The sequence below is a fragment of the Xanthocytophaga flava genome (assembly GCF_030068545.1).
Classification (GTDB): Bacteria; Bacteroidota; Bacteroidia; order Cytophagales; family 172606-1; genus Xanthocytophaga; species Xanthocytophaga flava.
Genome location: NZ_JASJOR010000018.1, coordinates 1 through 57,671, shown reverse-complemented (window position 1 = coordinate 57,671; position 57,671 = coordinate 1). Strand labels below are relative to the sequence as shown.

The following is a 57,671-nucleotide window of genomic DNA, read 5'->3' as shown; positions in this document are numbered from 1 at the left end:
AACTCCATATTTGGAGAATCATAATCTCCTCCTACAATTAGTAATCTGACAGACTGATGACATTGGTTTACCTTGCTTAAAGCTCTAATCACATTATCCACACCTTTGCGAGGTACCATACGCCCTAATTGCAGAAATATGATTTCGTTCTCTTTTAATTGCAGAATCTGCCTGGCTTTTCGTTGTTCGACAGGGTAAAAATCCTGGATGCTGAATCCACAGGGAATAACAGTTATGAGTTCCGGATATGCCGAATAGTAATTTAGGAGATCATTTCTATCCTGAGGGCATTCGGCTATAATGTGATCAGCCTCATGTACAATCTGTTCCTCAATACAAATTCTTTCCTCTGGAAAATGATCCTGACTGCCCTGATAGAGCTTTCGAATGTATCCCAATGCATGAAAAGTAACAACAAATGGTATTTGCAAAAGTTTTTTTAACTGAGAAGCTACCAGTGAAGAAGTCCAGAAGTTAGCATGTATCAATTGATAGTTCATTTCATGTTCCAGAACAAACGCATACATATTCTTAGAGAACTCTGGCATATATTGAAGTAATTCCTCTTTCGGAACCACATCTACAGGTCCAGCCTTTATATGAATCACCCGAACACCAGGCATCCAATAAATAACTTCGGGAAATTCGGGGTCTTCCCAACGAGTAAAAACATCAATCTCATATCCTATGCGGGCCAGATGTTTGCTCAGTTCAGCAACGTATACATTTTGTCCACCACTGTCTATTCCTCCCAATGTCGCCAATGGAGAAGCGTGCTCGCTAATAAATGCTACTTTCTTTTTCATAAAAAACAGGTTGTAAGCTGAGTATAAAAAAATGAGTTGTAAAAATGAGACTGAAAACCGGATCTGAGTAAACGTTTAGATCTCAATCATTTGAGAAGAATAATGTTGTTGAATTACTTTGTGAAATAATCGGGTCCAATCTTCCGTAAAGCGTCGGATGTTAAACCGCTCTTGTGCAGTTTGCTGCCCATTCAATCCAATCTGACGGGCATGTTCCGAATCTTGCAATAAACGCTGCATATATTCAATAAGAACAGTAATATCTGTGTGTATATAGCCATTTATGCCATTTTTAATGACCACTACCATTTCAGTAGTAGCTAATCCTACTACAGGTATCCCTAATGACATAGCTTCACACACAGCAAGTCCCAGACTCGTATAACGAATAGGATTGAAAAAGAAACGATACTGACTAATAAATTCCGGAAGTTGCGGATGCAGGACCTCTCCCAGTCCGACACTCTCTGTACCCATGCCCACCAAATCAAGTGGGATATGTTTACTTACTTCCTGAAAAATATCCCATCCACATATACGTCCCCGGGAAGGAAGATTATTGATTACCACAATGCCTTTATTCAGATGGCCTGAATATACAGCGGGTGCAACTGCTACTCCGTGCTCTATCACCTCTGTTCTTGTTACATTGTCCCACATCAGACGATTGAAGTGAGTAACATGAACTACCAGTACATCCCGATCATCTACTATATGGCGCGTATTGGTAGGATGCTGCCGGGGTGGATCATGTTCTAGATAGATACGAGGAAGCTTTTGTTGTTCAGGTGACAAAATCTCGTACTGATCTACCAGATAATTCTGGTTAGTCTGAAAAAGTATACAATCAAACGATAATGTTCGAACTTCTTCAGCAGACACTTCATGTACATTGTCACCAAAAGGAAATGTCTCCCCTCTCCCAACATACCCTTCTGATTTTGCGTTGTTTACAGGAATGTAAATATCAAAATCGCCCTGAGCTAAATAATATAAATAACTACCGTGAATGTGCCAGGTAAAAATTGCAGGCCTTTTGAGAGTACTATTCATGCGTGTTAGTATAAGATACAGTCATCTCACAAATGAAAACATGATGCCACTTGTCAGAAGTGCTGTCAGTCCACTTCTGAAATAATGTCAGAAGAGAAGTGTTGATTTTTTTATACATTTGTACAAAACCAACAAAAAACAAGCTAACCACTAATAAAACCATCTGTATATCAAAAACATACTACTAGCCGAAGACGTCAAAAATATAATTTTATGTACATAAAAAGATAACACTTCATAAGAAAGTCAATTACAAGAACACAAAACAAAACGCCTCGGGTTTTACAGAAACCGAGGCGTTTTACTAATGATTTTACAAGCGTTTATGGATAAAATGCACGTGATGAAAGTTGCCAATATTGATTTACTTGCCCATAATATGCATCATCATTATATGCCTCATCACTATTGGTATCAGGCCAGTGATCTTTGTCAAATCCTGGAGAGTCTTTTACATATTCCTTACTTCTATCCAAAATAAAGCGTCTGCGAATGCCATCCAGAATCAATTCTGAAAAAGGAATAGCAAACAACTTACCTCCTAGTCCCAAAAATGATCCTTACTCCAATACTGCATATTCAATTTTTCCTGTCTGAATATTAACCATCAGATTCTGAATCGTTCCTAACTCTTCGTCTACTCTATTAAATACACTATCTCCAAGAATAGAAGTGGCAGTTAAACGCTGTACTGGAATATTAGCATCTGATCCTTCATGGTTACTGCCTGTTTAATTATCGGCTTCATAGCTTCCAATAGCCATAGTCACCTCCTTTAGTTTAGTAAAATAAAATACAAAAGGCTACCTATGTGGTAGCCTTCGGTTAATCTTTTGTTCTTTCGCTGGCATTACCCAGTTCAAGTAAATGAGGATATATTCTCAGGTCTGACTTAAGAAAATGGATCTTTTTCATCAGAAAATGAATCTTACTTTTAGATACATTTCTTCTTACTTCTACCAGATAAATAATCTTAAACCAGCCACTCCTTCTAAATTATCTCTCCTTTCTCAGACTAACGCTTACAAAAGATAAAACTTTATGCCTGAAGCACTTAGTAGCTCTTATACGTATGTCTTGGTATACACCCTCTCCTTATATTCTCAAATTGTGGTATTTCCTACCCTGGCATGCAGAGAAATAGTTACAATAGAAACAGCACAATGTATATGGGATCCACAACAATAGTTAACATAAAAACAGATATAAATACTTGGCTATTTTAAAACAGAAAGATCAGGCAATGCAACAATTGTGTTTATTGTAGAAAACAATTATTTTCCTCTCTGCCTCATACACTTGCAGTTAAACTAACGTAACTAAACAGAGAAAAATACGTAAAATCACTTAGTAACCAATACAGGTTTTGAAGCCTGTTTTTAGTATGAATAGTACAGAACACATACATATTTTGATTGCAGAAGATGATGATGATGATGTTTTTATGCTGGAAAATAGCTTACGTGAACAATTTCCTCATTGGCGGTATACGTTCTTTACAAATGGTCAAGAACTCTTGACATATCTCTCTTCTAAAACCACTCATGCAAATACGTTTCCAGGAAACAACACTGAAGAGATATCAACTATAATCTCTCTGATTATATTGGATATCAATATGCCCCGAAAAGATGGAATTCAAACAGTGAAAGAGATTCGTCAGTTGCCAGCATATGCGATGGTACCTGTTATTGGTTTTTCTACAACCAACTCTTTATTACAGGTAGAAGAATTTATTAAACAGGGTGGCAATAGTTTTATGCAAAAGCCAGACAATTACAATGATTTTCACTTGTTGGTAGGGCAACTCCCATTGCTAATCAGCCAGGCATCCTCTGCCGATGGTTCTCAATCCTGAATATATACAAAGAAAGGTTCTTATTCTGCCATCGGCATTATACATAATTATAGAATAAGAACCATCCTGAAAAATTATTTCTTTAGAATAATAAATTCAACCCGACGGTTTTTCTTACGGGACACTTCGGAGGCGTTACTTGCCAGAGGTTGTGTCCCCCCATACGCTTTGTACTGAATACGTTCTGGCGTTACTCCTTTCGATTCAAGATATTTCTTTACAGCAAGAACGCGATTCTTCGACAGCTCTATATTGAGCATAAAATCACCTTGATTGTCAGTATGTCCTTCCAGCCGTATTTCCATCTTTGGATTTTCCTTCATCACTGTAGCAACCCGATCCAATTCGACAAAAGAAGGTTCCAGCAAATCAAATTTTCCCTGTTCAAACATAATGTTGTTCAATACAACAGCTTTTCCAACCTCCAGATTTGCTATATCCAGTTTATTAGCAAGTGCGGGTGGTTCTGTTCCTGTTTTACTTAAGTAAATATCCTTCCGAATCTCTTTGTAAACAGAATCTTTTTCAAGCTTAATTTCGTCGGTATTTTGTGTATAACCAGATGAATTTACTACTAAAGCATATATCTCTTTTAGTGGTAATACCATTTTATATTCCCCTGTAGCAGTGTTGGCAGAAGCTTTTCCAGATTCTCCTTTCTGTTTTTTGGGACTGTATTGCAACTCTGCCCCAATTGGTTTCTTAGTTAGTGCATCATATACAGTACCATATACCAGAGCAACAGGGTCAGGTTGTAACTGCTTAGTTAACTCAACTCTAAATATATCATTTCCTCCAAATGAGTTCTTAGCAGATACAAAATAGGCATAATCACCTGATGCAGGTAGGGTAAAGTATCCATCCCATGCATCCGAGTTGATAGCAGGTCCCAGATTCTGAGGTTCGCTCCACTTAGTCCAGCTTTCATCCAGTCGTCTGGTCGCAAAAATATCCATACTTCCATAACCACTCAATCCGGGAGTAGAGTAATACATAGTGACGCCATCAGAGGCAATGAATGGAGAAGTTTCTGCATCAGCAGTATTGATTACACCTCCCATATTTTTAGGTTCGCTCCATACTCCGTTGGATTGCAGAAACGAAACATAGAGATCTTTTGAACCATAGGAATCTTCCCGTTGTGCAGTCATTACAAGCACCTGGCCACTCTGCGCCAAAGAAAACTCAGCAAAGTCATTGTCATTGTAATATTTCTGGATTTGAACTTGTTCAGGAAATCCCCATAGCTGTCCGTTTTTTCGTGTTACAGACAAACCTTTGTAAAGTTTAATCCGGCTTGTATCCTGTTTATCACGTCGATAAATATTGTTTAGCAGCATGGTACTTCCATCAGGAGTAATTGAGAACGAAGAATTGTGTTCAGGCGTATTAATAGGACTTGGCATCCGGCGAGCAGTACCAAACGTTTTGGAAGCAGTCAATTCAGCATACCAGACATCCTGATTATCGGGTTGCTCAGGACGGGTAAAATACAATGTCTTTCCATCTGGAGCTATGACAGGACAGATTTCTTCATAAACAGAATTTACTCCCCTACCTAAGTTTTCTCTTTTTAGCTCTTTGGGAGTATCCGGACTTAGGTTAATCTGAGCTTTTACTGGTGTAGAAAGAGAAGAAATAGCCACAGCATCGATCTGATTCCAACCTGGAATACGGCTGGTATTCAGCATAATCTTCAAAGAAGTTACCATAAAAGGAGTTTCTTTTATAAAGATATTCGACATCCTTCCTACTACTGGCAATGTATCTTTGGTATTGGTATATAACAAATATTCTTTGTCATTACTATCATATCCATAAATACGGGTAATACTTCCTGCATTATAATTCTCTGCTACAGCTATCTGCTTGACCTTCATAGGCTTGTTATATCCTACTTTGATCCATTCTTCTGTGATATTCCCTTCTGTAGAAGGAGACCAGGCACAGGCACTATTTCCAAAATTGGGTAATTTGCTGGGTTTGCCCAGAATCTGCTGTGCACCATATTGTTTGGGAGTTTTGGCATGCACCAGTTCAGAAGAAAATCCAATAACTCGTGAAGCCCATTGTACTTGTTGGGCTAAAGCTGTACCTAAACCAAAAGAGAATAGCAAAATCACACAGATAAGCCGGACTCCCTTGCCGAAGAATGATCGATAATGTTTTCTCACAGTTGTAAGCGGGTATACAATGTACTAAAATGAGCGTAAAACACTATTCGATTTCTGTATACCAATTGGCTGTCTCACAGAAGTCAGAATTAGTGAATATTCCTTTGTATCAACCTCTTGGATTTCTATAATTCAATCCAACGTCAGAGTTATACCTCTAAGGCTGATATACAAACTTTTGTATGGGTGATTCTATACCTGTGATATAAAAATTCTTGGATGAATTAAAATACAATCTGTCATAGATAACTGGCAGCACATCATATCCTTTGTTATCAGATAAGCCTAATTTATTATTTTTTCCCAACATAACAAACCCATTATCATTATCTGCCACAAGATCATATCTGGGAGGAAAAATCTCTCTGCCTGAAGCATCAGCCAAACCTTTTTTTCCATTCAAACTGATTGTATATCGCCCGGTAGGCTGCCAGTTTACCCCATCATAATTACATTTTAAAATCTCTTTTCCAGTCTTTGAGGCCAATCCCCATTTACCATTTTTCTTTACAGGCGCAGCCCCATGTTCAAATTGCCCGACAGCTTCATAATTGGGTTGAATGACCAACTCTTCTGCTTTATTGATAAAGCCCCATTTTCCAAGAATCTTCACAGCAGCCATATTCTCAGAGAAATTACCTATGCCTTCGTAGCGGTTTGCTATCCGAAGTTTACCATTCTTATCTACAAAACCATATTTGTTTTTCAGTTTTATTCCAACCCTCTCATTTTTCATAACCAACAATTCTTCATATAAAGGAGAAGGCTTTAGAATTACTCGCCCCTGAAGGTTTATCAATCCTTTATTTTTCTTTTGAAATACGGTTAGGACACTGTCTTCAGTAAAATCTGAGATATAATCATATTGCACGGGTATCACCTCTTTGCCACGTGAGTTCCAGACTCCATATTTTCCTTTGGCAATAACTCTCAGATAATTATGTATGGGTTCTACCATATCAGCCTCTATCAGCATTTCTTTCGTCAGAATCGAAATCAGCCCGGAACGCCCCCCTGTATAATATTGTGCGATATATTCATTGACAATCCGCAAATTATCAAATACAGGTTCGATAGCCCAGGAACCACGAAGATTAACCAGACCTACCTGTTTTTGTCTGTATGCCACAGCGTATAGATTCTGAATATCTCCTAGTTGCGTAAATGTCTGATCCCCGACAGGTTGTCCTGTTGCATCAAGCAATTGCCAAAGGGTGTCTTTTCTGGCAGTAAACATACCATAACGTTGTACCCGAATTGTATCGTATTGAGAGGGAACAATGGTACGATTAGCTTTATTTAATACTCCCCATTTACCATTGGACTGCACCCGAAGCAACAATGTAGCTGTATCAATGTCTATCTTCTGATATTGCAAGGGAATCATCACATTACCTTTGGAGTTAATTACACCATAAGTGTCTTTTTCCCGTACAATAGCCATTTCCTTTACAAATGGCTGAATTTCATCATACAATGGCTGAGTAATACGCCCCCCCTTTTCATCCAGCAAACCAACTTTTCCTTCAATCTGATAACTGTATAAAACCGGATGTACCGGACGTACATCCTCATATTCCATCGTTAAAAGAGTTTGTTGTTTCTGATCTACCACCTTCCATTGAATAAATGGTAAAAGATCATAGGAGCGGGTAGCTTTCTTAATAATATCCCGATAAGCGGGTTTTACAACCATTTTTCCAGCAGCATTCACAATACCCCATTTTCCATTTACTTTTACACAAGCCAGTTCAGCATCAAACTCTTTGATATTATCGTATTTTCCACCAAATAAGGACTTTCCAGAGGCATCGAAAGCCTCCCAGCGTGCGGACTGATCTTTTCCAATAAATAGCTGAAAGTTAGAATGCCGAATAGCCGAAAAATTTAAAGGAATAATAACTTTACCAGCCGGGTCAAGTAAACCGAAACTAACCTTACTGCTTTCGCCTTTACCACTAAGTTCTATACCAGCGATAAAGTAACGATAGTTAGGCTCTGGAGTAAAGTACTGATATTGAGGAGGCACAATCTGGTCTCCTTTTTCATTTATGAGTCCATGCAATAGTTCTGTATTATTCCCTCGAATGGTTACAACAGCCAGCCCATTCCGAAAAATACTAATATTGGAAAAGGATTTTTTTGTCAGAAATTTACCTCGGGTATTAATCAAATACCATCCTCCTTTCCAGATAACCCGTGCAGAACCATTACTAAAAGGAAATGCCTGATCAAACTGTGCAGGAATTACATACTTACCTTCTGCATCTTTGTAACCATATAATCCAGACGGATCTTTTGCCACAGTGGGAATATTATCAGCAAAAGCATTAGAAGAAACAATAAAACAAAGTATAAAAACGAATCTCAAGAAATAACTAGTCATAGTCCACAAAAATACACGATAATCCCCAGTTTCAAAATAGAGTGGTACCTGTTCAGCCCTCATTTTCTTAGCATTACCCAAATCTATCTGGAAGATTTAACGTCAAAATGTAAAAATAGTATGCCACTCATCATATAACTTATACTGGTATTACTATTTTGGGTTATTGAGATATGATATAATGAGTATATATACGAAAACAAAAACATTGTGTTGAGAAAAAGTATTCTCTGTATTCAATCAACTTAAAACAAATGCCATAAACTTTAATCCGTTAAATAAAAACGCCATAGATTCATGAATCTATGGCGTTTTTATTTTTGTGTTAATCAATAGCGTTACCTTATTCCAGCAAGGACGATACCTCCATCGAAATATCATCTCTATGTTCTTCCAGTTTCAGATCTCGCAGTGCTTTTGCAAACTGTTCTGTTAATGGCTTTCCTTTACGAATTTTCTTTTCTGTCATTCTTACCAGTGAAGCCTCTGTATCTATTTGTTTTTCGTTTAGCGGTTGCAAACCACTGATAGCAATATACCATTCATCATTTTCAGACTTCTTGTATTTGTAGAAATACACATATCCTTTTTTAAGGCTATATCCGGTCACCTGTTTATTTATAAAGACCAGCGTATCTGTTGTAGTATTATATCCTCTTTGCTGATACAATAAACTTCGGGCAATCAACTCCTGTGAAGCATATCGTTTTGGAAATTTATCCAATCGGTTGATGCTTTGTAGCTTTGTATACAAAAGTGCCCTGTATTTGTTATCTGAGGCTAATTGTTCAAGCAAGCTATCAGATACATTCTGTTTGTTTTTCAATAATACTTTCACTACCTCAATTACCGTTGAATTATCACTGGATTGTAGTAACCGCCCAAATAATCTGTCAACGTTTTTATTCTGATCCCGGTATGGAGCCAGCAAAGTGGCAAAATTGGTTAATCCAGAATTAGTGTCTCCCTCATATTCATAATAGGAATCCTCATCTTCAGATTCTTCAGCCATTTTCCGTTCTTCCTCCTGTGCAAAATGTCTTTTGGTGGCAATACGAGCATCATAAATCATTTGTCCCAGATACGAGTCGTAGGTCTTGGAATTAACAAAACTACTATCAACTAACAAAGCCAGTGTACCATATACCGGATCTCTGTAATCGGACAAGGAAGCCAGTTTCAACAGATCAGGAAAAAGATGTTTTGTCAAGGCGAGTGAATCCCGTAATGGATAAAATAATCCATTAAGATCTGTTTGAGAATTAAAAATGGGTGGCTCGTTTAAAACAATCTCTTTAAAAACAGTATAAGCTTCCTGAGTCTTTTGTAATGTTAAGGCATTCAGAATAGCATATTGTAACGTAGTAGTATCATTTGTATTCTGATAGGCAGATTTCAGAAAAGGTAAAATTTGTGGATGGTGCAATGTACCTAATTGTCCTATCAACAATCGTTTAGTATCCAGATAGCCTTTTTCTTTGGCATTGGCCTGTTGAATAAGTTTAATCAGACGAGGCGCATCACTATCCTGAAATTCCACATAATGAATGGACTCTTTGGCTTTTTGCCGTGTCTCCACATTCTTACTTGTAAAATCATCCAGAAATTCAGTTGCCTTACTTACATACAATGATTTTCCTACAGGATCTCCTATTGGAGTAAAGCTATCAAAGAAGGTCTTTATAAAAGCAGTCTGCCCTTGTAATGTATCTGAAACAGCACTTAAAGTATATAAAATTCGGTTACGTTGCACTAATCTGTATAACAGGCAACGGGAACTATTGGTATCCTGTAATACGATATATACTCCCGAGGCATCATTCAACACAGTTTTCTCTTTTTTTCTAACAATCTTTCCTGCAACAATCCCCTGTAACTCAGATTCTAGAAATTTATTTTCATTGCGGAAGCTATAATACTTGGGGAACTTCTGATAAGCCACTGTTATTTCTTCTCCGGAAGCAGGAGCTCTAAAAGTTAACATCTTCTCTACTACTCTGTAATCTTCTTCTTTTGGGCTAATTTCCGGCATATAGTCTTCATACAGGTTTTTGAGTTTCTCCCCTTCCCCTGGTTCACTCCCTTTAGGAATCCTCACAGAGAAACGCAAAGTTGTATCTGTATAGGCTTCCAAGGCACCCTGTGAAAACTCTTTAAAAGCAAACGAGTTGAAGAACTTATCAACTGTCTTTCTATCTTTTTTATAGTTTCCGGATATGATATAATAGTGTGTTCCTTTCAAAAGGAATCTTGTCACATTGTTGGTTCCATATTTTGTTTTACTTATAACTTCCAGACAAGGATATCCTTTGTAGGTAGATAATTTGCGAGATACTGTCTTTTTGATGAAATCGGACTTCAGAAAGCTTTCTTCTATGATACTCAGGTCTGTTGTATCTTCTTCCAACGTTCGCAGTTCGTTAACGTTCTTCTGAAGTATCATATAACTATTTCCGGTAATCTTGTCCCAGGCTTCCCATTCATGTAATATACTGGCATCTGTATGCTCATTTGATACAGGAACATGAGGAAGATTTACCTGAAACCCTCCAGTTGATGGTGTATAGGGAAGCCAGCTTGCAGCATTTATTTCTTTTAACTGAATAGAACTAAAAAATCTGTCAGCTTCTTTCCCTTCAATATAATCTCCATTACCACTCATTTTAAAGATAAAGACCTCAAAAGGAGTTATCAGGATCTGATATCGCTGCATATCGCCACGTCGTGAACGATTTTTCACATTAAACCCCTGATAGCCATTTTTCGTGACAGGAGTTTTGGACAATATTTTCCCAGGAATATGTTCATACAACAGGCTATCTACACGATCAAGCACTTGTTCAGGTGTTTGTCCTAAAAATAGCCCATTTGTTTTAACCCGGCTCACAGCATAGTAAGCACCATTAGCCAAGTCTGCATATTGCCGTTGAGCAAGCAGATTGGGAGTTGAAAAGTCATATAATTTACCGGGCATCTCTACCTGAAACCAACCATCATCTGATACTTGTCTGGAGAATTCTCTATCTACACGCAATTTTTCAATCAGGTCTTTCTGTTCACTGTCCCTTTCGCCCATTTTTATAGGCTTCACCATATATCCGGCTTTACGAAGCATATTAATTAATCCTCTATCACCAGGCAGGTGAGCAGCCCCTACTCCAACAAACAAGCTGGATTTCTGAATAATAGAGTCAATGGAATGGAACATATTCTCATTCCTTTTATAAAGGAATTTCTCCAGAAATGCATCTGACTGATACTGCTTCCGGGATAATGAATCCAATAAATCCAGATTTCCACTCCGATATGCATCTGTCAGCACATGGGGTTGTAGCATCCGATAGTCATCCTCATCAACCTCTCTGCTTCGCGTTTTCTTTTGCTTCATCTCTTCTGCCATATCTTTCAGCGCTTCCAGAACCAGTTGTTCAGACTCCCGAAAATTCTCTACACCCGTAGCCCGTTTGCCTAATCTCTTGCCTACCTGATAGATATACAGATCCAGAAACGTATTTTCTTCAAAATCTTCCATATCCATGTAAGACCTGTACAGCAACTGATTTAACATCTCCGGATCATAAGATAAAGCTGCCTGAAGCAATTTCTTATAATCTGAAATTGTAAACTCGTCTGAGGACAACCGTCCACTTTTACGCTTATATTGTTCAGAGCGGGCTTTTTGAAAAATGGACTGAGTATAATCATCCTGCATTTCATCCGGATTTGTTTCCAGAGCAACTACTTCAGCATTACGGATAGAAGTATAAAAAGCATCACCCAGATGAAAGGCGACTTTAGAGCTTACGTGCATGGTTCCAAACAGATAGGAAGGCTTCTGAAGATTCTTTCCTGATATTTCCCAAAGTAACCCCTGATACTTAACTGCTGAATTTTGTGCAAAGGAACTAAAACAAGTCAACCCGATAAGAGCAATACTCAGATAAATTCTCATGATAACAGATAGTGAACAATATACAAAGGTAACGTTTATTCCCCTGAAAATGTACACGTTGTAATATTTAAAGAGAAATATTATTCCTTCCGATAAGACTGATTTCCTATCTATTTAAAATAGTCTGATACAACACAACAATACTATCCGATTCATTTTTTATTTAAATACCTACGAGACAAGTCCTTATACCTTTGACAGATAAAATATACCGCTTGTATAGATTTAAAACTATTATTAGGAGAAAGAGAAGAAACAAAACATAATTTATTTATATTTCAACACACATTTATCCAATCCTCTTATTCACCTAAACCCTTTTTAAACTATGCAAGTACTACGCACTCTAAGTATTTTTGTATTTTTTCTAGCTGTATATGCTACTTCTGTTGCCCAGTCTTCTGGAAATAAACCAGACGATAGCAAACCCGATAGTGTTGCCATTCTTCAGGAGTATGTTGGCACTTATAACGTAAAAGGAAACAATGATTTCAGTAAAGCGATTGTCACATTGGAGGGTGGCAAATTGTATGGACACACAGATACTCAGACCCAGGCTATGCCTCTCAGCCCTACCAAAGTACCTGATGTGTTTTCTATTACCTCTCCTGATAACTCTGTCGATGTAACTGTCACTTTTCTGAGAAATGATACAAAGAAAGTATCCAGTATCAAGATCTATTACAATGGACTGGAAACCCGAGGGGAAAAAGAAAAATAAGTATGAGTAGAATTAAACTATAAAACCAAGGCTACCATCAACAGGTAGCTTTGGCTTTTAGTTATTTCCGCCTATATGTTTTAAAGCTTCTCGCTTGCTTAGGTTAGACATAGACTGTGTTGACACAAAATCCTGAACTGCTTCAGGATTTGTATAGGCATATTCGCGTAGAGCCCATCCAATTCCTTTTTGAATAAAAAATTCTTTTGAATCAGTACGCAGACGAATTAGATCAAACAACAATTTCTGATCAGTCAGCTTTTTATACTTTCGTTGAAAAGTTATAGCTACCCGTGGTAGCCATATATTTTCAGATGCAATCCATTGATAAGCTATATCATGCATTTTCTCAGGAAAATAGCGAAAATAAGGCGCTACCAATCCTGAAGAAACAGCATCAACAGTATCCCACCAGGATCGTTGTACAATCATTTTTTCGATCAGCTTAAGAGAACTTTCCTGCCGATAATAGTTACAGGAAACGGCCAGGTCTATAGCAAAATACTGGAATTCCCGCTCGGTTTGCTGCCATAATTCAGGAAGCATCCTCTCTAAATCTGCCTTTTCTGGTAGTCCATACTCTCTGACAAACTGCCTATCAAGTATTCGGCGTTGTGGATGTTTGATGCCAAAAAAATCAAACTGATTCCTCATATATTGGCTCATAGCCTGAGCATATGTAGTGTTCCTCTGCTTCTGATAGCGTTCTGCCAATGGGTAAATATATCCCTCAAAAATCTCCATGTACTAATTATGATTGTTAGCAAAAGAAAACAGGACTACACACTAAATAGGTTATAGCCCTGTCGAATTTAACTTTACAATTACGATGTCACTATCAGTAGAGTTATTTGCTTATTAGCTCTTCCACCAGCTTGGTTACGCCTTCACTTGCTTTCGCCTCAATCAGATGCAGATTAGGACGTGGAGCCACATACGGCATGTTAAGATCTATAACATATTTAGGTACTTCTATAGGTACATAGTCAATTAGTCCGGCAGCAGGATACACAACCAAAGAGGTACCAATCACCATAAAAATGTCAGCGGACAAAGCCTGAATTACAGCCTTTTCTATTAGAGGTACTGCTTCTCCAAACCATACAATATCCGGACGCAACTGCGATCCTTTCTCACAAGTATCTCCAAGCTTAATTTCCCATCCATCCATCTCATAGACAAGTGAAGGATCAACTGTGCTGCGTGATTTAAACAGTTCTCCATGCAAGTGCATTACCTTAGTTGATCCGGCTCTTTCATGCAGGTTATCTACGTTTTGTGTTACAATAACCACATTATACTTTTCTTCAAGCTTAGCTAATCCATAGTGAGCCGCATTAGGCTCTACGGTCTTAGCCTGTTTCCGGCGTTGATTGTAAAAATCGAGCACCAGTTCTGGATTACGTTTCCATCCTTCAGGTGAAGCTACAGACATGACATCATGTCCTTCCCACAATCCATTGGAATCTCTAAATGTAGCGATTCCACTTTCTGCACTGATTCCAGCTCCGGTCAGTACAACAATTTTCTGTTTCATAGTATAGGTTGTGTTAAAAATACAGGCAGAAGACCTACCTTTGAATTACAAATATCGGTAATTATTTCCTGAATAACTTCCTTGTATAAGCGTATGTTTTTTACAGAAGAGATCTACTATAAGGCAATAAATTTTGCCGGAGAAGCACACCATGCTCAGTTCATGCCAGGAAGTACCATTCCATATGTTACCCATCTGGCTAATGTGTGTATGGAAGTAGTAACAGCACTAACACAGTCATCAGACAGTTCGTTAAATGGAGACTTGTTGGTTTGCTGCGCCCTATTACATGATGTACTGGAAGATACACCTGTATCCTATACAGAGGTTGAGACTTTATTTGGAACAGCAGTAGCAAAAGGAGTTGCAGCACTAACACGTAATACATTATTACCAGAAGCAGAACAGATTCCAGATAGTTTGCAGCGAATTCTAAGACAACCTGTTGAAATTCGAATGGTAAAAATGGCCGATCGCATAGATAACTTGCGCCAGAATCCACTGCTATGGTCTAACTCTCAACGAAAAGCCTATCAGGATGAGGCACAAGTAATATTGAAGACACTAGAAGGTTGTAATCTCTATCTTGAAGAACAATTAAGGAAAAAAATCAATTCTTACAACCAATATCTTGAGGTAGTATAACCAGAATCAATGAAAACTCACTGATTCTGGTTTAAAGAACCTAAAATAATTTATTTCTTTGTCTTGGTAGACTTTTTGGCAGTTGATTTCTCACCAGCAGCTTTTGGTGTCTTTGTTGCTGCTTTTGTTGTTGATTTTGCAGCAGCGCCTTTCTTGGCGAAACGACCTGTTTTAGGTTTGCTATCAGCCTCTTTTGCCAATTCAAGACATTCTTCCAAAGTCAGACTTTTTGGATCTTTGCTTTTTGGTATTTTTATATTCTGCTTACCAATAGCAATATAAGGTCCAAAACGGCCATTCAATATCCTCACATCCGGATTGCCTGGAAATTCTTTTATCGATTTTTCAGCATCTGATTTTCGTTTTGCCTGAATAATCACAATAGCTCGTTCATCATCTATGCTATAGGGGTCATCCTCCTTGCCCAACGAATAGTATTTACCATCGTGCTGGATATAAGGGCCAAACTTGCCAATAGCGACTTTCATTACTTTGTCTTCATAGCTACCGATTTCACGAGGAAGTTTAAATAACTCAAGTGCCTCTTCCAGACTCAACCGTTCCATAAACTGCCCTTTTTTCAGACTGGCAAAACGTGGTTTCACCTCATCTTCCATCTCCCCAATCTGGACATACGGTCCAAATTTACCAAGTTTTACGGTAACAGGTTCACCTGTTTCAGGGTGAGTGCCCAGAGAACGTGATTTGCCCACAGAAGATCGTTGTATCTCATCTGTATTCTCAATCTTGCGATGGAAGCCATCATAGAACTTTTCCAGCATTTCTTCCCAGATCATTCGACCCTGCGCAATCTCATCAAAATCCTTTTCTACAGTAGCAGTGAACTTAAAATCTATAACATCCGGAAAGTATTGTACCAGAAAGTCATTCACAATCATCGCTACGTCAGTTGGGAACAACTTAGCTTTTTCTGCTCCAAATATTTCTTTTTTTGAATCTGTACTGATATTGTTGTTCTTCAGCGTAATCTCTCTATATGAACGCTCTTTTCCATCACGATCTTCTTTCACTACATATCCCCGTTGCTGAACAGTGGAGACAGTTGGAGCGTACGTAGAAGGACGTCCAATACCCAACTCTTCCAGTTTTTTTACCAGACTCGCTTCTGTATATCGTGCAGCAGGACGAGAAAAGCGCTGAACAGCTTTCATATTATCCAATTGCAACTGCTGACCAATCGTCAATGGAGGAAGCATTGCTTTATTTTCTTCATCGTCCTCATCCGTAGACTCAATATACACCTTCAGGAATCCATCAAATTTGATTACTTCTCCTGTAGCGATCAGTTCTTCTTTCAAGACTCCATTGGCAGGTGAATTAATAGAAATAGTAGCTGTTGTTCGTTCTAACTGAGCATCTGCCATCTGAGAGGCAATTGCACGTTTCCAGATCAGTTCATACAAACGTTGCTCATCCCGTGAATCATTGATTGAGCTAATACCAAAATCCGTTGGACGGATAGCTTCGTGTGCTTCCTGAGCTGAATCTGATTTAGTTTTGAAACGGCGTGTTTGTAAGTATTGCTTACCAAAACTATTCGTAATTTCAGTTGCGGCTTTTGTCAAAGCCTCTTCGGACAGATTGGTCGAGTCCGTACGCATATAGGTTATTTTACCAGATTCGTACAGTTTTTGAGCAATCATCATTGTTTTGGAAACCGAGAAATATAATTTCCGGCTGGCTTCCTGCTGCAATGTAGAAGTGGTAAATGGAGGTGCAGGTGTACGTTTTGCAGGTTTGGTTTCCAGATTTTTTATCTTGAAAACCCCATTCAGGCATCGATTCAAAAAATCCAGTGCATCTGCTTCCGTATCAAAATTTTTAGGCAATTCAGCCACTAATGTCTTCCCTTTCTCTACCTGAAACAAAGCTGAAACCTTGTAAGAAGATTTTGTTTCAAATCCTTCGATTTCACGTTCCCGCTCTACAATCAACCGAACGGCTACCGATTGTACCCTTCCCGCTGACAATCCGGTTTTAATTTTCTTCCAAAGTACAGGTGATAATTCATATCCCACCAAACGATCCAGAATCCGTCGCGCCTGTTGGGCGTTTACCAGATCCAGATCCAGTGTCCTTGGTGACTGAATCGCATTTAGAATGGCGTTTTTCGTAATTTCGCGAAAAACAATTCGTTTGGTTTTATTTTCCTGTAAGTTCAAAGCTTCTTTCAAATGCCAGGAAATAGCCTCTCCTTCCCGGTCATCGTCAGTTGCCAGCCACACTACCTCTGCATCTGCGGCTAATTGCTGCAACTGATTAACCAGGTCCTTTTTATCATCGTTAATCTCGTAAGTAGGCCGAAAATGATTTTTCACATCAATGGCTATTCCTTTCTCAGGCAAATCACGCACGTGACCAAAACTTGACCTTACAGTGAAATCTTTTCCCAGATACCCTTCAATCGTTTTGGCCTTTGCGGGCGATTCTACAATGACTAAATTTTTGGTCATACTCAATTTATTTCGTTATATATTTATACACTTTCAGGTATTGGGTAATGATGAAATTACCAGAAATTTATGGTACCTGTGTTTACTAAATAATCAGGCTAACACCAAAAGGAACCATTAGGTTTACATCAATGCAGCATTAAAACAACGTAAAATACCTGAAATCCAACAATAAATTTAAAGCTTATTTTTTTTGAATGCCAAATTTGCACAATTTCCGTTAAAACATCTATGGCAGAACATATCTATGTAACTACCAGACTTGCAATATTTTACACTATATATATATGACAAATACAGCATTTGGGGAAACATCTTTCTACATAAAAATTTTAATGCAAGATTTTTCTCATTTGAAGTATATTGTATTACTTGGCGTTCTGTTTCAGACTTTATGAATAAACATCTTTTTATTGTACGGCATGCCCAGGCAGTTTCTGGAGCAGCTGGTCAGCGTGATTTTGACCGTGAATTATCCTCATCAGGTATTATTGAAGCTTGTAAAATGGGCGGGCATTTAAAAAAACTGGGAGTCAGTCCAGATGTCTTGTTTGCCAGTCCTGCAGTACGAGCCTTGTCAACAGCTCAGTACATGGCAGAGCAATTAGGATATGATACTGAAAGAATAGTCATTAACAATGCTTTGTATGAGGAATATGCCTTACAATCTTTCGTCGAGATGATCAATGCTATTGCAGAAGATCAAAAATCAGCAATGGTGGTTGCTCATAATCCCAAACAAACCTATCTGGCAGAATATTTCACACATGATGATATAGGAAGCATACCAACAGGTGGGGTCGTTCATGTAATCTTTGAAAACCAACGATGGGTAGAAATTACAGGCGGTTCCGGAAAAATGGCGTGGTTTGAATATCCTGAAAAATTAAATAGCTTATAAGCTACAAAACGGGAAGTAATTCTTTCACACATTATCCCATTTACCAGTCAGGTATGTAATGTATTTACCTGACTGGTATTATTGCAAATATCAGCTATTTTAGTAAACTACAACTATTCAACAAATCTACTATCTCACTTCATGGTACGACAATCTTCTTCACGAACTATTATTCACTACATAGCCTCAGCCTTTCTGGTATATGGAACATTTTCCTGTTCCAGTGATCCTACAAACTTTGTCGTTGAATCCAAAGATCTTACCCCTTTCCATACTCAATATGTAGCCAAATCAGAAGCCCCCGTGGCATCGGATTCTATCTCTGTGTATATAGATTATTCCAAAGGGATGCATGAAGGGATGATGTCATCTATGGATTTTATCAAGGATTTACTAACAATCGTAAATAGTCCTAAGACTGTCTATTTCAAGGCAGGCACAAATGATATTCCACCCAGAATCAATATTAATGCTACCGAAAATATTCCCTGGAACATAAGCAACTATACAGAAACACGTTCGGTACTTGATGAGCCTATTCGCCAGATCACCCAGGATAATCGCACCGCCGTGTTTATTACAGACTTCGAACTGGTAAAAGGCAAACAGGAATTGCAGATTGTACAAAATGGAAAAACATTCCGTACCAGCATCGACATTTCTACCTGGGCAGTGAATGAGTTTGAAAACTGGCTGAAACAAGGTAATGCCATTGATGTATTTGCGCAACCTTTCACCAAGCAAAACTCCTGGGTACCTCAAACCCAGACCCAGCACATTTATATTCTGGTATTTACACCCAAAGCACTGGTTCATGAACCTTCTGCATTGGTTAACCGCCTTCAGGAAAAACAAGGTCGTTTAAAACATTTCCGGTTTTCAGCAGAAGATATTGCGCTAACAAACAAATACAAAGACAAAGCGAATGAAGGTGGAGCAACTGAAAATGCGGTACCAGATATGGTACAGGTAAATTTCCCTATTTTCGAATACTATATGTTCAAGCAAAAAGATTTGTTTAAAATTCCTGAGTACAGCGAAAAAGACACTCGTTTTCTGAAAAATCTGTTTCTGGCAAATGCCCCTGTAAATTATCCGGATCTGCAACTGGAAGCAAAAGTATATGATATTACCAGCGAGTACCAGAACTACTATGACGCAGTAAATCCTATAGAGGGTGAAAAACCTAAAAAATACAGTTATAACGCACCAGGTGCATCTGAAGACATTTTTGTGCTGGACTTTAATACAAAGAAAAAAGAAGTTGGTTTGAAACTACACGAAAACTTTACAGGTGTAGAATTCCGTACGCTTTACAAAGTAGATGTATCTATCAAAGAAGCCAAACCACAATTTGATAACAACCTGCTGTCTTCACTGAAATGGACAGATGCCCGTGGATTCGAGGTTCCTTCTTTAGCCAGCAGTCTTACAGAAGCGTTGTTACGCATTAACCTGAAAGATCGGGTAGTCTATACTTATTATGTAGAGCTGGAAAAATAAAATCACAGATTTAGAAAACTATTGCTATTTCTATCACTTCACTCTTATACTAAACTATGCTTCTTGCTCAAATTATTACAATTCGGAATCCTCGTCAGTTAGAAGATCTGGCCAGTGAAACATATATGTTTGCTGCCATTGCAGCTGTTATTTTTATCGGATTATCCTGGGTTGTAGCCAATCTGATTAAATGGGAAGGTGGAAAAGACCCTCAGGATGCAGGCAAACGTCGTGCTGCTTTTTTTATCATCTGGTTTGTAGCAGGTGCAGCCTTCTTTTTGTACAATATGTTTGTCGTTTCTGATAAAATCGCACCTAACCTGCAATCTAAATTTTCTCAGGTAAACTATATCAGTACAGCCATTGTTTTCGTGGTTTATATCATTTTGGGTTTTGTATTAAGCAAGCTGATGAAAAACAGTAAATACGGAACTATATTTCCTTCTTCTAAAAAGTAACTGTATGGCTGACCTGGTATATTATCAGGTCGCCTAATTATTTAACTTATGCATTTTATTGCTCCTTCTTTGCTGGCAGCAGACTTTACCAATCTGCAACGTGATGTAACCATGGTAAATCAGAGTGAAGCAGACTGGCTCCATTTTGATGTAATGGATGGTGTATTTGTACCTAATATTTCGTTTGGTTTTCCTATTCTGGAAGCTATTCGTCCTCATATTCAAAAGCCTATTGATGTTCATTTAATGATCACTCAACCTGAACGGTATATTGAGTCTTTTGCCCAGGCCGGAGCGGATCACATTACGGTTCATTATGAGGCGTCTACTCATTTACATAGAACATTACAACAAATTCGGGCTGCTGGTTGTCAGGCGGGTATTGCGTTAAATCCTCATACACCTGTACATCTGTTGGAAGAAATTATCACAGAAGCAGATATTATTTTGATTATGTCTGTAAATCCAGGCTTTGGAGGACAAAAATTTATTCAGCGTACATATGAAAAGGTATCACATCTGAAAGACCTTATTCTGCGTCGTAATGCCAAAGCAATAATTGAAATTGATGGAGGAGTCAACCTTGAGAACGCGCCATATCTACTATCTGCGGGAGCAGATGTGTTAGTAGCAGGCAATTTCGTATTCAGCTCTTCTGATCCAATTGCAACTATTCATGAATTAAAACAGGCTTCTTTACCTAAAATAGTATAATATTTTCAAGTAAAATCTCACATATTATAATTTCTCTGCAATATTACTTGTAAGTCCGATAGATTTTTTGTCAGTTTGAAACACTGATCTATTGGCTTTTATTGTATTTCCAACACTTGGATTTTGTCCGACATCATTTTGTCTTTGCGAATGCGCCTGTTCTTTTTTCTTATCTGTTTTTTACCCGGTCTGTTACTGGTACAGAACGCAACCGCTCAACACACACAAATTAAAGGTTGGATCAAAGATACACTGAACAAACCCGTACCAGGAGCAACTATCCGTCTGGAAAATCTATCTCGTGGCACTTCTTCAGATGAAAATGGATACTTTCAGTTATCAGATATACCTGCTAACCAGGATCTGGTGTTATATATTCGATCTATCAATCATCAGGAAAAGCAACTTACTCTTCGATTGAAGCAAGGAGAAATCAGGGAGGTCACTATCATTCTGGAAGCAGCAGTTCAGAAGCTCAATGAAGTCAAGGTTACTACCCGAAACGATCAACGAATGCAGGTTAGCGTGGTACAAATCAAACCTCAGGATGTCAAAACATTGCCTTCTACCTTTGGAGACTTTAACAAGATTCTGGCAACTCTGCCAGGAGTAGTCAGCAACAACGAACTATCTTCTACCTACTCAGTACGTGGTGGCAACTATGATGAAAACCTGATCTATGTAAATAACATTGAAGTATACCGCCCCTTTCTGGCCAGATCCGGCCAACAGGAAGGGTTAAGCTTTGTCAATCCTGACCTTGTCAAAAGTGTTGAGTTTTCTTCAGGTGGCTGGCAGGCCAAATATGGTGATAAACTTTCCTCTGTGATGAATGTAGCCTATAATGAACCTACACAAACCAAAGGGTCTGTTACACTGGGATTGTTGGGAGGATCACTACACACAGAAGGTACTGCATTAAAAGACAAACTAAGTTATACGGTAGGTGTACGACGCAAACAGTCACAGTATCTGCTGAATACACTTGAGGTAAAAGGTGAATACTTGCCCGCATTTACAGATATACAAGGCTATTTCAGGTATGTTTTGGGAAATAAAAAAACAAGTTCTCTGGCTCCCAAATCTGAAATAGGCCTATTACTTTCCTATGGTCGTAATCGCTATCTCACCCGACCTGTAAGCCAGGAAACAACCTTTGGTACATTTTCACAACAACTCAGACTGTATGTAGCCTATGCAGGCCAGGAGTTGCTCAACTATGATCTGGGACAAGGAGGTCTTAAATTTACCCATCGCCCCAGTGATAAGCTGACACTGAACTTTATCGGGTCTGCAATGAATACCAGTGAGCGCGAGTTCTATGATACAGAAAGTGCTTATCGGCTGTGTGAAATAGATCTGGACCCTAGTTCGCCAACCTACAAACAATGCATAGGAACTGTTGGAGTGGGTAGTGAATACAAATATGCCCGAAACCAACTCAATGGAAGAATACTATCACTGGAACACCGGGCAACCTATGAAATGAACCCTCGAAATCGTTTTGAATGGGGTATACGTTATAACAGGGAATCGTTCACCGATAAACTCAATCAGTATTCCTTTGCTGACTCAGCGGATTATGCTATGTTCCGGGATACTCTTTTTACTCATCTTGCACTATCTTCTAATAGATGGAATGGCTATCTGCAACACTCGTATTCCAAAGACAATCAACGCACACTGACTTATGGAGCCCGTATTGGCTACTGGTCTGTAAATAAGCAGTGGCTGATAAGTCCGTCGATTCAATATGCATTTACACCCAATTGGGTAAGAGAAACAACATTACGATTTGCAGCCGGCATTTACAGGCAACCACCCTTATATCGGGAGTTACGCGATCAACAGGGACATCTCAATCTGAATCTGAGGGCACAAAGTTCACTCCATCTTATTGCAGGCATGCAACAGACCGTTCAGATGTGGGGACGTGAATTTGTCTTCAACTCTGAACTCTATTATAAAAACCTCTGGGACGTGGTTGCGTATGATGTAGACAATGTAAGATTGCGATACTATGCCAATAATATTACTCGTGCATATGCTGTAGGGGCAGATTTCCGGTTTAGTGGTGAATTTATCAAAGGAGCAGAATCCTGGTTTAGCTTAGGCATTATGCAAACCAAAGAAGATCTGGGTTTTGATCAGACAGGTTATATACGTCGTCCTACAGATCAGCGTGTTACGTTGGCTGTATTCTTCCAGGATCATTTGCCAGGCAATCCCTCCTGGCGTGTATATCTCAATACCATTATAGGTACAGGATTACCATTTGGCCCACCTAAAAATCTGAACTATCGTTCAGCTCTTCATGCCCCACCCTATCGCCGACTGGATATTGGATTTTCAAAGATTATTGCTTTTGGTTCAACAAGCAAAGGAATTGGCAAATTTGGAGATTCTATCTGGATAGGAGCAGAATTGCTTAATGCCTTAGGAGCAAGAAATGTTATGTCATACAATTGGGTTACCGATGTTAATGAACGTCAGTATGCAGTACCGAACGCACTTTCTGCCCGTTTCCTTAATTTCCGGGTGATTGTACGAGTAAAAGATCCTAAAAAATAGAATACTGCTCTTATTTATCAGACAGCCTTGGGATATTTTTGTAACCAATATGATGAGATTAAATACAGACAATAAGCACTTATCAGAATCGACAAAACATGTATTAGCCGTTCTGTAATAGTTTCTGCGCTGTTCGTAAAATTCAAATCCAAGAACTTCCGATGTTCAGAGCTACACCCTTTCTGAATTTCATAGATTAAATCTACAATACTACCAGTGAAAGTAGTTACATATAAAAGTCTATATGGATTAGTCTCTTTATATGTCCGTTCTGAATCCGTGTAACAGTTGGAAAACTCTATAGTTCCGCTTACATTAAATGTGCTAATGGTAGGACAACTCCCTACCAATCCCATTAACAGAAGTATCACATGCATTCTTTTTTGAGCATAGATAAGTCCAATCCATATCACTGCATTCAACAGAAAAAGAAAAAGTGCAAATTGATATTCCAGTAAGCTTTCTATACCTAAGCAAAAAAACAAAGAAACTACAAGCATCCATCCTATCAGGAATATCCCACAAAAAAGATAAAAAATCCTGACTCGATTATTTAGTTTAGCTAGTAAAATGTTGGTCACTATTATCTTATCGTTCATTTTATGCCTCCAATCTAAACTCATACCAATAGAGATCAGGACGAATACAATAAAATGCATTTGGAAGATAAGACTTTTACCTATAAGTAAAGGATTAGCAAACCGATATACCTCATTACTATCACAACTACTATACTTCTGAAATATAAGGTTCAGTACACTCACACCATATGGTGCTATCTCTAGCTTCCTGTGATGATCTGTGGAGTTTATTAATCTGGTATCACATCTGATAAAAAAACCAGAGTTTGTTACTTTGCTTCTAACAGATGGAAAGCCCAGCCATATACATAAGAATAAAAAGATTTTCTGCTGTTTGTTTATTTGCAGACGCATCAGGAATAAGTATCCCAAAAACAAAATAGCATAGCCACTTACATATATAATGTTTCCCAGATTACCCCAAAGTGCTTCAAGAACAAAACTAACAGTATTCCAGACTAATACTAAAAACACTATCAATAAACTATACAGAACAGCAGAGACAATAAACCTTATCATTATAAAACATATTTTTCGGAAATTACCAATTTAGGGTTGACTTTAAAAATACAGTTAACTCCTGAGCAATTTCACCATGTTCTGATAATTCCGGATGGCCACCACAGCCTTTGTTCCAGCTTTTTGTGAAGAAATATTTGTACACCTGCTTATCACCTTTGGAGTGCACATAATCTACAACGCTAGTCAGATACTTTTGCTGCATGGTCTTTAACTCTTCATTAGCCATAGGACTAGTCAGACAGACGATACTTGCCTTGGGATATTTGCTTCGTATAGTATCCAGAAACGTCACATACGCACTACAAAAAGCGGCCGAATCCTGAATACCATCATTTTGCCCCAAGCAAACAGTAACTGCATCTGGCGTATAGTTTTTAAAATCCCAAATTCCAGCATTGGCTCGTTGGTTCACTTTATCAAATACCTGTGGCATAACAATATCCATATCACAACAACTGTGGATCAATCCGATACCAGAAACAGATGTCAGATGCCATTGTGCATTCAGTTCGCGTGCTGTTCGTGGACCATACGCCATATACGCATTGTGCTGATCATACCATTGGTTTTTATCACAAGGAATTTCAGATATATCACTACCCGTACCACAGGTGATAGAGTTCCCGATAAATTCCAATTTACGAACTGGCTTTGCAGGAAGAGGCAACACATTTTCACACAGGAATCCAATCAACTCCAGATACCCAATACCTGATTCCGTGTTTTTACAGATTGTTATAGTATGTATACCTTTTGAGAGATTCTCTGCTACACGAATCGTATCTGTCTTTTCTTTCATCTGCAATCGTATAGGAGTCTTGTCGTCAATCACAATAGTCAGATAATTATGATTATTTCCCCACAATACCTCATCGTTCAAAATAACATGACAAGTAGTCCCCTGAAACCGGGCTTTCACATACACTCCGGCAGCCCAGAACCTTGGCTTTGAGGGATCAGAAAAATCGATTCGTCCAGTATATTGTATATTGGCATTGTCTGCCCTGAAAAATTTCATTTTGGACTTTTTGGTGTTCTTCTGTGCAATACATATATTCACAAAAACAAGAGAAGCAAAAAATAAAATTCCGACAAAATTAGGTTTCATAAATAGAAATATTGTATAAATACTTTTAAACCAATATTCAATCCCGGTTTAATGAAATTACCGCCAAATATAGAGAATTCATAAAGGATGTTTTTATATCTGAATAAACCAGTGTCAGAAATAGATAAAAAAGCACAACTGTATTTCTGTATATTTCATCACAATGAATTTTACATTAGTGAATATAATTACCAGGCCCTTTTTCCTAACCAAACAAAACCAATGAAGAAAACAATTTTACTAACCCTATTGAGTGGAGCAATGGCATTTCAAGTGTCAGGCCAGACCTATAAAGGTCATGTTGAAAGTATGGCCGATCAGATTGAACAAAAAGTAGTCAGTTACCGTCGACACTTTCACCAAAATCCCGAATTAAGTAACCGGGAATTTAAAACATCAGAATTTGTTGCTGAAAAATTAAAGTCTCTAGGATTAGAGGTAAAAACAGGAGTAGCTAAAACAGGAGTAGTAGCTATTCTGAAAGGGGGAAAACCAGGTCCGGTGGTAGCATTGCGAGCCGATATGGACGGGCTACCCGTACCAGAAAGAGCACCTCTTGAATTTGCTTCAAAAGTAAAGTCAGAGTATAATGGGCAGGAAGTACCTGTCATGCATGCCTGCGGACACGATACTCATATGGCAATGTTGTTAGGAGCTGCAGAAATACTAACCAGTATGCGCAAAGACATCAAAGGCACCATAAAGTTTATTTTCCAGCCAGCAGAAGAAGGAGCACCACACGGTGAAGAAGGCGGAGCCAAACTGATGATAAAAGAAGGTGTCCTGGAAAATCCTAAAGTAGATGCCATCTTTGGTATTCATATCAATGCACAAACAGAAGTAGGTAAAATCAAATACCGCCCCGAAGGCACAATGGCAGCTGTAGACATTCTGAATATTACAGTGAAAGGTCGCCAATCACATGGAGCCTATCCATGGTTGGGTGTTGATCCGATTGTAGTTTCTTCTCAGATTATTATGGGGTTACAAACCATTGTGAGCCGTCAGATAGACCTGACCAACCAAGGGGCTGTTGTTACGATAGGCTCATTGCATAGTGGAGTACGCAGCAATATCATTCCGGAAGAAGCCAAGATGGAAGGAACTATACGTACGCTAGATGCCAATATGCAGAATTCCATTCATGAACGTATTACCCGCACAGCTACCAACATTGCAGAAAGTGCAGGAGCTACAGCAGTTGTAGATATCCATCGTGAATATCCAATCACTTTTAATGACAAAGAACTGACAGAAAAAACAGTTGCAAGTCTGGTTAAAGCAGCTGGTAAAGACAATGTTTCTTTAACCAAAGCAGTAACAGGTGCCGAAGACTTTTCTTTCTTTCAGGAAAAAGTCCCAGGTGTTTTCGTCTTTGTGGGAGGTATGCCTAAAGGTAAGAATGTGTTGGAAACAGGAGCACACCATACTCCGGATTTCTTTATTGACGAAAGTGGTATGAAAACAGGTGTGAAAGCCTATTGCTTTATGGCACTAGATTATATGGAGGCTAAAAAGTAAAGTAAAACCCAGTTCAGGCCTGAAAGTCTGAACTGGGTATCCGACTAATTCATTAAAAACACAAGTCCCCACGATATGTTAAACACATTTAGCTTTTGCTTAAATGAATAATTATCATCCTTAATATTTGCCGTACTGGTTATATAATCAATTCCTATCTTAAACTGGGTTTTGTCAGACATTTTTAGACGAATATTTGAACCCATATTCAATCCAAAACTAGCCTTAGATGAAGAAGATGTATAATACGAGTGGCTCTGATCAGGATAGGTAAGTGTAAAACTTGGGCGTTTGACAAATAAGAATCCACCCACACATTTAAAATCAATGTCAATATAACGGGTAGGTATAGTAATATAAGGTCCGGTCATCAAATACAATGTACGCCATGGCTTTGCATCTGAAACCTTGGGGTTTCCAGAAAAACCACTTACATACATATCGCCATCCAAAGCATTGGTAAAGCGTCCTGCAGTGAGTCCAAATCCTGCGTTATGACTTCCAAATACTACGCGTTCCAGCTGAATATTTAAACCAGTTAAAGCAAACCCATCTCTCTGGCTAACGGATGCGCTCTGACCAAACTTTCCTACACCACGACTAATACCCAGCCCTAAGGAAATATAACTTCTTTTATTTGCTTTCAGGCTATCTGTATGTTGCTGAGCAGCAAGTAAATGAGTAAATGAAATAGAAACCACAAGTAGTAAAAATATCTTTTTGCACATAAAAACGTTAAAAGCAGAGTGTGTTAATTGTTACTAATGATGTAGAAAACTTATAGCAAATTTACTGCCATACGGAAATATTGATTAAAATCATTTTAAAATTCTTTTAAAAAAGAACAGATTTACGAACCTTTGCCCTCCTAACAATTGAAGCATATGTCCACGTATCAGGCAGATATTATACAGGTCCATGACCTTCTGAAAAAATGGCTGCATGGCAGCACAGATGCCAAAGGAAATGAATGGCTGAAACAAAAAATTGTAACCTTGAGTGAACCTGTCACTCTTAAGGATTTTTATCTGGCGTTTGGTCTTGCCCCCCGTATGGTCGGCAAACTACCTTTACAACTCAGTCCGGAAGATTTAAGCATAGCACAGCAATTGCGAAAGGGCCTTACTCCTACTCAGTGGACTACCGAACAGGCAACCCGTATTTTAATCTTACTCATGCTTCCTCACGATAACAAAGAGGAATATATAAAAGCATTGGATCAGTTATTTACCACGGCAGAAGTAGGTGAACTTACAGCATTATATCTGGCACTTCCCCTACTCCCTCATCCGGAAGCATTACGTTTTCGGGCATCAGAAGGAGTACGAACCAATATGAGTGTCGTTTTTAATGCTCTAGCTCTGGATAATCCTTATCCTATGGAGTATATGGATGAAGCCGCCTGGAATCAGATGATACTTAAATCTGTGTTCATTGGTAGTCCATTGCATCGTATTCAGGGGTTAGATCAACGAGCCAATGCCACATTAGCCCGTATCCTTCGTGACTTTGTCCATGAACGTTGGGCAGCAGGACGTCCGGTTACACATGAAGTATGGCGGATCATTGCTCCTTTTGTAGATGATGCAGTATTGATAGATGTAGAACATCTGTTTGAAAAAGGAACAGAGACAGAACAACAAGCGGCAGTATTACTTTGTATGCAAGGCAATCATATTTCAGCCAAGTCGTTGGCACTATCCAAACGTCCGGATCTGGTTGAAAAAATCAAAAACCAAGAACTTACCTGGAGTACCTTACAATGAAACCAACTATCATCTGTCAATTATCACAGACCATAGTATTTATATATTCTATCATTATTCAAAAATAACCAAGATGGACGCACAAAATCTGATTTTCATAGATCCACATATTCATTGTATTTCACGCATTACAGATGACTACGAGGCATTGCGTGCCAATGGGGTAGTCGCAGTTATTGAGCCAGCATTCTGGCTGGGTCAACCTCGTACAGAGGCTGGCTCCTACAAAGACTATCTGAGTATGCTGGTAGGCTGGGAACGGTTTCGGGCAAGTCAGTTTGGAATCAAACATTATTGTACAGTAGGTTTAAACTCCAAAGAAGCTAATAACGAATACCTGGCTGAAGGTGTGATGGAATTACTGCCTTTGTTTGCTACCAAAGAAGGAGTAGTTGGTATTGGAGAAATCGGATATGATGATCAAACGCCTCTGGAAGACAAATACTATCGTCTTCAGTTGGAACTAGCCAAAGAACTGGATTTACCTGTACAGATTCACACTCCACACAGAGATAAAAAAGCAGGCACAGGCCGTAGTATGGATGTATGTATCGAGCATGGTCTTGATCCGTCAAAAGTCATTGTAGACCATAACAACGAAGAAACTGTAAAAGAAGTATTAGACAGAGGCTTCTGGGCAGCGTTCAGTATTTATCCTTCTACCAAAATGGGTAACGAACGTATGGTTGAGATCGTAAAAAAATATGGTTCTGAACGCATTATGATCAACAGTGCTGCAGATTGGGGTATTTCAGATCCGTTGGCAGTACCTAAAACAGCAGCATTGATGCTTGAAAGAGGCATTTCGATTGAACAAGTTAAGGATGTAACCTATAACAATGCACTGGCAGCCTTTGGGCAAAGTGGTCAAATGAAAGAAGAGGATTGGTTGCAGGACACAAACATTGATCAACGCGAACGTTTTAACGGAAACTCCGTACTACGTGGTGGTCGTGATCCACGTGTAGAAAAGCTATCTAATAATATCATTCGATAAGCGAAATACACCTTGCCATTTGGTTGAAAGATCTACAATTGCCTCTTCAACCAAATGGCAATACCTCTACTCTCTTTAATCCAGTAATTTTCCTCCTGGCAATTCCATTTCATCTTTGAGGTTTACTCCACTGATTTGTTTGATTTTCATTTGATTGAGTAAATAATAGATTTTCTCTGCAGCCAGAGGATAATGTAAGCCAGCAGGTCGGATATTAGAAATGCAGTTCCGGCTTTCATCTGTAAGCCCAGGTTTGGGCTGAAAAGTCAGATATGCACCCATACTATCCGGAGAAGAAAGTCCAGGACGTTCTCCAATCAGTATCAGGGTTATTTTTGATTTCTGCAGAAAACCTATTTCATCAGCAATAGCTACCCGCCCCTGTTCTACCAGACATACAGGAGCTAAAGTCCATCCCTTGTCTACTAATACAGGGATCAATAATGACAATAAAGGGACTACATGCTGATTAATAGCACTGGCAGAAAGACCATCCGCAATGACGATACTTAAATCATTTTCTGTAGTATTCCGTTCAATTAACTTTTGTTTGGATACAGCTGAAAGTTTTCGTCCCCAATCGGGTCGCTGCAGATATTGCTGCCTGTTTTGTGCCTGACTGGTAAGACATATACAGGTCTGAACCAATGGTTGAAGTTCTGGAATAAGCTGTTCTTTATTAAGTGAAGAATAAACAGCATCACGAGCCTGTGCATGGTCAGACTGAAAGGCTAGCAAGGCATCTGTAGGCAGGCTATGTCCTGTATGTCCTAAAGCAATACGCGCTGCTGTAAATTGACGCAATCCTTCCCATGGATCAGATATCACGGAACTCATTGTTAATTAACTATGGAATAAATGATGGAATATACTTATACTGTACCTAATTCAGCTAGTAGCTGGTGTCGGTGTGAAATAGTCTGCAGCTGCAGCTTCTCATCAAATATATTCATACGAATCAGCCAGTCTTCAAATTCCGGAGCAGGTCGCAACCCCAGAAGCTTACGAACATACAATGCATCGTGAAAGGAAGTACTCTGGTAATGCAACATCACATCATCTGCACCTGGTACACCCATAATATAATTGCAACCCGCAGTACCCATTAATGTCAGTAAGGTATCCATATCATCCTGGTCTGCCTCTGCATGATTGGTATAACAAATGTCGATTCCCATAGGCAATCCCAGAAGCTTTCCACAAAAATGATCTTCCAGCCCGGCACGCATAATTTGCTTGCCATCATATAAGTACTCAGGTCCAATAAAACCCACTACAGTATTTACCAGCAATGGATTAAAAGCTCTGGCAACAGCATAGGCCCGCGCCTCACAGGTTTGTTGATCTACCCCATGGTGAGCATTAGCTGACAGGCTACTCCCCTGTCCAGTTTCAAAATACATCACATTGGAGCCTACAGTTCCTCTGTTTAACGACAAAGCTGCTTCATACCCTTCCCGAAGCAGTGCCAGATTAACGCCAAAGGAAGTATTGGTTGCCTCTGTACCTCCAATAGACTGAAAGACCAAATCTACAGGAGCACCTTTTTCTATCGCCTGAATAGTAGTAGTGATATGACTTAATATACATGATTGCGTTGGAATAGCGAACTGCATTCGGATAGAGTCAATCATTTCCAGCAGTCGAATCACAGTAGGTATATTGTCTGTTGCTGGGTTAAGCCCAATTACTGCATCTCCATTACCATATAATAAGCCATCCAGAATGCTGGCTGCAATTCCTTTGTAATCGTCTGTGGGGTGGTTAGGCTGTAACCGGGTTGAGAAATGCCCTTTTAACCCTATGGTATTCCGAAATCTGGTAATTACCTCACACTTAGCAGATACAGTAATCAAATCCTGTACTCTCATTAATTTTGAAACAGCAGCCACCATCTCAGGAGTAAGTCCTGCAGTAAGGTTATTCAGGACATCGGTAGTCACCTGATCAGAAAGTAAATAATTGCGAAACTCCCCTACAGTCAGATGTTTTACAGACGAAAAAGCATTCATATCATGCGAATCCATGATGAGCCGGGTCACTTCGTCTTCTTCATATGGAATCACATGCTCTGTTAGAAAAGTAGATAAAGGCACATCAGCCAGAGCCATTTGCGCAGCTACACGTTCCTGAGCACTTTCTGCTGCAACTCCTGCCAGATAATCTCCGGATCTTGCTGGTGTTGCTTTAGCCAATAAAGTCTTCAGGTCTGGAAAATGATATGTGTAATTATGTATAGTTTGGTGGTAAGGCATAATCTGGATCAGACATTTTGGTAATTCAATCTATCAAATTCATTGTGGTTTTCCAAATCCTGTAACACTCAAAGTCTCCTAATACTGTTCACCAAGTATAGAATTAGTTCACCTAGAAATTCTGACAATTGACACAACTTTTTATGCACATCACTTTTAACTGATTTCATGAATAAAAAATTGAATGTAAGTTGCATCGTGTCATAAAAACACATTACATCAAGAGTACGTTTTTTATTTTAAGAGTCGTTATCTTCACCGTTTCAAAGTTATGGATTGTCCAAAATGTAAATCAGAAAACTTCATGAAAGATGGCTTTGTAGGAGGCCGCCAGCGTTTTCAATGCAAGACTTGTGGGTATCGTTACACTGTAAAGCAGAAATCTACTGCTAAACCAGTTGAAATGAAATTGCAAGCTATCAGAATGTATCAGGAAGGACTTGGCATGCGTGCGATTGCTCGTGTATTGCAGGTTAATCATGTCAGTGTGCAGAATTGGATTAAAAATTTAGATATGGATATTCTTTCAAGCCCTAGTTTGAAACAAGCTTAACTTACACCTATTTTTTATAGATGAAAACGATGTCCGGAACACTTGCGGGCATCGTTTTTTGTTATACAGGAGTTTCATTTGTACAAAAAATGAATACATACATATGGCAAAGTGCTATAATTTCCAGAACTTTACATTCGAAAGAATACAGTAATACCCATCTTCTTCATATGTGAAAAAAAAACGGGATTTATTGACCTACAGCCTTCTCTGGCGATTACTTAGCATAGCCATCCTGGCAGAAGGCATATATCTGGTGCTGGATCTAATTTTTAGTCTTCGGTATCGAAATTACCAGATACAATGGTTGTGGAACAGATATCTGTTGTATTTTGTCCTTGCAGCCTGTATTATTTTGGGTACCCACTATATCCAGAGACTTTTAAATATCCGTTTCCCCTGGGATAAATCTGTACGGATTCGTTTTCTGGTCCAATTTTTCAGTTATACACTCTGGGTTCTACTCCTATCTACAGTTATCCGTAATGGAATATTCAAGCGCATTATTTACTCTTCTTCCATGTTTATCAATCTGGACGATGAAATTATTATTAATAGCGTAGCTACCTTCATAGTATTGGCCATTGTATCTCTTGATCTGGGAATATTCCTTTTAAATAAATGGAGGTATTCTCTGGTACAAATCGAACGATTTAAGAAAGAAAACATTGAGTTTCATCTTGAAATGCTCAAAACTCAGGTTAACCCTCATTTTCTGTTTAATAATCTCAATACACTCTCTTCTCTGATTTATACCAATCAGGATACAGCAGCTGAATTTGTACGACAACTAGCGAAAGTATACCGCTATGTGCTGGAAAACCGAACAAAAGAACTGGTTACGCTTCAGGAAGAATTAACTTTTCTGCAATCGTATATTTATTTGATGGATTTACGATTTGGCAATAACCTTCGCATTCATACCCAACTGCCAGACTCTTTGCATACATATGCCATTGCTCCTCTTACCCTCCAGATGCTTATTGAAAATGCGATTAAACATAATATAGTCTCACAGAAAAAACCATTTGAAATTCGTATATTTCAGGAACAATCCTATCTGATCATACAAAACCCTTTGCAGCTAAAACCAGTTAAGGAATTTTCATCACAAATCGGACTAAAGAATATCCGAAGCAGATACCGCTTTATTACAGACCGGGCAGTCGAAATCATTGACGATGGAATTCATTTTACTGTAAAAATCCCTCTGCTGGAAGGCAACTATAGCTTTACAGAACAATCTGCTATATTATAACCTCTTGTAAAAGCGTTATACAACACTAGTAAGTTTGTTTTTATTATGATGCATTGATGTAGCAGATTTGTCTTATTTATAGAACAAATACAGCAAATCCAAGCTACTGTTCAATTTTTCACAAAAGCATTGTAAGTTTGCGACATTTAGCCAGTTATTGATTGTGATGAAAGTATTGATTATTGAAGATGAGCCTCTGGCTCAACAGGAACTGAAACGTTTGCTACAACGATGTCAACCTCAGACAGAGGTACTTGATTGCCTTGATTCTGTAGAAGATAGTGTAGCGTGGCTTCAACAGGGTATACAACCCGACCTGATATTTATGGATATTCGTCTTTCGGACGGATCTAGTTTTGAAATATTTGACCAGGTAGCAGTATCAGCACCTGTTATTTTTACAACAGCCTATAATGAATATGCACTACAAGCTTTCAAAGTAAACAGTATTGAATATCTGTTAAAACCCATCGAAGAAAAAGCATTACAGGCTGCATTGGAAAAGCTAAGCAGTTTAAAGAAACATTTTGCAGCAGCCAATACGCAGGTATCGATTCAGCAACTGAAACAATTATTAAAAATTGAAAAACCAGAATACAAAGATCGCTTTGTTATTACGGTTGGAGATAGAATACGTCACATTGCCAGCGACCAGATAGCTTATTTTTTTGCTGATGATAACACTGTATTTCTGGTTACGCTGGATCGAAAGAAATATGTAATTAACTTTACACTGGATGAACTCGAAGCTCTGATTGATCCAAAAGAATTTTATCGTGTCAGCCGAAAATATATGGCACACATTCAGGCTATTGTAGAGGTAAACCGATATTTCAACAGTCGGCTTAAAGTGACACTCACTGCCTGTGATGACGATGAGATACTAGTGAGTCGGGCACGTGTTCCTGGTTTTCTGGAATGGATGGGTGAATGACAAGTTTATGCCAATGCTGACTATATATCAAAATCACATGGAACGCTGGATTGCAAATAAAGCGGTATTACATATCAGGTATCTGGCTTTCCTATTGCTTATAATACTTTCAGGATGTCATCAGGTTACTATCATTGTAAAAAAAATTCCCCCCAATACACCTCCCGGCTCAGCTATCTTTATATCCGGCAATTTTAATTTCTGGGACCCAGGAGATAGGAATTATGCCTTAACACTAAATCCAAAAGACAGTACCTATTCTGTTGTATTACCCAAAGGTAGTGGGGCAATCGATTATAGATTCACCAGAGGAGATTGGACAACAGTAGAAGCAGATTTGTGTGGAAATTTGATAGAAAACCATCACTTACGTTACCAGAAAAGTGACACAATACAGTTAGAAATTCCGAGTTGGAAAGATCTGGGACCTACTCACTGTGATGAAGTAACCTTTATTCTCAACAAAATCCCTAAACAAACGCCGCCGGACGCCAAGTTGTATGTAGGGGGAAGTTTTAACAACTGGCAGGCTGCAGATCCACAGTTTCAACTGAAAAGAAATAACAAAGGACAGTATTACATCCGACTGCACAAATTGCTTACAGGAATTGAATACAAGTTTACACGAGGCAACTGGGAAGCAGATGAAGTCGATGAAGTGGGTAATCCTATATCTAACCACTCCTTTGTGTTTGGTAAACAGGACACAGTAATAGTTGATATTCCAGGTTGGAAAGATCAGCTTTCTTCTGTCCAGAATGGAGAATGGATTACATTACTCCTTACTGTGCCTAAGACCACACCAGATGGAGACAGAATCTTTGTCGCAGCCAATTTTAACAACTGGAATCCACATGATATGCGTTATGAAATGCGCTGGATCAGAAACTGGACGTATACCATCAATTTGCCACGCAAACGTAGTCACATCGAATACAAATTTACCCGTGGTGATTGGTCAACTGTAGAAACAGACAACTATGGCAACCCGCTGGAAAACAGACGATTTACCTATGGTAACATGGACACATTACGTTTGGATGTACAGGCATGGGAAGATCTGGTAAATGATAACTTATAAGAATGGGGCTATCATTCTCATAGCAAGTATTCTGGAGCAAATCTATACACTATGATAGATTTTTCATTCGGATCCTTTTCGTGCTCCTACTCTTCTTTCCAGAATTACATTTAGTCCTCCACTGATAACACCACCACCATTGAAGCCCATACCGGGAATGTATCGGGTGTCTTTCCTGGCATTGTTATAGAAAACTGTTCTTGCCTGAAAAGCCATATTCCATTTATCCCCCATAGGTACACGCCACAATATCCCTATCTCCACACCGGGAATGAATGATTGTAGTTCCGGCAAAGTAGTCAGTGTAGTATCACCATAGTATTCGCCTTTCATAAAGAAGGTAGCTTTATCACTATACAAGCTACCTACAGCCTTCACAGACCATACAAATCGGTTGCTGATGCGACTTTCAAAACCTGCTTTTAATGAAAAACCACTAGACCGATATTTCTCATCTGTACGATTAGTCCATGCAATATGGGTATATCCGGGCACAGCACTGAAGAACCACTTATGTGAGAGTGGAACGGTAAGGGAAGGTTCTAGAATCACAGCAGGTCTCAGATACATAGCCGATGTTACCATCTTGGATATATCAATACCTACCTTCACCGAAGAATGCATATCCTGAGCTATTCCGACTAATGGGAATAAACTTAGGATTGCCAATAAAATATAGCTACTTTTTCTTGTAAAGTGTAACAGCATAAATATTTTGGATAGGTCCCCAGTTTGATACATTATTACGATATTCAGCATAGCCATATGAAAAAGTAGTACGGCTAGCCCCATAGTAGCGGGAATCACCTACAACATGTGTGGTATCATTGCTCCCCGAGATAACATAATCTCCAGAAAAATCAGCACCATATCCGCAGCGATTTTCATCTCCTTTGTATGGTCCGAAATTACGATTATAACACAGAACTAGTGTATCAATAGTGCCATCTATTCCTTCAAAAATATAGGTAACACTATCTGCATGAAGTGATAAAGGCAGATAAGCCACTGTATCACTCATTACCACATCACCTTTGCCTCCCAAACCATAAATCCGTTTAAACTGGGCTGTCCCCTGATTAACATAGGGATCAGCAGGATCTTCAAATCGAACTACTGTTTTCATCACAGGTTCCTCATCTGGGGGACATTCGCTTCGACAATTGAAAAATAACAGTCCCACAACCAAAATTAGTAATAGTATATTGCGCATAAAAGGGCATTTTCACTCATGACACATGTTCATTAGAAACAGTTGCATACAAATCAAATAAAATCTACAGTTTACATAAACAACTTATATATGGAATTTCGTACTATTGTAATCAGAAGTAGCAACATATCAGCTGCTACAGAATTTTACAGTAAACTAGGACTTATTTTTGAGTATCATAAACATGGCAATGGAGCCTTTCATTATGCCTGTACACTCAAAAATATTACCTTTGAAATCTATCCCCTGCTAAAAGGTCAGACAACAGCAGATACCTCCACCCGTCTTGGCATTGCTATAGACAACTTTGATACAGTACTCACTACATTCTCTCCCGAACAAATCCTAAAAGCACCTCATCTAACCGAATGGGGTGAACTAGCCATTGTACAAGACCCGGATGGCAGAAAGATAGAAATTTACAGAACCTAATACATTTATAAACAAGACCTATGTTTACACGAATATACTGGATAGAAACTATTCATACAGGAAGCATTGGCATTATGCCCCGACCAAGAGGAAATGAAGATCTGGAAAGTGAAATTCTATATCTTGCCAAACAAGATGTGAAGATGTTGGTCTGCTTGCTTATGCCTTCAGAAATCAGAGAATTGGGCTTGCAAAAGGAAAAGGAATTATGTGAGAAGCATCAAATCTCATTTCTGCATTTTCCTATTCCCGATCGCTCTCTTCCAGATAGTTTGCAGCAAGTATATCAACTGATTGATCAGGTAGAGCAAACATGTCTTGAAGGCAAGAAAGTAGTTTTTCACTGTCGGGGTGGCATTGGTAGAGTGACACTTATGGCAGGAGCTATTCTGCGAAAAACAGGACTTACATCAGAAGACATAGTAAAGAAAATTAGTCAAATCAGAGGCCTTCAAGTACCTGACACTGTAGAACAGGCAGAATGGCTGAGAAGGTTTAAGTAGATACACTTAACCAACTATTTGTGAATACATTATATCTTAATACCTCACGCATCTCTGTGAAATAAAAAATCAATCCTGAATTTTTCATTTCTTTTAGTAAGTTTAGCTCCGGACAAAACTGGTACTACATAATTTATCCATACAACCTATGAACTTTCAATCTACTATTCTAATCATTCCTGGTTTGGGAAATTCAGGAGGACAACACTGGCAAACCCTTTGGGAAAAGCAATTCTCTGACTTTAAACGTATTGAGCAAAAAGACTGGGATACACCCGTTTGCAGTGACTGGATAAAAGTGATAGATGAAGTTGTAATGCAATATGATCTGACAAATGTTATTCTGGTTGGACATAGCCTGGCCTGTACCACCATTGCATCCTGGGCAAAACAGTACAACCGTAACATAAAAGGCGCCTTACTGATTGCCCCCAGTGATACAGAAGCACCTACCTATCCTGCTGGTACTACGGGGTTTACACCTATGACCTTATTCCATTTGCCATTTCCAAGTATTGTTGTTGCCAGTACCAATGACTATTATATTACGTTGGATCGAGCTACTCAATTTGCCGATGCATGGGGAAGCGAACTAATAGTGATTGGAGAAGCTGGGCATATAAATGTAGCAGCAGGCTTTGGCGAGTGGCGTGAAGGATTAGATATTCTGAAAAAACTCGACAATGGTCTTTAATTTGTCAAAAGATTCACCCAAACAACCTGACTATGAGTATACCCAATCCTGATTTTATGCGTGAAGCAATACAGCTTTCACTCAATACAATGCGTAATGGCAATGGAGGCCCTTTCGGAGCAGTAATTGTAAAAGACGGTCAGATTATAGCGAGAGGCTACAACCGTGTACTGGAAACCAACGATCCTACAGCCCATGCCGAAGTGGTAGCAATTCGGGAAGCCACACAAAGTCTGGGAACATTTGATTTGGAAGGATGTGAGATCTACACAAGCTGCGAACCCTGTCCGATGTGTCTGGGCGCTATCTACTGGTCGCATATCAGCAAAATGTACTATGCCAATACAAAAGCCGATGCGGCAGCTATCGGCTTTGATGATCACTTTATCTATGATGAACTGGATAGAGACCCTGCCCATCGCCGGCTACAAAGCCTTCCACTATTACGGGATGAGGCTATTCGTGCTTTTGAAGAATGGGCTACCAAAACAGATAAGCAACGCTATTAAAAGCTTTATTCCTCTTAAAACAAAGATTGTATACGGCGGCGTTTGATTACACGCTGCCCTTTTTCATTGACTTCAATCTCATGGGTAGCTCTGGGTTGTGGATTATTTTTCAAACCATCCAGCTGATTGTTTGTAATAAGCGTTTTTACAAAGTTCCTTGCACCATCTATCGCTTCAGGAGAGGCATTCCCTCCTTCAATCTGCGCTATCTTATTGTGATTATCCATTGATACCCAGAGTGTAACAGGAACAGTTGCATACAATGCATCTCCCTGATCATCTGCCACAGGTTCCAATGCATTGGCCTGTACCTCCAGTTTGCCATTATCCTGAATCACAGGAGTTCCCTGCAGATCGAATCCTTTATGAGAAAGTTCCTGACGTAAATGGGATTCAGCTACTAAACTATGTGCATTCATACCTTTAGTAAAGTATTGTTATCTGAAAAAAGAAATGCCCTTTACAGGGCATGTTCTATTTAACAAGTAAAACCACAATCTATACGAATCCTTCGTAAGATCACGCTACCGTTTTCTTCGCGTAATTCATGGGTATAGGTTTCGTGTGTATCAGGTGCGTTAGGGCGTGTTATCGCCATACCCCGATTTTTCTTATTTGTGATAGAATCTATTTTTAGCCGGCCTCTGCGTAACAGATCCTCTACAAAACTTTTGGCTGTATCCTCATGAGAAGGCATATCCAGTGACCCCATACTTAGTGCAGCTCCGGCTACCTCAAATCGACTGGTAGCTATTGCAGCATGCACTACGATTTCATCTACGCCCAAATCATACTCTTTTACAGACAAATTCATTTTAGGTAGCTCAGTAGCATCATTTTCATTTCCATCTGCCATACTTCTGGGCTCAGTGATGGAGGTAATGGTTGTAGTAGCAGGAGATAAAATACCATGACGCACAAAAGCGCTTCGCAATGCCTGTCCATAATTGATAGAAACAAACTGAAGGTTCGCAGCCTGGATCATATTGACAGCTATCTGGCTAAAGAATGCCGGAACCACAGCTGCATTTCGGATAGCAGTTACCAGAATTTTCCCCATATCCAAACTTACCTGCAACAAATTCTCTTCATCCTGATCTGTTCTCAGCTTAAACATGCCAGCTAATCCTTCAAAGAAAGCACCTGTAAATACACGTGAGAAAGAATGAGGTTCGGATGACAAGGTATTGGCTGGACCAGAAGAGGGAATGGTATTGGGATCACGATAGAAAAACGAATTAACAGCGTTGCGCAAACAATCGGCGTCTACAGCAGTTGGAAAGTCCTGGCGAATAGCCCAACCCAGTTGTTCTGCCATCCGAGACAAACGAGAAGACCGATACAAATTACCCTCCGTTTCACCCAATACCGCAATGCGTAGACTTTGTAATTGCAAGGCACACAAAATAGAACTTATATCCCCAAACGATTCATGAAAAGCACCAGCTTCAATGCTGGCAGCATCCCATAACTGAGGTTTAATTGCATCCAATACAGCGTGTCCCTGTTCATGGCAAACAACATCCGGACTCTCACAGGAAAATACGGTACGTCCGGCAACAGTAGCATGGAAGAACTTCAATCCGACCCGGTCATAGTAGGCATTCAGATCAACACCAAAGTCCAGATCAATAGGCAATGTCTTTCCCATCTGCCAGGTTATACCAGGCAATAGTTTTCCCCAATAGTCAGATCCCCGACGCAAAGCACTGGCCGTATTCCAGTATCGGAATCCAGCAGTACCCGGTGGATACACCTTAGCTGAAGGAGCCTGTCCATGAATAATGGTAGGCAAAGGTTTGGAAGATAACTTAGGGGCATTTAACTGAATCAATTGTCCTCCATTGGGCTGATTTCCCGAACCGGGGTCTTGTGTCCACGCGGAGATCTGATGAGAGAGAAGATGTTCACCTTTCTGAGGCAGTACTTCTTCTGAAACTTCTTTTTCCTGGGATAGCATAAAATGACAGGTTTAAAGATGTGTGTTATAGTGGAAATAATAAGTTTTATGGCAGCAGAAAAAATCATACTGTGCCATCACCCTATTGCAACCAGTTCTAAACCGAGTCTTTGCCGACAAGCTGGTAGATACTCATCAAATGTATTAAACAAACACCTGACAATCAATACTTTTTCATAGAATAATCAGATAACGGACTATACTGAAATAGTAGTATGTAACACATCTGAAATATTGCTTGTATGAGAATAAAACTGCTTATGATAAACAGAACATAGTAATATATGCCATATCAAATTTACTCTCTGTTTTAATCTTAGCCCTCTTAAAATGACACCAGACAAAATGTAAAGAAAATTTTACATTTTGTCTTTTAAAATTTGTTTTATGTAAAATAAACTTTACATTTATCCAACTATACTTTACTAACTTATTCTATACTATGAACACACGATTTTTATTTCCGCATTCTTTTAAACTGGTGGGCTGGATATTACTGATCCCTCCTTTGGTTTTATTTGTATTGATGAATGTGTTTCATCTTGAAATTCCTACAATAGGCTTTCCTGTTTTATCACTCATTGAATACGAAGATGCTCATAAAACTACTTTTTTTAACCTGATCTATAAGGATGCATTAAATGATGAGATTATGGCTGCTACCTTTATTATAGGAGCTATGCTGGTGGCATTTTCAAAGGAAAAGATTGAGGATGAGTTTATTTCCAAACTTCGTCTGGAATCCCTTTTGTGGGCCACCTATATTAATTATGCGCTTCTGCTTCTTTCCTTTTTATTTATTTATGGGGCGACATTCTTTGATGTGATGATATGGAATATGTTCACCCTTCTGATCATTTTCCTGTTACGATACCATATTATCCTTTACTTTAGCGCCAAAGTCTCCTATCATGAAAAATAACCTAAAAGTAGAAAGAGCTATTAAAAACTTCACGCAAGAAGATTTAGCGAAGCAGGTAGGAGTAAGTCGTCAGACAATAAATGCGATAGAACTGAATAAATATATTCCTTCTACTACGCTGGCTCTAAAAATTGCCAGAACCTTTGAGAAGAAAATTGAAGATATTTTCTTTCTGGAAGAAACAGATTAACCTATAATGAGGCGAAAAGGTGTATCCTAAATACACCTTTTTTATTCTTTAGATTGAAGTTTATGTATAGTATAGCCTTTCTGATATCTCTGTATAACTTCAATTGCTCTTAACACTATACAATGCCTCTTTACAGCTTACCTTTCGTATTCCTGCTTATTGTACTCCTATCCTGTACCACTGGATCAGAACATTCTACTCATCTCTGTTCTGATTCAATACCCTCACCTATCCAGTCTTTACCAATTGTAAATACAGGGGGTTTCTTTCTGGACGACTGGCAACCCAAAACTTTTACAACACCATCGTATGTGCCATCAGATATACCGACTACAACCAATCAGACTGTAACAGTGGATGCGTCTGAAATCATTACCCGGATTCCGTTGTCTTTGTTTGGGGTGAATAGTGGCTGGTGGAATAATGCCCTCGACCCTGGTATATTAAGAAGCGTTCGGTCTCTACATCCACACATCATACGGTTTCCAGGTGGAAGTTCATCCAATCTTTATTTCTGGAATGCCAGTAAAACCAATCCACCACAGGATATACCTGCCCATCTACCAGAAACGAAGGGAATGCTTAAACATACTTATGTGTATGGTCAAAGTTCAGATGTATGGGCACTCACTCTTGACAAATACTATACCTTATTGCAAAAAGCCCAGGCAGAAGGTATGATTACCGTTAATTATTCCTATGCACGATATGGAACCTCTAGTAATCCGGTTGCTACAGCAGCACATCTGGCAGCAGAATGGGTAAGACATGACAATGGCCGTACTAAATACTGGGAGATTGGCAATGAAAATTATGGAAACTGGGAAGCTGGTTATCTGATTGATACTACTGTCAATCGGGATGGTCAACCCCAACTACAAACAGGAGCACTGTATGGCAAGCATTTTCGGGTATTTGCAGATTCCATGCAGAAAGCAGCAAGAGAAACAGGCCACCGCATTTATATTGGGGCAGTGATCTATCCAGAACCAGCTACTGAACACTGGCAAACAAAAACTACCCGAACCTGGAATAAAGAAGTATTGAAAGAAGCAGAAGACAAATCGGATTTTTATATTGTGCACCATTACTTTACTCCAATGAAAGATCTGGATGCCTCAACTATACTAACTACAGCCAGAACATCTCCTGAAAAAATCATGCAGTTTGTCACCCAGGGTCTTCATCGCAATAACAGGAAAATAAAGCCACTAGCCCTTAGTGAGTGGAATATGTTTGCCAAAGGCAGGAAACAATCTGTGTCGAACGTAAGTGGGCTATTCGCAGCTATTGTTATGGGTGAAATAATTAAAAACCGTTATGGAATGGCAGCTTACTGGGCATTAACGAATGAAGATCTGGGATTGCTTAGTAGTGAACAGAAATCTGGTATACCACTATGGGCACCACAGCCTGCATTCTATTATATGTATTTTTTTGAGAGAATGTTAGGAGACCAATTGCTAAAGAGTACGGTTAGTCATAAAGATCCCCTACAAGTATATGCATCTTCTTTTACATCAGGCGAAATCAATGTCAACCTGATCAATACATTTGCTACATCACAACCTGTAGAAGTGAAAATCAATCACTATCCTGTTGGTTCACGTTTCTACTGGTATAGTCTGGCAGGTGGAACAGATCATAAGGATTTTTCCAGACAAGTATTTGTTAATGGAAAAGGACCTAAAGGTCCAATAAGTGGACCGGTCAGCTATCAAACACTGCCAGCCCAATCAACAGAAACGACTCAGGGTATTAAGGTAATAGTTCCTGCTTATGGTGCTGTTTTTTTAGTTGTTGATAGAAAGTAGTTTCTAAGAATAATTTCTAATTTATCTATCCTTTCTGTTTGACCTTTTTGAACAACTTTTTCTACGCAAATAGGGTACGCAGTCCTCTCCTTTCTTTATAGGATTCACACAGACACTGTTTGAGATGGTCTAGTAAAGTGAGACAGAAAACTTGCTTAATTTAGCAAGTATGAACGTTAAAAAACACAAAAAGCCTCGTCGCAAATATGACCAAGAGTTTAAGTTGGAAGTGTTGAAAATGCTAGAGTCTGGTCAAAGTGTCACCCATATTTCTCGTTCTTTGGGGATTGGGGAAAATCTAATCTACCGCTGGAAAAAACAACAAGACCAATTAGGTCAGAATCACTCTTTTCAGCTTAGTGAAGAAAATTCGGAGCACCATGTACAGAAAATTCTGGCAGAAAATGAGGCATTAAAAAAACAACTCAAACGAGTAGAAATGGAGCGTGAGATTTTAAAAAAAGCTATCTCCATTTTCAGCCAGACCGAATAGAATGTTTTCAATTGATTCAAATCTTAGAAAAGAGCTATCCAGTTGAATTACTTTGTGAGTTGTTTCAGGTAAGTCGAGCTACCTATTATCGGTATCAAAAAAGACTTACTATTCACACAACACCAATCGAAGAATCAATCTTGGAACAACAACTAACACAAGTATTTTTCGATCATAAAAGACGATATGGAACACGAAGAATCCAAGCTGAATTGAAGGCGCAAGGAATTCAAGTCGGTAGATGGAAAATACGCAAATGGCTCAGAACAGAAGGATTACAAGCGATTCAGCCTAAAAGTTTTGTGCCAAGGACAACCGATTCGGCTCATGGAAAACGCAATTCGCCTAATCTACTCCTGGATTTGAATGGTAAAAGAATTTTTCAGGCTCAAGCAATCAATCAGGTTAATGTCTACCGCATGGGCTGGTAGGAGATTTAACCTATTTACCCCTTTGTGATGGTTCGTTTCTGTATTTAAATATTTGGATCTGCGACAGAGCCTGCATCTGGATTTATTTTCCAGGAAGGTTGTTGGCTGGCAGTTACAAGAAAACATGGAGGAAAGTTTGGTAATTGAATCATTAAAAAAAGCAATAATGAATCGAAACCCAGGCCCTGGATTAATTATTCATTTGGATCATCTCTGATCCATTGATCGTGGAAGTCAATATGTTTCAAATAACTTTCGTAAACTGCTTAAAAAGCATAAATGCAGACAAAGCATGAGTAGAAAAGATAATTGTTATGATAATGCTAAACCCGATGATACTCACGTTTCAGATTGCTGAATCATTATTTTCGCGTTTGAAAACCGAATTACTGGAAGGAGGAGTCTTTCTATCAGAAGAAGATGCCAAAACTAGCTAAACGCCAGTGCAGCGGAGTGTTTTGAGTATATTGAGATTTATTACAATCGAAACAGGAGACATTCGGCATTAAACTATCTGAACCCAACAGAATTTGAAGAAAAGTACAATTCAACTATTGTCCCACTTGCAAGTGATTTGTCTCACTAAAGTAGACCACCTCAGTTCTACCTATATACAAGTAGCTACAAATAATGGATAAGTTAAGATTAGTAAAAACATTGGAAAATACACCAAGAGAGTATTTTGAGTTTGTAATCAACGACAAATCATTGCTCGACTATTTCTCAGATGTTTATAAAAACTGGAAAGAGGCTGGCCCTACTTTAGATGAATCATTGATTGGAGTATTCAATACCATCCATTCACGGAAAGGACAACAGTTGCAGGTCAAAGCATTTCTACGAGAAGAAGTGACACTAATAGAATATTGTAGCTATCTTCCCCATCTATCTTACTGGTCTCAATCAGATATTATGGAATCATTGAAAGATGACTTTAATAGTGAAGAGGTTATGCTTTACTGCTGTCCTTGTGGAGATCGGGATTGTCCTGGAATAGCAGTAAAAGTCACTATAGAAGACGATTATTTCATATGGTCTTTTGACGAAGAAAATCTGCTCCAATTTCGATTTCACGAACAAGAGTATAGAAAGGTTTTCAGGTGTTATTTGAAAGAAATCTTATAGTAAAAGAAATATGTCTTGATTTAAGAAATAACTTTGTTACCCGATTCTTGCTATTTACACAACTAAAGTAAATTCTCCTGCGATTAAATCATTGATATGAAATATGTTATCTCATCAGTGTTATATGTTCTCATTCTAAGTTCCTGTGGACAACAAAATTCCAATGGTAAATATTTTGAAGGGAGAATTGAATACAAGATTAGCTATATAGCTTATGATAATAAGGTTACGGAAGGAATGTTAGCAGAACGAAATGGAACGAAGATGATTTACTCATTTAAAGACGGCAACTATATGAAAGAGTACTACACCCGCGAAGGAGATTTAATCCAAAAAAGGATTTATAATCGTGCAGACAATCAGATGTATATGATCACGAATGATACAGTATACACCTATTCTCCTGCCCGAAGTTCTTTTAAATTAACCAGCATAAAACAAGGTCAGGATGATGTTGCCTTTGATAGAGTTTGTCATCATTACTATATGGAACTTACGGACTCTATAACTCATAACAAGATGAAATACGAATATTATTTTGATCCAACCCTTAAAATAAACCCTATTTGGTATGCAAAGTATACAGAAGGGGACTGGAATAAAGTAATGGACAAGGTCAAATGTATTGCAGTAAAATATACAAATGAGACATCTGTTTTTAAACAGATACATACTGCATCAAAAGTAGAAATCGAAAGATTTGATCTATCAGACTTTATAATTGACCCAACATTACCAAAGAAACATCTAAACTGAATTTGAACTACTACTAATTTCGTTTTACATCTCTACCACAAATCCTTTCTTTAATACAGAGAGGACAGTATTTACCGACTTTGAGGATAGCCATCTAGAACAGCTCTTATAACCAATATAGAGATAATTCCTAGCCAGATAAAAGCTGTTCTTTTTTTGATCCGAAATATACTCAAAATCCATTGCCTGGGTTTAAATTTCATCCCATCTGATACCCATTGCATAATTGCAACAGTAAGGATCAATAGTAAGGCAATGAAAACAATAGGTAAAACCATAAATATCATTCCAACGGCTATTGTTTCATAAAATCTCCAGTTATCTGAATACCATCTTGTCCATACTACCGGCTCCAAGCCAGCATACTCTATATAGTTGTTCCACTCCTGTTCAGAAGAAAATTGTTTTAAGTCGCCATTGGTTTCATTCACAATCATATAGCCCGGACCTCCAACAATTACAATATGGTTTTTGTAAAAGTACCAGAAGCGAATGAATGTTATAGATTGACGAGACTTTGGAAGAGCCAGTACGGTACCACTACCTGCATCATACATTAAAGTACCTCCAGGTGCTTTATGTTGCCAGTCAGCTATTCCAAAAGCAGACACATTGAGGATTGTAAAAAGGGAAATTATTGTCAGAATAAAAGAGATGCGCATTGATCTAATAAAAACATTCTGAAGCCTGATCATCAGAGACAAATTTCTGTTACAGAGCAGCCTACGTAGGGTATTTTTGTCCCTTCCTATCCATCTATTTATCTACCTTTGTAGAATCAATCTGAACATCTTTTAACAAAAGTTCATAGTCTGTATAACTCTTTCCCTTAGCATCATAATTACGTTTTTCTATTCGATTCCCCTGAGCATCGTATGTATATTGGATCAGAGTAATACCCGTTTGTAATGGTTTACTTTCTTTGGTAAGAAAACGAACTTCCGAAACCAACCCTGAAGTTGTATACCAATACTGCACAATCGCTACGTTATCTTTCAACTGTTCATTCTCGTCCAGAAATCTTTCTTCAACTACTTGCTTTTGCTGGTTGTATTTGTATTGTACAACTGCTCCATATTTTCTCAAGGTTTTATTTTCATTGTATTGACGTTCTTCAGCAAGTAAACCAGCTTCATTGTAAACAAACTTTACAAAAGCCAGATCCTCCAGTAGATTTTCATTTTCATCCAGATATTGTTCTTCTATCATTTGTCCCTTTTCATTATACTGATATCTTATGATAGCTGGTCCAAAGCCTTCTGATCGAAAAAGTCTTTTTTTGGCATCATAATAGCGCTGTTCTATCTTATGTCTGCTTTTATTAAACGTATACTCAATAATAGCTTTACCCATAGGATTATCTATTAACGTGTGTTTTTTGTCATAGTTTCTAATACAAACAGTATCTCCAAAGGAATTTGTGTAGGTATATGTTTTCTCTGCATCACTAGAATAAAGATTCTCGCTGAAAACTTTATACGGCTTTCGAGGCCTCCCTTTTGCATCAATATATTCATCACTTTTTACTTTAGGCAATTGTCCCATTGCAGAAAGACAGAATGCTAGTAACAATCCAACAAAATAGATAATTTTTATTATTCGCATAGAGATGTCAATAAATTGATTGCCCACCTAAAGAAACAAAATATCGTAACTATTTCTGTTATATATAGTAACAGAATACTACCAAAGTAGTTTTTCTCCTTAAATACAAGCTTACATTGAGTAAAAAGCTAGGATACCAGCTTCTGAGCATCCCAATATAAATGAAAAAACTATACAAGAAATAAAAGCAATGAAGCTATAAATAGAATTGTGAGACCATTGATCATAGAATTGACAACTAATTGTAAACCTGCTGTTTACACCAATTGAGCATAAGCGGATACAGATCAACCAGTGTCAATGCTTTCTGCTCCTGATGCAACCGGATTAATTCTCTGTCGAATTCTTTGAATCGGATAAAATCCCGTTTGGAAACCATCAGATCTTCCCGATTGTCGATTACAAAGTCAGCTGTGGCTTTATCGTATGTATCTGAAATATACATACAAAAGGCAGCATGTGTCATGTATTCATTGAACACACTTACCGGACTTGTATATGGATTGCTGCCAGGACCTGGTTTTGCCCACACACTTCGTTTGGAGAAGATGCTATCTATCTGTTTTGTATACTTATCAGTTTCAGGGTTTACATAATTATGGTCTATCTCTGTAAATACAACACCTGACAATAATCCTTCTTTTTGTTTTTCGGTAAAGTTGCCTTTTATATCATACCGATCCGGCCCACAAATAAACATGACAGTTTCTTCAAACCAACCAGTCTCGTGATGAGTTGCATAATGCTGGGTACTATGAGTACGATTAATCAAAGGCGAAAACACGATCCGATATGATTGGTATTGTGTTTTAGGAAACTGTTTTTCTAACCAGATCCACATTTGCTTCACTGGCAACAGCTCCTTTTGTCGCTGAATTTGTTTAGTATAATGTGCTGAATTGTTTTTGTAAAACTGCCGGAACTTTGATTTTACAGCAAAATCTTCAATTAGTGGCCTTAACATACCAAACAAGCTACTATCCGCTAAATTACTACCATTAACATAGTAGTAGGGACCATTGTATAAAAGTTTAGTATTTGTGCTTCCTGCTTTTGCATCCTGAAAATTAAAGGCAAAACTATTTTCCCTGAAATCGAGGTATTTTTTAGTGTAAAGGCTATCTGGAAAGTTCAATGCTTTGAAAACCGGATGGTTTAAATAGGGTTTAAAGTAAGCCACTACTTTAGTATAATACTCTCCTTCCGTATATAGGTCTGTTCCTCGTTTGCCAGAAGGTGAAAGTGTCCAGATAATATTTGCCAGTTCATATGTTTCCGGAAGGTCAAATTGAATGTTCCCTGTATTCTTCTTTATATAATCTGGAGGAAAATAGTTTGCCAGTTCATTGTAGTGAAAGCGGAGGGTTGTTTTGCCTTTGGGAGATTCAAAAGGTATGTAAATGATATGAGCATAGGGTAACTTATTATGATAATTCAGGCGCAAGCTATCCTTTCCATAATAGATTGTAAAATATTCACCTGGTCCTCCATTTGTGCCGGGGCTTCCTTTATCTGTTCTACTTACTTTAAAAGGAAAGAGTTTTTCATACCCTTTAAACTTCAGAATAAAGGTATCATTTGGACACCATAACGTTTTGGGATACGTTTCTTCAACTGTCTGTCCGGTTGTAGTGATTATTGCAATCAGAGAAATAACAAAAAGTAAAAAAAGTCTCATAGTTCAATCATATTTTTAGGGTGTAAGGGATTGATAAAAATAAAATCCAGCAAAAAATGATAGTGAGAAGTCTTGTATGAACGAGTACAGGTACCAGATTCTGGATAGGCAGGGACTTTGTATTACAACAAATGACTGTTAATCTATCTACTGCTTTCAGTGATACATTAAAATGAGCAGACCTATCCTAAGTCTAAGATAAAAAAGAAGAGTTTATGTTACACAAGCTAGCTAATTTCTTCAAATTCAGCTCTTTTAGTGGTAAAAAATACTTTTTTGTGTTGAACTGTCAGATATAGGGATAACTGGCAAGTTATTTAAACGTCTAAAATAAGTAATGAGGCAAATCTACATTAAAGCAACTGTGTTTATAAAGCCTAAAAACTATATCTATCCGTAGAAACACTCCAATACTATTTGCTCACAATGAATTCGAATAAGTTGTCCATTTTCAAAAAAGTATAAAATGTCATCATCCATACTTTTTCGTTTATCAATCATATAGACTATCTGGTGGTAGGTGGAACACCCATGAAGCTTGATCAAACGATTGAGCTGTCAGATAAAAAATATCAGTTACAGGAATTATCTGAGCGGGAAATAGCTAAAAAATATGGAGATAAGGGACTAGCTGTGATTGTGGAAATTTCACTAGCTGAATAGATAGGTCCACCTGGAGGAAAGAAAACACAAAACTGCAGGTATACGTCCTGCAGTTTTGTAAGACATCCCCTGCTTATAGTGCCGGATCTTCGGGCGTGTTCAGGTTATTTTGTCGTTCCTGTAATGGGAAAGGGTAATAATTACGGGACCTTTCAAATGTAATAGGCACAGGTACTACATCATCCGGAGGAGCAGGACGATCAAACCGGCGACTATCTTCCAGACGCAAACCGCTCAGATACAATTCCGAACTACGCTGTTTGTATATTTCTGTAAGCAGGTCATCTGCTGTCACCGGGCCTGTATAAGCAGACAATCCTGCATGAATGCCAAAAGGATCACCTGAGGTTTGCGTTCTTACTGCATTGATCTGCTCTACAGCCTCGTTGAGATTTCCGCTACTCCGCACAATAGATTCAGCAATGATCAGCTTCATTTCATCAGGAATATAAGCTGGTATGGGTTGATCGATAGCTGTTGCAAATCCTTTTAATCCTACAATGGCATCATCCTGAAAACTCGTCTCATCAGTCGTAAAATAGAAACTGATACGCTGATCCCCGGCTTCTGTCAATGCGGCAGGGAGTCCAAAATTTTCACGTGCCGCATAGTTTTTAGCTATCTGCACCTGATTATACAAAGGATTGGGAGCCAGGTTGGTAAAGATAAATCTGGAGGCAACAGTCTGAGAAACAGCATTAGCAGCATCAATAGCATCAGCATAGTTACCTGCCATCAGTGAGTAACGGGCCAGATATGCCTGAATTGTATTGGACAAATCAAATTCTGTACCTGTAACACGTGTGGTGAATTCAGTAGATGGTGGTGTTGTAGCAATGGTCTCAGAAGCTTCTTTCAACAACGATATAGCCAGATCCAGCAATTCATCACGAGTCTGAAAAGGGGCACTACCTGTGGTGCTCGTTTGCGAAATACCATAGGTAAATGACTGTGCAAGGCTTCCCAGACACATAGCTTTCATCAGTTGGGCATGTGCGGTTACTCCACTCAGCATAGTAGGATCAGAAGACAAGACAGAAGGTGCATTGGTAATAATATCTTCTGCCATAGCCATCACACGCAAAGGACGTTGCCAGACAGATAGAATATTGCCATTAAAATTTGGCAGTGAACTTCCTCCCTGATCAATCTCCATGATGTTGGTAAAGGTGGTAATACCCCTTAATTCTCTAGCAGTAGTCCCTGGAGTCAGAATGATAGACTCCAGTGCCAGTGTAGAATACACCTGGCGCATCCCTACACTCAATGTGATTAATCCATCCCTTGAGTTTACTACCTGCTGATCTGTAGGACCATTTACGTTTTCGATATCCAGCGAACATGCAGAGACTGCCCATATAAGAATAAAGGCTACTAATTTTGTATATACAGATAATCGGATTTTCATAACATAAGCGATTTAGAATTTAACATTTACCCCGATAGCATAGGTACGTGGAATAGGAACCTCCACAAAGTCAAAGCCCCGTACCGCATTGGTTTGTCCGGCAGCGTTGGTTTCCGGATCATAGCCACTATAGTTGTCAATAGAAAGCAGGTTACGCCCGGCGACAAAGATTCGCATGCCCTGAATGCCCAAAACCTTTGGTTTGAGGGAGTAGGATACAGACAACTCACGCAACTTCACAAAACTTCCATCCTCAATCCAGTTTTCAAAAATACTGAACAACGCAGCACTGGTGCCTTTTGGCACTTCGCCTCTCAACTCAGGTTCATATCCTTTCAACCCACCATAGAGATCACGGTCACCTACCCGCTTGGTAAAGTTAAAAATGTCATAACCCAGCATGCCGTCCCATTGCATACGGAAGGAGAATTGTTTCCATTCCACCTCGTTAATCCAGCTAATAATGTGTTTGGGATTGGGATTGCCTATAACTTTGGACAATACTGTACCTGTGGGTTGTCCATTATCATTACGGCCTACAGTATAGGTACCATTGGCTCCTTGGGTGCCTAATTCACGCTGGGGCAGTCCGGCAGCAGTGAGCAACAAGCTCCCGTCTGCTTTACGAGCGAAGAATGTACTGTAAAAAGCACCGAGCGGATACCCGTTTACAGCTGCCACCTGTCCGAAACCACCTGCAAAAGGCAGCACACCATTACCTTCTACCCCATTGACTACATTTTTATTGTGTGTATAGCTAAACGTAGAATTCCATTTTACGGCTTTTGTTTGCAATGGCACCAATTTGAGTTGTATCTCAAAACCTGAATTGGTCATGGTTCCTACATTGATGAATCGGTTATTATACCCTGAAGAAGGAGCCAGTGTTCGATTCAGAATCAGGTCTTTTACATCTTTCTTAAAATGTGAGAACTCTATTCCGATACGATCTTTTACTAAGGCCAGATCAACTCCAAACTCAAACTCTGTTTGCCGTTCGGGTTTAACATCAAAATTCCCTAATGTAAGCGGAGCTGTATAGCCCACCAATGAGCCAACAGAAGCAGAAGCATAATTAGTAAAGCGATCATAGGCACCAATGGCAGTAAGGTTACCCGATTGCCCCCAGGCCGCACGAATCTTAAACGAGGAAACAATATCAGCAAGATTATCCTTCCAAAACTTCTCTTCAGACAAAATATAGGAACCACTCACTTTTGGAAAGAACTGCCATCTGTTGTTTATACCATATACAGACGAACCATCTACTCTGGCAGCACCTGTGATGAATAATTTCTGTGCAATGCCAAATGTCTGTTGAACAAAAGCACCCATAATAGCCCGTTCGGTGCGTGTTTCACTGGCTACAATATTGGAACCATTGTTGATCGTTTCTCCAAATGTGCCTAACTGCTGTGCAGTAATCCCTGTCAGATAGGAACGGTCATATTGTATAGTACCACCCAGCCCAGTTGTCGATTCGAGCCAGTCAGCAATATGAGTCTGATAGGAAAGGTTCAGATCATTATTGATTTGAAACACATTGAGATCACCCCGGCGTGCATAGCCTTGATTATATGTGGGGGTTGTATTATTAGGAGGAATATACCCTTGAGCAACCTGAGAATAGGTATCTATACCCAGCGTATAATTTAATGATAGTCCTGCAAAAGGAGTAATCACTAACTGAACATCTCCAATGTAACGACTTATCCGCTGGCTGAATTTGAATCGGTTAATAGCTTCCAGCGGATTGGTTCTACGTACTACCGAAGGTGCAGTAGAAGGATAAATTCCGGTAGCAGGGTCAGGATCAGGATTAATAAAGTTGTTGGCAAAGATAAATCCGGTAAGTGCTCCATATGCTTCATTGATCCCACCATTGGGTACTTCATGGCTAGTGCTGTAGGTATAGTTAGAACCTATTGACAAGCTTGCCTTCTCCCCAAACCGTTGTTGAATACGAAGACGTGCTCCATTTCGGGAGAAGTCAGTCTTATCAATAATACCCTGATTGTACAGATTAGATGCCGAAAAGAAATATTGCGTACTTCCGGTTCCTCCTGATACTGACAGGTAATTTTCTGTACCAATACCTTTGCGGAATATCTTGTCCTGGTAATCATACCGTTCCACAGGAACTGTTGTCAGATCACTGGCCGTAGTATTGGCAAAACGAAACGGAACTGTATTGTATGGAAGCGTTTTTCGGATCTCGTTCATCCGAAGCTGCGTAGAAAATTCTACCTGTGGCTTGCCTTCCTTGCCTCGTTTGGTAAATATCTGTACTACCCCATTATTGGCCCGAGAACCATAAATAGCTGCAGCCGCAGCTCCCTTAATTACTTCGATTCGTTCGATATCACTGGGGTTAATATCTACCAGACGATTCTGCGCATATCCACCAAGATCAATAATTTCAGGCGATGAGTTATTCACAATAACCCCGTCTACAATATACAAGGGATCAGACGATCCTACAATTGTACTGGGTCCGCGCAACCGAATACTGATTCCCCCCGCCGGATTACCTGAGTTCTGTGTGATTTGTGCTCCCGAAACCTTACCGGTAAGCAACTGATCAATAGAAGTAGAAGCAGTAGAAGGAAGATTACTTACCTGTACAGTAGAAATAGCATTTCCCAGTTGTCGCTTACTGGTAGCAACTGAAGTTCCTGTCACTACAACCTCATCAAGGGCAAGATAATCTTGTTTTAGCTGAAGGGTAACTGTACTACTACCTCCAGCATCTGCCTTTATCTGTGCTGTTGTATTCTGATACCCTACAAAGCTGGCCTGAATGGCAACAGATTGTCCGGTTGCATTGGAAATAGTCAGAGAAAACTGTCCGTTGGCACCAGATAGTGTTCCTCTGCCAGATCCGATAACAACAACAGAGGCGCCAGGAATAGGCTCACCTGCCAGATCCGTCACAGTTCCTTTCACAAGGTGTTCGGAGGAAGTCTGGGCAGTTATTTTTTGGGCCAGAAGCCCCATAACGAATACAAGAAAGACTGCTTTTAAATGATACAGCCTGTTGAACCATCGTAAATTTAGGTACATAAGTCAGGTTGGATTAGGTAATAAAAGTATGATATTTCTAAAATATCGAAATAAATTGCAAAATACTGAAGGAAAATGCAGAATTTTTGCTCAAATATTGAATTATATTGCAAATAGTATATTATTTAGTAGATATATACATCTATGCTTAAAGAAGAACGTCATCAGCATATTCTCAGTGAGCTGAATATTCGCAACAGAATTCTACTGACAGATATTGCACAGAAACTCCAGGTTTCAGAAGATACTATACGCAGAGATTTAAAAGAATTGCATGAAGAAGGAAAACTCAAAAAAGTACATGGTGGAGCTGTGGCAAAATCATTCAATCCTTTTAGCTTTCGTGAGGAAGAAATCTATGACCGGGCAAACAAACTGCTTATTGCAGAAAAGGCATGTACATTAATTAAGGATGGACAAGCCATCCTTATTACTGGAGGAACAACTAATCTGGAGCTTATCAGCTTACTTCCTAAAAACCTGCGGTGCACTTTTTTTACACCCAGTCTGCCTGTAGCGATGCAACTCGCTCAGTTTCCTACTATTGAAACCATTTTAATAGGTGGTAAACTCTCTCCTGATGCTATGGTTACAACTGGAGGTGAAGCCTTTAACCTGCTTAACAGGCTTAAAGTAGACTTATGTTTTCTAGGCACAGGTCATCTGGATGTTAACTTTGGCCTATCAGAGTTTGACTGGGAAATTGTGGAATTAAAACAAGCCCTAATCCGCTCTTCGTGTAAGATCATATCTCTTACCTTATCAGCCAAGATCAATTCCATCCAACGTTACAAGGTCTGTGATCTGAGTGCTATTCACATGTTGATTACCGAACTTGATCCTTTTGATGAAAAGTTGACACCATTTCGCATGTCAGGGTTAACTATTTTATAGTAAGTGATACTTATCTACTTATGTAGAGGCATTATGTTCATTACGCACTAATTTTGTGACTCACTATAATTTTTCACTCTACATTGAGTCGCTCACACTAAATGTGATAATATATTTCTCTTCTCATTGAAAAGATTATTCATAATAGAACATAAAGTACTCTACCCGAGGAAATTTATAAAAGATTGATGATAAGTAAATTGGATCTGTATCCATCTGATAAAAGTTTGAATGCATTCACTAAAGAAATCAATAAAATCCAACGTTAGTCGTTTGAGTCCTATTCGTAAAAGATCGAGGCCTTTTCTGAAAAAACTATGTTGTTTATAGCCATGCTTCTTTACCCTGATTTTTTCTACTTTCCCATGAGCATACTCTCCCATTTTTACACAAATAGCCACAGCTAGACTGACAAAAACGAGCAGTTTACTCAACTTCTCACTCGATTTCAAATGCGTTGATTCTAAATCAAACCCTCTTTGTTTAAAGGATTGAAATAAGACTTCAATACACCATCTTTTTCGATAGAGTTCGCCCAATTGTTTAGCAGGCAGCGTGCCTATCAAAAATAGAAAATCCCCTTTTTCTAGCCCTTTAATCATACAATGACAAACAATACCCTCAATAAGACAATCGTGAAAATAGCGGGTTTGCCCACTTTTTACTACCTGCTCAATTCGATAACAATCTCCGTTTCTCAAGGTAATCAAATGTGTTTTAGGTAAGCGGATACCAAAGGGTATCTGATTGTCTTTTAAGTATTTGACCCATTTGTGGCCTATGAACTCCCGATCTGCGACCAGTACACGAATTCTTTCTTTACCAATCACTTTTAGCAATGCATCCAGTAGTTGACAACGATCAACTACATTACTATTGCCTGACTTATTATCTAACAAAAGCCAATAAAGAGGAATACCTATGGCTACATTCTTGTCCACAGCTACATTCTTGTCCACAGCTACATTCTTGTCCACAGCTACATTCTT

Annotated in this window: 53 protein-coding genes and 1 pseudogene (1 of these 54 running past the window's edge); 29 read left to right on the top strand and 25 right to left on the bottom strand. The window is 38.9% G+C overall.

Annotation, left to right across the window (positions count from 1 at the left end; translation table 11 throughout):
- The 4 genes from QNI15_RS23860 to QNI15_RS39010 all read right to left on the bottom strand — a co-directional run.
- Positions 1-806: the 5' portion of a glycosyltransferase family 4 protein gene (locus tag QNI15_RS23860; RefSeq protein ID WP_314034001.1), read on the bottom strand. 511 nt of this gene lie to the left of the window's left edge; 806 of the gene's 1,317 nt are visible here — the first part of the coding sequence; the start codon lies at positions 804-806; the stop codon falls past the left edge of the window.
- A gap of 75 nt (positions 807-881) precedes the next feature.
- Entirely contained in the window at positions 882-1,859 is a 978-nt protein-coding gene (locus tag QNI15_RS23855) for a glycosyltransferase (protein ID WP_314033999.1), read from the bottom strand.
- A 323-nt stretch (positions 1,860-2,182) separates the two neighbouring features.
- Positions 2,183-2,410 (bottom strand): hypothetical protein, encoded by a 228-nt coding sequence (locus QNI15_RS23850; RefSeq protein WP_314033997.1) that lies wholly within the window; start codon positions 2,408-2,410, stop codon positions 2,183-2,185.
- Positions 2,411-2,419: 9 nt separating this feature from the next.
- Positions 2,420-2,527: a PRC-barrel domain-containing protein gene (locus QNI15_RS39010; RefSeq protein WP_390902213.1), complete on the bottom strand. Its 108-nt coding sequence runs from the start codon at positions 2,525-2,527 to the stop codon at positions 2,420-2,422.
- 716 nt (positions 2,528-3,243) lie between these two features.
- On the opposite strand from QNI15_RS39010, the gene QNI15_RS23845 reads away from it, so the two are divergent.
- On the top strand, positions 3,244-3,717 hold the full coding sequence (locus tag QNI15_RS23845; protein WP_314000520.1) for a response regulator: 474 nt from the start codon (positions 3,244-3,246) through the stop codon (positions 3,715-3,717).
- A 74-nt stretch (positions 3,718-3,791) separates the two neighbouring features.
- Here QNI15_RS23845 and QNI15_RS23840 read toward each other — a convergent pair whose 3' ends face one another.
- From QNI15_RS23840 to QNI15_RS23830, 3 genes are all read right to left on the bottom strand, one after another.
- Positions 3,792-5,891: an OmpA family protein gene (locus QNI15_RS23840; RefSeq protein ID WP_314000522.1), complete on the bottom strand. Its 2,100-nt coding sequence runs from the start codon at positions 5,889-5,891 to the stop codon at positions 3,792-3,794.
- Between the two features lie 157 nt (positions 5,892-6,048).
- A complete protein-coding gene (locus tag QNI15_RS23835; RefSeq protein ID WP_314033995.1) occupies positions 6,049-8,196 on the bottom strand; it encodes a WG repeat-containing protein in 2,148 nt (715 codons plus the stop codon).
- A gap of 424 nt (positions 8,197-8,620) precedes the next feature.
- On the bottom strand, positions 8,621-12,229 hold the full coding sequence (locus QNI15_RS23830; protein ID WP_314033993.1) for a TraB/GumN family protein: 3,609 nt from the start codon (positions 12,227-12,229) through the stop codon (positions 8,621-8,623).
- Positions 12,230-12,557: 328 nt separating this feature from the next.
- Between QNI15_RS23830 and QNI15_RS23825 the strand changes: the two genes are divergently transcribed.
- The gene (locus tag QNI15_RS23825; protein WP_314033991.1) at positions 12,558-12,950 is read left to right on the top strand and encodes a DUF3471 domain-containing protein; all 393 of its coding nucleotides are present in this window, start codon (positions 12,558-12,560) and stop codon (positions 12,948-12,950) included.
- A gap of 57 nt (positions 12,951-13,007) precedes the next feature.
- On the opposite strand, the gene QNI15_RS23820 is transcribed toward QNI15_RS23825, so the two are convergent.
- Complete coding sequence (locus tag QNI15_RS23820) at positions 13,008-13,694, bottom strand: DNA alkylation repair protein (protein WP_314033989.1); 687 nt, start codon at positions 13,692-13,694, stop codon at positions 13,008-13,010.
- Positions 13,695-13,797: 103 nt separating this feature from the next.
- On the bottom strand, positions 13,798-14,487 hold the full coding sequence (locus QNI15_RS23815) for an SIR2 family NAD-dependent protein deacylase (RefSeq protein ID WP_314033987.1): 690 nt from the start codon (positions 14,485-14,487) through the stop codon (positions 13,798-13,800).
- A gap of 93 nt (positions 14,488-14,580) precedes the next feature.
- Between QNI15_RS23815 and QNI15_RS23810 the strand changes: the two genes are divergently transcribed.
- The gene (locus QNI15_RS23810; RefSeq protein WP_314033985.1) at positions 14,581-15,132 is read left to right on the top strand and encodes an HD domain-containing protein; all 552 of its coding nucleotides are present in this window, start codon (positions 14,581-14,583) and stop codon (positions 15,130-15,132) included.
- 50 nt (positions 15,133-15,182) lie between these two features.
- Here the strand turns inward: QNI15_RS23810 and topA are convergent, their stop codons facing one another.
- Positions 15,183-17,606 carry a type I DNA topoisomerase gene (gene topA, locus QNI15_RS23805; RefSeq protein WP_314033983.1) on the bottom strand — a complete coding sequence of 808 codons (2,424 nt, stop codon included), beginning with the start codon at positions 17,604-17,606 and terminating at the stop codon, positions 15,183-15,185.
- Positions 17,607-18,000: 394 nt separating this feature from the next.
- On the opposite strand from topA, the gene QNI15_RS23800 reads away from it, so the two are divergent.
- The 5 genes from QNI15_RS23800 to QNI15_RS23780 all read left to right on the top strand — a co-directional run bounded on the left by QNI15_RS23800 (position 18,001) and on the right by QNI15_RS23780 (position 23,753).
- Positions 18,001-18,507 (top strand): SixA phosphatase family protein, encoded by a 507-nt coding sequence (locus QNI15_RS23800; protein WP_313984881.1) that lies wholly within the window; start codon positions 18,001-18,003, stop codon positions 18,505-18,507.
- Between the two features lie 141 nt (positions 18,508-18,648).
- Complete coding sequence (locus QNI15_RS23795; protein ID WP_314033981.1) at positions 18,649-20,010, top strand: hypothetical protein; 1,362 nt, start codon at positions 18,649-18,651, stop codon at positions 20,008-20,010.
- Between the two features lie 56 nt (positions 20,011-20,066).
- Positions 20,067-20,468 carry a hypothetical protein gene (locus tag QNI15_RS23790; RefSeq protein WP_313984885.1) on the top strand — a complete coding sequence of 134 codons (402 nt, stop codon included), beginning with the start codon at positions 20,067-20,069 and terminating at the stop codon, positions 20,466-20,468.
- 48 nt (positions 20,469-20,516) lie between these two features.
- Positions 20,517-21,182 (top strand): ribulose-phosphate 3-epimerase, encoded by a 666-nt coding sequence (rpe, locus tag QNI15_RS23785; protein WP_314033979.1) that lies wholly within the window; start codon positions 20,517-20,519, stop codon positions 21,180-21,182.
- 123 nt (positions 21,183-21,305) lie between these two features.
- Positions 21,306-23,753 carry a TonB-dependent receptor gene (locus QNI15_RS23780; protein WP_314033977.1) on the top strand — a complete coding sequence of 816 codons (2,448 nt, stop codon included), beginning with the start codon at positions 21,306-21,308 and terminating at the stop codon, positions 23,751-23,753.
- Positions 23,754-23,770: 17 nt separating this feature from the next.
- Here QNI15_RS23780 and QNI15_RS23775 read toward each other — a convergent pair whose 3' ends face one another.
- Together QNI15_RS23775 and QNI15_RS23770 are read right to left on the bottom strand one after the other, a co-directional pair.
- The gene (locus tag QNI15_RS23775; RefSeq protein WP_314000542.1) at positions 23,771-24,853 is read right to left on the bottom strand and encodes a hypothetical protein; all 1,083 of its coding nucleotides are present in this window, start codon (positions 24,851-24,853) and stop codon (positions 23,771-23,773) included.
- A gap of 22 nt (positions 24,854-24,875) precedes the next feature.
- Positions 24,876-25,874: an SGNH/GDSL hydrolase family protein gene (locus tag QNI15_RS23770; RefSeq protein ID WP_314000544.1), complete on the bottom strand. Its 999-nt coding sequence runs from the start codon at positions 25,872-25,874 to the stop codon at positions 24,876-24,878.
- 312 nt (positions 25,875-26,186) lie between these two features.
- Here QNI15_RS23770 and QNI15_RS23765 point away from each other — a divergent pair, with 312 nt between their 5' ends.
- Positions 26,187-27,485, top strand: a complete 1,299-nt coding sequence (locus QNI15_RS23765) for an amidohydrolase (RefSeq protein ID WP_390902211.1) — start codon at positions 26,187-26,189, stop codon at positions 27,483-27,485.
- Between the two features lie 44 nt (positions 27,486-27,529).
- On the opposite strand, the gene QNI15_RS23760 is transcribed toward QNI15_RS23765, so the two are convergent.
- Positions 27,530-28,213: a hypothetical protein gene (locus QNI15_RS23760; protein WP_314000545.1), complete on the bottom strand. Its 684-nt coding sequence runs from the start codon at positions 28,211-28,213 to the stop codon at positions 27,530-27,532.
- 156 nt (positions 28,214-28,369) lie between these two features.
- Between QNI15_RS23760 and QNI15_RS23755 the strand changes: the two genes are divergently transcribed.
- Positions 28,370-29,251 carry an EboA domain-containing protein gene (locus tag QNI15_RS23755; RefSeq protein WP_313984897.1) on the top strand — a complete coding sequence of 294 codons (882 nt, stop codon included), beginning with the start codon at positions 28,370-28,372 and terminating at the stop codon, positions 29,249-29,251.
- Between the two features lie 73 nt (positions 29,252-29,324).
- Positions 29,325-30,248: a TatD family hydrolase gene (locus tag QNI15_RS23750; RefSeq protein WP_314033975.1), complete on the top strand. Its 924-nt coding sequence runs from the start codon at positions 29,325-29,327 to the stop codon at positions 30,246-30,248.
- Between the two features lie 75 nt (positions 30,249-30,323).
- Here QNI15_RS23750 and eutC read toward each other — a convergent pair whose 3' ends face one another.
- Both eutC and QNI15_RS23740 read right to left on the bottom strand, forming a co-directional pair.
- Positions 30,324-31,085, bottom strand: coding sequence for an ethanolamine ammonia-lyase subunit EutC (gene eutC, locus QNI15_RS23745; protein WP_314000547.1), 762 nt, complete (start codon positions 31,083-31,085; stop codon positions 30,324-30,326).
- A 35-nt stretch (positions 31,086-31,120) separates the two neighbouring features.
- Positions 31,121-32,503 carry an ethanolamine ammonia-lyase subunit EutB gene (locus tag QNI15_RS23740; protein ID WP_314033973.1) on the bottom strand — a complete coding sequence of 461 codons (1,383 nt, stop codon included), beginning with the start codon at positions 32,501-32,503 and terminating at the stop codon, positions 31,121-31,123.
- Positions 32,504-32,774: 271 nt separating this feature from the next.
- On the opposite strand from QNI15_RS23740, the gene QNI15_RS23735 reads away from it, so the two are divergent.
- The 4 genes from QNI15_RS23735 (at position 32,775) to QNI15_RS23720 (ending at position 36,329) form a co-directional block, all read left to right on the top strand.
- Positions 32,775-33,056, top strand: coding sequence for a transposase-like zinc-binding domain-containing protein (locus QNI15_RS23735; RefSeq protein WP_314000551.1), 282 nt, complete (start codon positions 32,775-32,777; stop codon positions 33,054-33,056).
- Positions 33,057-33,228: 172 nt separating this feature from the next.
- Positions 33,229-34,314: a sensor histidine kinase gene (locus QNI15_RS23730; protein ID WP_314033971.1), complete on the top strand. Its 1,086-nt coding sequence runs from the start codon at positions 33,229-33,231 to the stop codon at positions 34,312-34,314.
- A 166-nt stretch (positions 34,315-34,480) separates the two neighbouring features.
- Positions 34,481-35,248: a LytR/AlgR family response regulator transcription factor gene (locus tag QNI15_RS23725; protein WP_314000555.1), complete on the top strand. Its 768-nt coding sequence runs from the start codon at positions 34,481-34,483 to the stop codon at positions 35,246-35,248.
- Between the two features lie 37 nt (positions 35,249-35,285).
- On the top strand, positions 35,286-36,329 hold the full coding sequence (locus QNI15_RS23720) for a hypothetical protein (protein ID WP_314033969.1): 1,044 nt from the start codon (positions 35,286-35,288) through the stop codon (positions 36,327-36,329).
- Between the two features lie 63 nt (positions 36,330-36,392).
- Here QNI15_RS23720 and QNI15_RS23715 read toward each other — a convergent pair whose 3' ends face one another.
- Together QNI15_RS23715 and QNI15_RS23710 are read right to left on the bottom strand one after the other, a co-directional pair.
- Positions 36,393-36,998, bottom strand: coding sequence for a hypothetical protein (locus QNI15_RS23715; RefSeq protein WP_314033967.1), 606 nt, complete (start codon positions 36,996-36,998; stop codon positions 36,393-36,395).
- 10 nt (positions 36,999-37,008) lie between these two features.
- Positions 37,009-37,455, bottom strand: a complete 447-nt coding sequence (locus QNI15_RS23710; RefSeq protein WP_314033965.1) for a hypothetical protein — start codon at positions 37,453-37,455, stop codon at positions 37,009-37,011.
- Positions 37,456-37,632: 177 nt separating this feature from the next.
- Between QNI15_RS23710 and QNI15_RS23705 the strand changes: the two genes are divergently transcribed.
- The 4 genes from QNI15_RS23705 (at position 37,633) to QNI15_RS23690 (ending at position 39,680) form a co-directional block, all read left to right on the top strand.
- Entirely contained in the window at positions 37,633-37,974 is a 342-nt protein-coding gene (locus QNI15_RS23705) for a VOC family protein (protein WP_314033963.1), read from the top strand.
- 20 nt (positions 37,975-37,994) lie between these two features.
- Complete coding sequence (locus QNI15_RS23700) at positions 37,995-38,477, top strand: protein-tyrosine phosphatase family protein (protein ID WP_314033961.1); 483 nt, start codon at positions 37,995-37,997, stop codon at positions 38,475-38,477.
- Positions 38,478-38,625: 148 nt separating this feature from the next.
- Positions 38,626-39,171: an RBBP9/YdeN family alpha/beta hydrolase gene (locus tag QNI15_RS23695; protein WP_314033959.1), complete on the top strand. Its 546-nt coding sequence runs from the start codon at positions 38,626-38,628 to the stop codon at positions 39,169-39,171.
- Positions 39,172-39,203: 32 nt separating this feature from the next.
- On the top strand, positions 39,204-39,680 hold the full coding sequence (locus QNI15_RS23690) for a nucleoside deaminase (protein WP_314033956.1): 477 nt from the start codon (positions 39,204-39,206) through the stop codon (positions 39,678-39,680).
- Positions 39,681-39,694: 14 nt separating this feature from the next.
- Here QNI15_RS23690 and QNI15_RS23685 read toward each other — a convergent pair whose 3' ends face one another.
- Positions 39,695-40,099 carry a hypothetical protein gene (locus tag QNI15_RS23685; RefSeq protein WP_314033955.1) on the bottom strand — a complete coding sequence of 135 codons (405 nt, stop codon included), beginning with the start codon at positions 40,097-40,099 and terminating at the stop codon, positions 39,695-39,697.
- A gap of 59 nt (positions 40,100-40,158) precedes the next feature.
- On the bottom strand, positions 40,159-41,640 hold the full coding sequence (locus QNI15_RS23680; RefSeq protein ID WP_314033953.1) for a hypothetical protein: 1,482 nt from the start codon (positions 41,638-41,640) through the stop codon (positions 40,159-40,161).
- A gap of 442 nt (positions 41,641-42,082) precedes the next feature.
- Between QNI15_RS23680 and QNI15_RS23675 the strand changes: the two genes are divergently transcribed.
- From QNI15_RS23675 to QNI15_RS23645, 8 genes and pseudogenes are all read left to right on the top strand, one after another.
- The gene (locus QNI15_RS23675; protein WP_314033951.1) at positions 42,083-42,562 is read left to right on the top strand and encodes a hypothetical protein; all 480 of its coding nucleotides are present in this window, start codon (positions 42,083-42,085) and stop codon (positions 42,560-42,562) included.
- Positions 42,552-42,752: a helix-turn-helix transcriptional regulator gene (locus tag QNI15_RS23670; RefSeq protein ID WP_336620940.1), complete on the top strand. Its 201-nt coding sequence runs from the start codon at positions 42,552-42,554 to the stop codon at positions 42,750-42,752. The genes QNI15_RS23675 and QNI15_RS23670 overlap by 11 nt, the downstream gene beginning before the upstream one ends.
- Before the next feature lie 122 nt (positions 42,753-42,874).
- Positions 42,875-44,566, top strand: a complete 1,692-nt coding sequence (locus tag QNI15_RS23665; RefSeq protein WP_314033949.1) for a hypothetical protein — start codon at positions 42,875-42,877, stop codon at positions 44,564-44,566.
- A gap of 169 nt (positions 44,567-44,735) precedes the next feature.
- On the top strand, positions 44,736-45,059 hold the full coding sequence (locus QNI15_RS23660) for a transposase (RefSeq protein WP_314033947.1): 324 nt from the start codon (positions 44,736-44,738) through the stop codon (positions 45,057-45,059).
- Positions 45,060-45,070: 11 nt separating this feature from the next.
- On the top strand, positions 45,071-45,490 hold the full coding sequence (locus QNI15_RS23655; RefSeq protein ID WP_314033945.1) for an IS3 family transposase: 420 nt from the start codon (positions 45,071-45,073) through the stop codon (positions 45,488-45,490).
- Between the two features lie 451 nt (positions 45,491-45,941).
- Positions 45,942-46,076 (top strand): annotated as a pseudogene (locus QNI15_RS39005) (IS3 family transposase); the annotation flags it as partial.
- Between the two features lie 44 nt (positions 46,077-46,120).
- Positions 46,121-46,615, top strand: coding sequence for a hypothetical protein (locus QNI15_RS23650; RefSeq protein WP_314033943.1), 495 nt, complete (start codon positions 46,121-46,123; stop codon positions 46,613-46,615).
- 96 nt (positions 46,616-46,711) lie between these two features.
- Complete coding sequence (locus tag QNI15_RS23645) at positions 46,712-47,371, top strand: hypothetical protein (RefSeq protein ID WP_314033941.1); 660 nt, start codon at positions 46,712-46,714, stop codon at positions 47,369-47,371.
- A 71-nt stretch (positions 47,372-47,442) separates the two neighbouring features.
- Here the strand turns inward: QNI15_RS23645 and QNI15_RS23640 are convergent, their stop codons facing one another.
- The 3 genes from QNI15_RS23640 to QNI15_RS23630 form a co-directional block, all read right to left on the bottom strand.
- Positions 47,443-48,033, bottom strand: a complete 591-nt coding sequence (locus QNI15_RS23640) for a hypothetical protein (protein WP_314033939.1) — start codon at positions 48,031-48,033, stop codon at positions 47,443-47,445.
- 94 nt (positions 48,034-48,127) lie between these two features.
- Positions 48,128-48,976 (bottom strand): hypothetical protein, encoded by an 849-nt coding sequence (locus tag QNI15_RS23635; RefSeq protein WP_314033937.1) that lies wholly within the window; start codon positions 48,974-48,976, stop codon positions 48,128-48,130.
- Positions 48,977-49,214: 238 nt separating this feature from the next.
- Positions 49,215-50,654: a DUF4932 domain-containing protein gene (locus tag QNI15_RS23630; RefSeq protein WP_314033935.1), complete on the bottom strand. Its 1,440-nt coding sequence runs from the start codon at positions 50,652-50,654 to the stop codon at positions 49,215-49,217.
- A 531-nt stretch (positions 50,655-51,185) separates the two neighbouring features.
- On the opposite strand from QNI15_RS23630, the gene QNI15_RS23625 reads away from it, so the two are divergent.
- Positions 51,186-51,317 carry a hypothetical protein gene (locus QNI15_RS23625; protein WP_314000581.1) on the top strand — a complete coding sequence of 44 codons (132 nt, stop codon included), beginning with the start codon at positions 51,186-51,188 and terminating at the stop codon, positions 51,315-51,317.
- 73 nt (positions 51,318-51,390) lie between these two features.
- Here the strand turns inward: QNI15_RS23625 and QNI15_RS23620 are convergent, their stop codons facing one another.
- Both QNI15_RS23620 and QNI15_RS23615 read right to left on the bottom strand, forming a co-directional pair.
- Positions 51,391-52,725, bottom strand: coding sequence for a RagB/SusD family nutrient uptake outer membrane protein (locus QNI15_RS23620; protein WP_314033933.1), 1,335 nt, complete (start codon positions 52,723-52,725; stop codon positions 51,391-51,393).
- A 12-nt stretch (positions 52,726-52,737) separates the two neighbouring features.
- A complete protein-coding gene (locus QNI15_RS23615; protein ID WP_314033931.1) occupies positions 52,738-55,788 on the bottom strand; it encodes a SusC/RagA family TonB-linked outer membrane protein in 3,051 nt (1,016 codons plus the stop codon).
- Positions 55,789-55,932: 144 nt separating this feature from the next.
- Between QNI15_RS23615 and QNI15_RS23610 the strand changes: the two genes are divergently transcribed.
- Positions 55,933-56,682 carry a DeoR/GlpR family DNA-binding transcription regulator gene (locus QNI15_RS23610; RefSeq protein WP_314033929.1) on the top strand — a complete coding sequence of 250 codons (750 nt, stop codon included), beginning with the start codon at positions 55,933-55,935 and terminating at the stop codon, positions 56,680-56,682.
- Positions 56,683-56,843: 161 nt separating this feature from the next.
- Here the strand turns inward: QNI15_RS23610 and QNI15_RS23605 are convergent.
- Positions 56,844-57,671, bottom strand: an 828-nt coding sequence (locus tag QNI15_RS23605) for a transposase (protein WP_314033927.1), incomplete at its 5' end; no start/stop codon positions are given.

Excerpts from the sequence above, each read along its gene's own strand:
- QNI15_RS23665 (WP_314033949.1), top strand. The coding sequence starts at position 42,875 with ATGCCTCTTTACAGCTTACCTTTCGTATTCCTGCTTATTGTACTCCTA.
- QNI15_RS23800 (WP_313984881.1), top strand. The coding sequence starts at position 18,001 with ATGAATAAACATCTTTTTATTGTACGGCATGCCCAGGCAGTTTCTGGA.
- QNI15_RS23820 (WP_314033989.1), bottom strand. The coding sequence starts at position 13,694 with ATGGAGATTTTTGAGGGATATATTTACCCATTGGCAGAACGCTATCAG.
- QNI15_RS23685 (WP_314033955.1), bottom strand. The coding sequence starts at position 40,099 with ATGAATGCACATAGTTTAGTAGCTGAATCCCATTTACGTCAGGAACTT.
- QNI15_RS23740 (WP_314033973.1), bottom strand. The coding sequence starts at position 32,503 with ATGCCTTACCACCAAACTATACATAATTACACATATCATTTTCCAGAC.
- QNI15_RS23615 (WP_314033931.1), bottom strand. The coding sequence starts at position 55,788 with ATGTACCTAAATTTACGATGGTTCAACAGGCTGTATCATTTAAAAGCA.
- QNI15_RS23630 (WP_314033935.1), bottom strand. The coding sequence starts at position 50,654 with ATGAGACTTTTTTTACTTTTTGTTATTTCTCTGATTGCAATAATCACT.
- topA (WP_314033983.1), bottom strand. The coding sequence starts at position 17,606 with ATGACCAAAAATTTAGTCATTGTAGAATCGCCCGCAAAGGCCAAAACG.
- QNI15_RS23795 (WP_314033981.1), top strand. The coding sequence starts at position 18,649 with ATGGTACGACAATCTTCTTCACGAACTATTATTCACTACATAGCCTCA.
- QNI15_RS23640 (WP_314033939.1), bottom strand. The coding sequence starts at position 48,033 with ATGCGCATCTCTTTTATTCTGACAATAATTTCCCTTTTTACAATCCTC.
- QNI15_RS23710 (WP_314033965.1), bottom strand. The coding sequence starts at position 37,455 with ATGAAAACAGTAGTTCGATTTGAAGATCCTGCTGATCCCTATGTTAAT.
- QNI15_RS23705 (WP_314033963.1), top strand. The coding sequence starts at position 37,633 with ATGGAATTTCGTACTATTGTAATCAGAAGTAGCAACATATCAGCTGCT.
- QNI15_RS23610 (WP_314033929.1), top strand. The coding sequence starts at position 55,933 with ATGCTTAAAGAAGAACGTCATCAGCATATTCTCAGTGAGCTGAATATT.
- QNI15_RS23680 (WP_314033953.1), bottom strand. The coding sequence starts at position 41,640 with ATGCTATCCCAGGAAAAAGAAGTTTCAGAAGAAGTACTGCCTCAGAAA.
- QNI15_RS23720 (WP_314033969.1), top strand. The coding sequence starts at position 35,286 with ATGGAACGCTGGATTGCAAATAAAGCGGTATTACATATCAGGTATCTG.
- QNI15_RS23735 (WP_314000551.1), top strand. The coding sequence starts at position 32,775 with ATGGATTGTCCAAAATGTAAATCAGAAAACTTCATGAAAGATGGCTTT.
- QNI15_RS23790 (WP_313984885.1), top strand. The coding sequence starts at position 20,067 with ATGCTTCTTGCTCAAATTATTACAATTCGGAATCCTCGTCAGTTAGAA.
- QNI15_RS23670 (WP_336620940.1), top strand. The coding sequence starts at position 42,552 with ATGAAAAATAACCTAAAAGTAGAAAGAGCTATTAAAAACTTCACGCAA.
- QNI15_RS23620 (WP_314033933.1), bottom strand. The coding sequence starts at position 52,725 with ATGAAAATCCGATTATCTGTATATACAAAATTAGTAGCCTTTATTCTT.
- QNI15_RS23695 (WP_314033959.1), top strand. The coding sequence starts at position 38,626 with ATGAACTTTCAATCTACTATTCTAATCATTCCTGGTTTGGGAAATTCA.
- QNI15_RS23645 (WP_314033941.1), top strand. The coding sequence starts at position 46,712 with ATGAAATATGTTATCTCATCAGTGTTATATGTTCTCATTCTAAGTTCC.
- rpe (WP_314033979.1), top strand. The coding sequence starts at position 20,517 with ATGCATTTTATTGCTCCTTCTTTGCTGGCAGCAGACTTTACCAATCTG.
- QNI15_RS23815 (WP_314033987.1), bottom strand. The coding sequence starts at position 14,487 with ATGAAACAGAAAATTGTTGTACTGACCGGAGCTGGAATCAGTGCAGAA.
- QNI15_RS23810 (WP_314033985.1), top strand. The coding sequence starts at position 14,581 with ATGTTTTTTACAGAAGAGATCTACTATAAGGCAATAAATTTTGCCGGA.
- QNI15_RS23855 (WP_314033999.1), bottom strand. The coding sequence starts at position 1,859 with ATGAATAGTACTCTCAAAAGGCCTGCAATTTTTACCTGGCACATTCAC.
- QNI15_RS23755 (WP_313984897.1), top strand. The coding sequence starts at position 28,370 with ATGTCCACGTATCAGGCAGATATTATACAGGTCCATGACCTTCTGAAA.
- QNI15_RS23625 (WP_314000581.1), top strand. The coding sequence starts at position 51,186 with ATGAAGCTTGATCAAACGATTGAGCTGTCAGATAAAAAATATCAGTTA.
- QNI15_RS23690 (WP_314033956.1), top strand. The coding sequence starts at position 39,204 with ATGAGTATACCCAATCCTGATTTTATGCGTGAAGCAATACAGCTTTCA.
- QNI15_RS23750 (WP_314033975.1), top strand. The coding sequence starts at position 29,325 with ATGGACGCACAAAATCTGATTTTCATAGATCCACATATTCATTGTATT.
- QNI15_RS23765 (WP_390902211.1), top strand. The coding sequence starts at position 26,187 with ATGAAGAAAACAATTTTACTAACCCTATTGAGTGGAGCAATGGCATTT.
- QNI15_RS23700 (WP_314033961.1), top strand. The coding sequence starts at position 37,995 with ATGTTTACACGAATATACTGGATAGAAACTATTCATACAGGAAGCATT.
- QNI15_RS23660 (WP_314033947.1), top strand. The coding sequence starts at position 44,736 with ATGAACGTTAAAAAACACAAAAAGCCTCGTCGCAAATATGACCAAGAG.
- QNI15_RS23760 (WP_314000545.1), bottom strand. The coding sequence starts at position 28,213 with ATGTGCAAAAAGATATTTTTACTACTTGTGGTTTCTATTTCATTTACT.
- QNI15_RS23830 (WP_314033993.1), bottom strand. The coding sequence starts at position 12,229 with ATGAGAATTTATCTGAGTATTGCTCTTATCGGGTTGACTTGTTTTAGT.
- QNI15_RS23770 (WP_314000544.1), bottom strand. The coding sequence starts at position 25,874 with ATGAAATTTTTCAGGGCAGACAATGCCAATATACAATATACTGGACGA.
- QNI15_RS23725 (WP_314000555.1), top strand. The coding sequence starts at position 34,481 with ATGAAAGTATTGATTATTGAAGATGAGCCTCTGGCTCAACAGGAACTG.
- QNI15_RS23675 (WP_314033951.1), top strand. The coding sequence starts at position 42,083 with ATGAACACACGATTTTTATTTCCGCATTCTTTTAAACTGGTGGGCTGG.
- QNI15_RS23635 (WP_314033937.1), bottom strand. The coding sequence starts at position 48,976 with ATGCGAATAATAAAAATTATCTATTTTGTTGGATTGTTACTAGCATTC.
- eutC (WP_314000547.1), bottom strand. The coding sequence starts at position 31,085 with ATGAGTTCCGTGATATCTGATCCATGGGAAGGATTGCGTCAATTTACA.
- QNI15_RS23650 (WP_314033943.1), top strand. The coding sequence starts at position 46,121 with ATGGATAAGTTAAGATTAGTAAAAACATTGGAAAATACACCAAGAGAG.
- QNI15_RS23845 (WP_314000520.1), top strand. The coding sequence starts at position 3,244 with ATGAATAGTACAGAACACATACATATTTTGATTGCAGAAGATGATGAT.
- QNI15_RS23775 (WP_314000542.1), bottom strand. The coding sequence starts at position 24,853 with ATGATAAGGTTTATTGTCTCTGCTGTTCTGTATAGTTTATTGATAGTG.
- QNI15_RS23825 (WP_314033991.1), top strand. The coding sequence starts at position 12,558 with ATGCAAGTACTACGCACTCTAAGTATTTTTGTATTTTTTCTAGCTGTA.